55 protein-coding genes and 1 pseudogene (2 of these 56 only partly in view) are annotated in these 54717 nt (G+C 62.2%); 26 read left to right on the top strand and 30 right to left on the bottom strand.

What is annotated here, in order from left to right:
• The 3 genes in view from LU682_RS29310 to LU682_RS29300 are tightly spaced (at most 11 nt apart) and all read right to left on the bottom strand, a layout consistent with a single transcriptional unit that may run on beyond the window.
• Nucleotides 1–113, bottom strand: the start of a protein-coding gene (locus LU682_RS29310) for a GNAT family N-acetyltransferase (RefSeq protein ID WP_010955833.1). 559 nt of this gene lie to the left of the window's left edge; the window shows 113 of its 672 coding nt (coding positions 1–113); it begins with the start codon at nucleotides 111–113; its stop codon lies beyond the left edge, outside the window.
• 7 nt (nucleotides 114–120) lie between these two features.
• Complete coding sequence (locus tag LU682_RS29305) at nucleotides 121–567, bottom strand: GNAT family N-acetyltransferase (RefSeq protein WP_003253286.1); 447 nt, start codon at nucleotides 565–567, stop codon at nucleotides 121–123.
• An 11-nt stretch (nucleotides 568–578) separates the two neighbouring features.
• On the bottom strand, nucleotides 579–1208 hold the full coding sequence (locus LU682_RS29300; RefSeq protein ID WP_010955832.1) for an FMN-binding negative transcriptional regulator: 630 nt from the start codon (nucleotides 1206–1208) through the stop codon (nucleotides 579–581).
• An 89-nt stretch (nucleotides 1209–1297) separates the two neighbouring features.
• Between LU682_RS29300 and pdxR the strand changes: the two genes are divergently transcribed.
• Entirely contained in the window at nucleotides 1298–2827 is a 1530-nt protein-coding gene (gene pdxR, locus LU682_RS29295) for a MocR-like pyridoxine biosynthesis transcription factor PdxR (protein WP_060489256.1), read from the top strand.
• A gap of 31 nt (nucleotides 2828–2858) precedes the next feature.
• Here the strand turns inward: pdxR and LU682_RS29290 are convergent, their stop codons facing one another.
• From LU682_RS29290 to aspA, 4 genes are all read right to left on the bottom strand, one after another.
• Complete coding sequence (locus LU682_RS29290; RefSeq protein ID WP_010955830.1) at nucleotides 2859–3962, bottom strand: polyamine ABC transporter substrate-binding protein; 1104 nt, start codon at nucleotides 3960–3962, stop codon at nucleotides 2859–2861.
• Nucleotides 3962–5005: a histone deacetylase family protein gene (locus LU682_RS29285; protein ID WP_010955829.1), complete on the bottom strand. Its 1044-nt coding sequence runs from the start codon at nucleotides 5003–5005 to the stop codon at nucleotides 3962–3964. Before LU682_RS29285 ends, LU682_RS29290 begins: the two co-directional genes overlap by 1 nt.
• A 229-nt stretch (nucleotides 5006–5234) precedes the next feature.
• Nucleotides 5235–6227 (bottom strand): AraC family transcriptional regulator, encoded by a 993-nt coding sequence (locus LU682_RS29280; RefSeq protein ID WP_020191297.1) that lies wholly within the window; start codon nucleotides 6225–6227, stop codon nucleotides 5235–5237.
• A 229-nt stretch (nucleotides 6228–6456) separates the two neighbouring features.
• Nucleotides 6457–7881 carry an aspartate ammonia-lyase gene (gene aspA / locus LU682_RS29275; RefSeq protein ID WP_029380744.1) on the bottom strand — a complete coding sequence of 475 codons (1425 nt, stop codon included), beginning with the start codon at nucleotides 7879–7881 and terminating at the stop codon, nucleotides 6457–6459.
• Nucleotides 7882–8063: 182 nt separating this feature from the next.
• Here aspA and LU682_RS29270 point away from each other — a divergent pair, with 182 nt between their 5' ends.
• The 5 genes from LU682_RS29270 to LU682_RS29250 all read left to right on the top strand — a co-directional run bounded on the left by LU682_RS29270 (nucleotide 8064) and on the right by LU682_RS29250 (nucleotide 11769).
• The gene (locus LU682_RS29270; protein WP_010955826.1) at nucleotides 8064–8981 is read left to right on the top strand and encodes a LysR substrate-binding domain-containing protein; all 918 of its coding nucleotides are present in this window, start codon (nucleotides 8064–8066) and stop codon (nucleotides 8979–8981) included.
• A 267-nt stretch (nucleotides 8982–9248) separates the two neighbouring features.
• On the top strand, nucleotides 9249–9740 hold the full coding sequence (purE, locus tag LU682_RS29265) for a 5-(carboxyamino)imidazole ribonucleotide mutase (RefSeq protein WP_003253304.1): 492 nt from the start codon (nucleotides 9249–9251) through the stop codon (nucleotides 9738–9740).
• 10 nt (nucleotides 9741–9750) lie between these two features.
• Nucleotides 9751–10833 carry a 5-(carboxyamino)imidazole ribonucleotide synthase gene (locus LU682_RS29260; protein WP_010955825.1) on the top strand — a complete coding sequence of 361 codons (1083 nt, stop codon included), beginning with the start codon at nucleotides 9751–9753 and terminating at the stop codon, nucleotides 10831–10833.
• A 108-nt stretch (nucleotides 10834–10941) separates the two neighbouring features.
• Nucleotides 10942–11187, top strand: coding sequence for a GlsB/YeaQ/YmgE family stress response membrane protein (locus LU682_RS29255; protein ID WP_010955824.1), 246 nt, complete (start codon nucleotides 10942–10944; stop codon nucleotides 11185–11187).
• A gap of 48 nt (nucleotides 11188–11235) precedes the next feature.
• The gene (locus LU682_RS29250; protein WP_012054120.1) at nucleotides 11236–11769 is read left to right on the top strand and encodes a DUF3299 domain-containing protein; all 534 of its coding nucleotides are present in this window, start codon (nucleotides 11236–11238) and stop codon (nucleotides 11767–11769) included.
• Between the two features lie 61 nt (nucleotides 11770–11830).
• Here LU682_RS29250 and LU682_RS29245 read toward each other — a convergent pair whose 3' ends face one another.
• Together LU682_RS29245 and LU682_RS29240 are read right to left on the bottom strand one after the other, a co-directional pair.
• A complete protein-coding gene (locus tag LU682_RS29245) occupies nucleotides 11831–12727 on the bottom strand; it encodes a D-hexose-6-phosphate mutarotase (RefSeq protein ID WP_010955822.1) in 897 nt (298 codons plus the stop codon).
• A 71-nt stretch (nucleotides 12728–12798) separates the two neighbouring features.
• The gene (locus LU682_RS29240) at nucleotides 12799–13197 is read right to left on the bottom strand and encodes an acyl-CoA thioesterase (RefSeq protein ID WP_003253317.1); all 399 of its coding nucleotides are present in this window, start codon (nucleotides 13195–13197) and stop codon (nucleotides 12799–12801) included.
• A gap of 361 nt (nucleotides 13198–13558) precedes the next feature.
• On the opposite strand from LU682_RS29240, the gene LU682_RS29235 reads away from it, so the two are divergent.
• The 8 genes from LU682_RS29235 (at nucleotide 13559) to LU682_RS29200 (ending at nucleotide 24073) form a co-directional block, all read left to right on the top strand.
• On the top strand, nucleotides 13559–14848 hold the full coding sequence (locus tag LU682_RS29235; RefSeq protein ID WP_010955821.1) for an MFS transporter: 1290 nt from the start codon (nucleotides 13559–13561) through the stop codon (nucleotides 14846–14848).
• A 237-nt stretch (nucleotides 14849–15085) separates the two neighbouring features.
• Nucleotides 15086–16084, top strand: a complete 999-nt coding sequence (locus tag LU682_RS29230; RefSeq protein ID WP_010955820.1) for a phosphate ABC transporter substrate-binding protein PstS — start codon at nucleotides 15086–15088, stop codon at nucleotides 16082–16084.
• A 138-nt stretch (nucleotides 16085–16222) separates the two neighbouring features.
• Nucleotides 16223–18511: an ABC transporter permease subunit gene (locus tag LU682_RS29225; RefSeq protein ID WP_049588393.1), complete on the top strand. Its 2289-nt coding sequence runs from the start codon at nucleotides 16223–16225 to the stop codon at nucleotides 18509–18511.
• A 71-nt stretch (nucleotides 18512–18582) separates the two neighbouring features.
• The gene (gene pstA, locus LU682_RS29220; protein ID WP_172830966.1) at nucleotides 18583–20199 is read left to right on the top strand and encodes a phosphate ABC transporter permease PstA; all 1617 of its coding nucleotides are present in this window, start codon (nucleotides 18583–18585) and stop codon (nucleotides 20197–20199) included.
• A 72-nt stretch (nucleotides 20200–20271) separates the two neighbouring features.
• Nucleotides 20272–21105, top strand: coding sequence for a phosphate ABC transporter ATP-binding protein PstB (pstB, locus tag LU682_RS29215; RefSeq protein ID WP_003253327.1), 834 nt, complete (start codon nucleotides 20272–20274; stop codon nucleotides 21103–21105).
• Nucleotides 21106–21206: 101 nt separating this feature from the next.
• A complete protein-coding gene (phoU, locus tag LU682_RS29210; protein WP_003253329.1) occupies nucleotides 21207–21977 on the top strand; it encodes a phosphate signaling complex protein PhoU in 771 nt (256 codons plus the stop codon).
• A 162-nt stretch (nucleotides 21978–22139) separates the two neighbouring features.
• Nucleotides 22140–23030 carry a response regulator gene (locus LU682_RS29205; protein WP_010955816.1) on the top strand — a complete coding sequence of 297 codons (891 nt, stop codon included), beginning with the start codon at nucleotides 22140–22142 and terminating at the stop codon, nucleotides 23028–23030.
• Between the two features lie 146 nt (nucleotides 23031–23176).
• A complete protein-coding gene (locus LU682_RS29200; protein WP_010955815.1) occupies nucleotides 23177–24073 on the top strand; it encodes a peptidoglycan DD-metalloendopeptidase family protein in 897 nt (298 codons plus the stop codon).
• Nucleotides 24074–24085: 12 nt separating this feature from the next.
• On the opposite strand, the gene LU682_RS29195 is transcribed toward LU682_RS29200, so the two are convergent.
• From LU682_RS29195 to phoB, 3 genes are all read right to left on the bottom strand, one after another.
• Complete coding sequence (locus tag LU682_RS29195) at nucleotides 24086–25426, bottom strand: hemolysin family protein (RefSeq protein ID WP_010955814.1); 1341 nt, start codon at nucleotides 25424–25426, stop codon at nucleotides 24086–24088.
• Between the two features lie 173 nt (nucleotides 25427–25599).
• Nucleotides 25600–26907: a phosphate regulon sensor histidine kinase PhoR gene (gene phoR, locus LU682_RS29190; protein WP_010955813.1), complete on the bottom strand. Its 1308-nt coding sequence runs from the start codon at nucleotides 26905–26907 to the stop codon at nucleotides 25600–25602.
• 48 nt (nucleotides 26908–26955) lie between these two features.
• The gene (gene phoB / locus LU682_RS29185; RefSeq protein ID WP_003253341.1) at nucleotides 26956–27645 is read right to left on the bottom strand and encodes a phosphate regulon transcriptional regulator PhoB; all 690 of its coding nucleotides are present in this window, start codon (nucleotides 27643–27645) and stop codon (nucleotides 26956–26958) included.
• A 174-nt stretch (nucleotides 27646–27819) separates the two neighbouring features.
• On the opposite strand from phoB, the gene LU682_RS29180 reads away from it, so the two are divergent.
• Nucleotides 27820–28191 (top strand): COG4315 family predicted lipoprotein, encoded by a 372-nt coding sequence (locus LU682_RS29180; protein ID WP_020190123.1) that lies wholly within the window; start codon nucleotides 27820–27822, stop codon nucleotides 28189–28191.
• A 33-nt stretch (nucleotides 28192–28224) separates the two neighbouring features.
• Here LU682_RS29180 and ubiA read toward each other — a convergent pair whose 3' ends face one another.
• Nucleotides 28225–29115 (bottom strand): 4-hydroxybenzoate octaprenyltransferase, encoded by an 891-nt coding sequence (ubiA, locus tag LU682_RS29175; RefSeq protein WP_004575206.1) that lies wholly within the window; start codon nucleotides 29113–29115, stop codon nucleotides 28225–28227.
• Complete coding sequence (locus LU682_RS29170; RefSeq protein WP_010955810.1) at nucleotides 29115–29672, bottom strand: chorismate--pyruvate lyase family protein; 558 nt, start codon at nucleotides 29670–29672, stop codon at nucleotides 29115–29117. The genes ubiA and LU682_RS29170 overlap by 1 nt, the downstream gene beginning before the upstream one ends.
• 224 nt (nucleotides 29673–29896) lie before the next feature.
• On the opposite strand from LU682_RS29170, the gene LU682_RS29165 reads away from it, so the two are divergent.
• From LU682_RS29165 to LU682_RS29150, 4 genes are all read left to right on the top strand, one after another.
• Entirely contained in the window at nucleotides 29897–30064 is a 168-nt protein-coding gene (locus LU682_RS29165) for a rubredoxin (protein WP_003253349.1), read from the top strand.
• Between the two features lie 16 nt (nucleotides 30065–30080).
• Nucleotides 30081–31229 (top strand): NAD(P)/FAD-dependent oxidoreductase, encoded by a 1149-nt coding sequence (locus tag LU682_RS29160; RefSeq protein ID WP_010955808.1) that lies wholly within the window; start codon nucleotides 30081–30083, stop codon nucleotides 31227–31229.
• 187 nt (nucleotides 31230–31416) lie between these two features.
• Nucleotides 31417–31716 (top strand): HU family DNA-binding protein, encoded by a 300-nt coding sequence (locus tag LU682_RS29155; RefSeq protein ID WP_003253355.1) that lies wholly within the window; start codon nucleotides 31417–31419, stop codon nucleotides 31714–31716.
• A gap of 148 nt (nucleotides 31717–31864) precedes the next feature.
• Complete coding sequence (locus LU682_RS29150; protein ID WP_010955807.1) at nucleotides 31865–32239, top strand: SCP2 sterol-binding domain-containing protein; 375 nt, start codon at nucleotides 31865–31867, stop codon at nucleotides 32237–32239.
• A gap of 180 nt (nucleotides 32240–32419) precedes the next feature.
• Here LU682_RS29150 and LU682_RS29145 read toward each other — a convergent pair whose 3' ends face one another.
• The 6 genes from LU682_RS29145 to exbB form a co-directional block, all read right to left on the bottom strand.
• Nucleotides 32420–33823 carry an aminoacyl-tRNA deacylase and HDOD domain-containing protein gene (locus LU682_RS29145; RefSeq protein WP_010955806.1) on the bottom strand — a complete coding sequence of 468 codons (1404 nt, stop codon included), beginning with the start codon at nucleotides 33821–33823 and terminating at the stop codon, nucleotides 32420–32422.
• A gap of 78 nt (nucleotides 33824–33901) precedes the next feature.
• Nucleotides 33902–35980 carry an ATP-dependent DNA helicase RecG gene (gene recG, locus LU682_RS29140; protein WP_010955805.1) on the bottom strand — a complete coding sequence of 693 codons (2079 nt, stop codon included), beginning with the start codon at nucleotides 35978–35980 and terminating at the stop codon, nucleotides 33902–33904.
• Between the two features lie 3 nt (nucleotides 35981–35983).
• Nucleotides 35984–36910: a hydrogen peroxide-inducible genes activator gene (locus LU682_RS29135; RefSeq protein ID WP_003253362.1), complete on the bottom strand. Its 927-nt coding sequence runs from the start codon at nucleotides 36908–36910 to the stop codon at nucleotides 35984–35986.
• Between the two features lie 94 nt (nucleotides 36911–37004).
• The gene (locus tag LU682_RS29130) at nucleotides 37005–37736 is read right to left on the bottom strand and encodes an energy transducer TonB (RefSeq protein ID WP_010955804.1); all 732 of its coding nucleotides are present in this window, start codon (nucleotides 37734–37736) and stop codon (nucleotides 37005–37007) included.
• Complete coding sequence (exbD, locus tag LU682_RS29125; protein ID WP_003253367.1) at nucleotides 37733–38161, bottom strand: TonB system transport protein ExbD; 429 nt, start codon at nucleotides 38159–38161, stop codon at nucleotides 37733–37735. Before exbD ends, LU682_RS29130 begins: the two co-directional genes overlap by 4 nt.
• Nucleotides 38162–38164: 3 nt before the next feature.
• On the bottom strand, nucleotides 38165–39127 hold the full coding sequence (exbB, locus tag LU682_RS29120) for a tonB-system energizer ExbB (RefSeq protein ID WP_010955803.1): 963 nt from the start codon (nucleotides 39125–39127) through the stop codon (nucleotides 38165–38167).
• 190 nt (nucleotides 39128–39317) lie between these two features.
• Here exbB and LU682_RS29115 point away from each other — a divergent pair, with 190 nt between their 5' ends.
• Nucleotides 39318–40175: an SDR family oxidoreductase gene (locus LU682_RS29115; protein WP_010955802.1), complete on the top strand. Its 858-nt coding sequence runs from the start codon at nucleotides 39318–39320 to the stop codon at nucleotides 40173–40175.
• A 169-nt stretch (nucleotides 40176–40344) separates the two neighbouring features.
• Here the strand turns inward: LU682_RS29115 and LU682_RS29110 are convergent, their stop codons facing one another.
• The 5 genes from LU682_RS29110 to LU682_RS29090 all read right to left on the bottom strand — a co-directional run bounded on the left by LU682_RS29110 (nucleotide 40345) and on the right by LU682_RS29090 (nucleotide 45081).
• Nucleotides 40345–41076, bottom strand: coding sequence for a lipoprotein (locus LU682_RS29110; RefSeq protein ID WP_010955801.1), 732 nt, complete (start codon nucleotides 41074–41076; stop codon nucleotides 40345–40347).
• Between the two features lie 56 nt (nucleotides 41077–41132).
• Nucleotides 41133–41513 carry a RidA family protein gene (locus tag LU682_RS29105; protein WP_009684531.1) on the bottom strand — a complete coding sequence of 127 codons (381 nt, stop codon included), beginning with the start codon at nucleotides 41511–41513 and terminating at the stop codon, nucleotides 41133–41135.
• A 23-nt stretch (nucleotides 41514–41536) separates the two neighbouring features.
• Nucleotides 41537–43645, bottom strand: coding sequence for a bifunctional GTP diphosphokinase/guanosine-3',5'-bis pyrophosphate 3'-pyrophosphohydrolase (gene spoT / locus LU682_RS29100; protein WP_010955800.1), 2109 nt, complete (start codon nucleotides 43643–43645; stop codon nucleotides 41537–41539).
• A gap of 59 nt (nucleotides 43646–43704) precedes the next feature.
• Nucleotides 43705–43968 (bottom strand): DNA-directed RNA polymerase subunit omega, encoded by a 264-nt coding sequence (gene rpoZ, locus LU682_RS29095; RefSeq protein ID WP_003253383.1) that lies wholly within the window; start codon nucleotides 43966–43968, stop codon nucleotides 43705–43707.
• A gap of 240 nt (nucleotides 43969–44208) precedes the next feature.
• Nucleotides 44209–45081: a LysR family transcriptional regulator gene (locus LU682_RS29090; protein ID WP_003253385.1), complete on the bottom strand. Its 873-nt coding sequence runs from the start codon at nucleotides 45079–45081 to the stop codon at nucleotides 44209–44211.
• A gap of 205 nt (nucleotides 45082–45286) precedes the next feature.
• Between LU682_RS29090 and LU682_RS29085 the strand changes: the two genes are divergently transcribed.
• The 3 genes from LU682_RS29085 to LU682_RS29075 all read left to right on the top strand — a co-directional run bounded on the left by LU682_RS29085 (nucleotide 45287) and on the right by LU682_RS29075 (nucleotide 49102).
• A complete protein-coding gene (locus LU682_RS29085; protein ID WP_010955798.1) occupies nucleotides 45287–46669 on the top strand; it encodes a glutamine synthetase family protein in 1383 nt (460 codons plus the stop codon).
• A gap of 4 nt (nucleotides 46670–46673) precedes the next feature.
• A complete protein-coding gene (locus tag LU682_RS29080; RefSeq protein WP_010955797.1) occupies nucleotides 46674–47441 on the top strand; it encodes a gamma-glutamyl-gamma-aminobutyrate hydrolase family protein in 768 nt (255 codons plus the stop codon).
• Nucleotides 47442–47560: 119 nt separating this feature from the next.
• A complete protein-coding gene (locus tag LU682_RS29075; RefSeq protein WP_049588397.1) occupies nucleotides 47561–49102 on the top strand; it encodes an APC family permease in 1542 nt (513 codons plus the stop codon).
• A 33-nt stretch (nucleotides 49103–49135) separates the two neighbouring features.
• Here the strand turns inward: LU682_RS29075 and gmk are convergent, their stop codons facing one another.
• Entirely contained in the window at nucleotides 49136–49756 is a 621-nt protein-coding gene (gmk, locus tag LU682_RS29070) for a guanylate kinase (RefSeq protein WP_010955795.1), read from the bottom strand.
• A 13-nt stretch (nucleotides 49757–49769) separates the two neighbouring features.
• A complete protein-coding gene (locus LU682_RS29065; RefSeq protein ID WP_010955794.1) occupies nucleotides 49770–50633 on the bottom strand; it encodes a YicC/YloC family endoribonuclease in 864 nt (287 codons plus the stop codon).
• Nucleotides 50634–50860: 227 nt separating this feature from the next.
• Between LU682_RS29065 and rph the strand changes: the two genes are divergently transcribed.
• Nucleotides 50861–51583, top strand: a complete 723-nt coding sequence (gene rph, locus LU682_RS29060) for a ribonuclease PH (RefSeq protein ID WP_003253397.1) — start codon at nucleotides 50861–50863, stop codon at nucleotides 51581–51583.
• 23 nt (nucleotides 51584–51606) lie between these two features.
• Entirely contained in the window at nucleotides 51607–51975 is a 369-nt protein-coding gene (locus tag LU682_RS29055) for a DUF4870 domain-containing protein (RefSeq protein ID WP_003253399.1), read from the top strand.
• Between the two features lie 33 nt (nucleotides 51976–52008).
• Here the strand turns inward: LU682_RS29055 and crc are convergent, their stop codons facing one another.
• On the bottom strand, nucleotides 52009–52788 hold the full coding sequence (gene crc, locus LU682_RS29050; RefSeq protein WP_003253401.1) for a catabolite repression control protein Crc: 780 nt from the start codon (nucleotides 52786–52788) through the stop codon (nucleotides 52009–52011).
• Nucleotides 52789–52868: 80 nt separating this feature from the next.
• On the opposite strand from crc, the gene pyrE reads away from it, so the two are divergent.
• The gene (gene pyrE / locus LU682_RS29045) at nucleotides 52869–53510 is read left to right on the top strand and encodes an orotate phosphoribosyltransferase (RefSeq protein ID WP_003253405.1); all 642 of its coding nucleotides are present in this window, start codon (nucleotides 52869–52871) and stop codon (nucleotides 53508–53510) included.
• Between the two features lie 159 nt (nucleotides 53511–53669).
• On the opposite strand, the gene argB is transcribed toward pyrE, so the two are convergent.
• Both argB and LU682_RS29035 read right to left on the bottom strand, forming a co-directional pair.
• Nucleotides 53670–54575, bottom strand: coding sequence for an acetylglutamate kinase (gene argB / locus LU682_RS29040; RefSeq protein ID WP_004575216.1), 906 nt, complete (start codon nucleotides 54573–54575; stop codon nucleotides 53670–53672).
• Between the two features lie 30 nt (nucleotides 54576–54605).
• A pseudogene (locus tag LU682_RS29035) lies at nucleotides 54606–54717 on the bottom strand (phosphomannomutase/phosphoglucomutase); its annotated part runs 1256 nt beyond the window's last position; the annotation flags it as partial.

Here is a 54717-nt window from a genome sequence, read left to right as displayed (position 1 = left end):
CAGAGGTCTTCGCCATGGCGCCCCGGATCGAGCTTCTCCAGGCGGATGAAGCGGCCTTCAATGGGTTCGGCCTGGGGGGTTGCGGCGGGTTTCCAGTTCAATGCGTCTGTCATGTGCGGCCTACAAGCCTTTACGGAATTGGATGAAGCCCGAGCGCTCGGCAACCTGCTGGTACAGGCTGATGGCGGTGGCGTTGGTTTCGTGGGTCAGCCAGTGCACCTTGATGCAGTTGTCGGCCTTGGCAGTGGTGTAGACGTGCTCGATCAACTGTCGACCAATGCCCAGGCCACGTTGCGTGCTGTCCACATACAGGTCCTGCAGGTAGCAGGAATTCTCGATACTCCAGTTGGAACGATGGTAGATGAAGTTGACCATCCCCACCGCCTTGCCGTCGACCCAGGCCAGTGCCGAATGGGTTGGCTCGCTGGGGTCGAGCAGGCGTTGCCAGGTGCTCAGGCTGACGGCATCGGCCAACTCGGTCTCGTAGAAGTGCAGGTAGGCCTGCCAAAGGGCGTGCCAGGCTGCGTGATCTTGGGCCGTGACAGGGCGCAGGGTAAGGTTGGGCATGGGCTATTCCTTCAGAGTTGGCGCATGTGCGCCGCGAGTTGATTGTCCAGTTGATCGGGGCTGGCGCTCAGGCCTTCGCGCACACCAGCGATGTCTTGCCCGGAGCGGTTCTGGCTGAGCTTGCGCGCACCTTGCAGGCGCGCGATGGGCAGACGGATACCGACGATGGCGCGGAGCATGCCCTCGATGTAGTCGGCAGGGGCGTCGGTGACTTTCCATGGTTCGCTGCGACCCTGTTCGTGGCGGTCGGTCAGGCGGCTTACGATAGCCAGTAGCGGCTCGGCCTCATGGATAACTTCGGCCGGGCCATAAGCGTGCACCGCCAGGTAGTTCCAGGTCGGCACCACCTTGGGGTTTTCGGCCTTGCTTGGGTAATAGCCGGGGCTGACATAGGCATCGGCGCCGGGGAATACCAGCAGTGCTTCGCCGCCGTGCTGCAGGTCTTGCCATTGGCGGTTGGCCCGGGCCAGGTGGGCATACACAGTGCCGAAATCGCCCTCGGCGGTATCGACCAGCACCGGCAGGTGCGTGGCCAGAAGGCCCTGTTCGCCCTGGCTGACCAGAACGGCCAGGCGGGTGTCTAGCATGTGCTGGTGCAAGCGGGTGAGGTCGTGTTCCTGATGCGGCTTACTGTTGTACATGGCGGGATCCTTGTCGAATGGTTCCATCCTAGGCAGGCTATTGGTTCTGGGTAAGATCCATTAATGCCTGTTTTCATAGGTCCAATATCATGCGCGAGTCGCCCCTCATACTGCCTTTCGACCCTGCCGGGATCGCCCTGGATCGCAGCCGCGGGCTTAGCCAGCAGCTATATCAGGCGTTGCGAGCGCGGGTGCTGGATGGGCGCCTGAGCAGTGGTACTCGTCTGCCGGCTACGCGCGACCTGGCTGCCATGTTGGCGCTTTCACGCAACAGCGTGGTGCGCGCGTACGATCAACTGTATGCCGAGGGCTTCATCGAAAGCCGGGTCGGTGATGGCACCTACGTTAGCCGGTTGCCAAAACTGTCCACACAAGTATCCACAGGGTTATACCTGGGCTTATCAACAGGTTTATCCACATTTCGTCAAGAAAATACTGAGGATTTATCCAGCGGGAGGCATATCAGCGCGCCTCTGCAGCGCCTGAAAAACAACCATTTGCCACCCCCCAGAAGCGGTTTGCCGCGTGCTTTTCGCGTTGGTATTCCAGCATTCGACCTGTTCCCGTTTGACGTCTGGGCCAAGCTACAGGCGGGTTTCTGGCGCAACCCATCGCCTGCACAACTGGGCTATGGTGACCCCGCTGGCGAGCCGGCTTTGCGCGATCTGATAGCGGCCTATCTACGCCGCTCGCGGGGGCTGAGCTGTACGGCTGAACAAATTGTGATCACAAGCGGTGCGCAGCAGGCCATCAGCCTTTGTGCACAGTTGCTGCTGCAGCCGGGCGACGGTGTGGCTGTGGAAAACCCAGGCTATCGGGCGGCCGCTCATGCCTTCACGCTCGCGGGTGGCCGGGTGTGTGGCGTGCCTGTGGATGAAGACGGGCTGGACTGCGGCCGGCTGGAACAGTTGACCGATTGCCGACTGACCTATGTCACGCCTGCACACCAATACCCGACCGGGGTGACCATGAGCCTTGCACGTCGCCTGGCATTGCTGGCCTGGGCTGAACGCAGTGACGGCTGGATCATCGAGGACGACTACGACGGCGAGTATCGCTACAGCGGTGCGCCGCTGGCCCCGCTGGCAGCGCTCGACCGGCACGGGCGGGTGCTGTATGTCGGCACCTTCGGCAAGATCGCCTTCCCGGCGTTGCGTCTAGGCTACCTGGTGCTTCCGTCGAAACTGGTGCAGGCCTTCAGCCAGGGCAGAGCTATAGCGGTGCGGCATTCGGAGGTCAGCAGCCAGTGCGTGATGGCCGAGTTCATGGCCCGTGGCCATTTTCAGCGGCACATCCGCCGTATGCGCAAGGCGGCATTGAAGCGGCGCGATGTGCTCAAGGCCGGTTGGCCTGTGGATATTCCGGGGTTGGGTGCAATGCCGGAAGTGGCGGCTGGGCTGCATGTGAAGGTCAATGTGGATAACTTTGCTCGGGAGCAGGAGTTGGTGGCCAAGGCTGAGGCGGTGGAAGTGGAAGTGACGCCACTGAGCAATTTCTGGTTGGCGGACTGCGAGGTGCCTGTGGATAAGCGGGCGGGGCTGGTGCTGGGCTTCGCGGCGGTGCCGGAGGGCGAGATAGCCGAAGCCTTGATGAAATTACGCAAAGTCTGGAGAAAATGAAGGGGGCTGCAAAGCAGCCCCCGGTTCAACATCACGTACCGGACTTTATCCGCGTCCAGGCGCGGGTCCTGGCCCGTTCGGCATTTCGCGTCAAAGGCTTGAGGGTATACAGCTTGGCCATCGCCTCTGCCGTCGGATACAGGTTGGGGTTGTTGCGAATCGTCGGATTCACCTTGTCGGTCGCATCCTTGTTCGGGTTCGGATACCCCACGAAGTCGCTGATCGGCGCAATCACCTCTGGCCGCAGCAGGTAATTGATGAACGTATGCGCATCCTCCGGGTTCGCAGCGCCCTTTGGAATCGCCAGCATGTCGAACCAGATCGGCGCGCCTTCCTTGGGCAGGCGCATGTCCACCACCACGCCGTTGTTCGCCTCACGGGCGCGGTTGGCTGCCTGCGAGAAGCTGCCGCTGTAGCCCACTGCCACACAGATGTCGCCATTGGCGATGTCTGCCATGTACTTCGAGGAGTGGAAGTAGGTGATATGCGGACGAATCTTCAGCATCAGTTCCTCGGCCTTCTTGTAGTCCGCCGGTTTGTCGCTGTTCGGCGGCAAGCCCAGGTACTGCAGCGCCAGCGGTAGAATCTCCGACGGCGAGTCGAGCAGGGCCACGCCGCACTGCTTGAGCTTGGCGATGTTCTCTTCCTTGAAGATCAGGTCCCAGCTGTCCACCGGCGCGTTGTCGCCGAGTGCAGCCTTGACCTTGGCCGGGTTGAAGCCGATCAGCACGGTGCCGTACATATACGGCACGGCAAACTTGTTGCCCGGGTCGTTAGCTTCGATCAGCTTCATCAGTGCCGGGTCCAGGTGTTGCCAGTTCGGCAGCTTGCTGCGATCCAGCGGCTGGAACACCCCGGCTTCGATCTGCTTGGCGAGGAACACGTTGGACGGTACTACCACGTCATAGCCGGAGTTGCCGGTCAGCAGCTTGGCTTCCAGCGCCTCGTTGGTGTCGAAGATGTCGTACACCAGCTTCACGCCGCTGTCCTTCTGGAAGGCAGTCAAGGTCTGTGGGGTGATGTAATCGAACCAGTTATATACACGCAGGGTGCGCTGCTCGGCTTGTGCATGCAGGGCGCCTGCGAACAGGGTGGCAGCGATGAACGGGGCGAGCAGACGTTTGAGTCGGACCATTATCGGGCTCCTGACTGGGCGCGCTGGAAGCCTTCCAGCACATTGACCGCGTTGATGCCGATTTCTTCCACAGCGTAGCCGCCTTCCATCACGAACAGGGTCGGCTTGCCGAGTTGGCCGATGCGCTTGCCCATTTCCAGGTAATCCGGGCTGTCCAGCTTGAACTGCGAGATGGGGTCGTCCTTGAAGGTGTCCACACCCAGGGAGATGACCAGCACGTCGGCGTCATAGCTGGCGATGCGCTTGCAGGCATCCTCCAGGGCTGCGCTCCAGGCGGCCCAGTCGCTACCGGCGGGCAAGGGGTAGTTGATGTTGTAGCCCTGGCCTGCGCCTTCGCCGGTTTCATCGGCATAGCCGAGGAAGAACGGGAATTCGTCCTGCGGGTCGCCGTGGATCGAGGCGAAGAACACGTCGTCGCGGCTGTAGAAGATGTCCTGCGTACCGTTGCCGTGGTGGTAGTCGACGTCAAGGATGGCGACCTTGCGTCGGCCTTGGTCGAGGAAGGCCTGGGCGGCGATGGCGGCATTATTCAGATAGCAGTAGCCGCCCATCACTTCGCCGGCAGCGTGGTGCCCTGGCGGACGGCACAGGGCGAACGCGGCATGGGCGCCTTGCTGAATTGCAGCCTGGGCGGTCAGGGCAACTTGCGCAGCACTGTAGGCCGCCTGCCAGGTACCCGCGGTGATGGGGGCGCCGGCATCGAAACTGTAGTAACCCAGTTCGCCATGCAGGCCGGTCGGCTTGACCTGGCGCAGTGTGCGGGCCGGCCAGGTGAAGGGCAGCAGGTCACCCTCTTGGCCCAGCGCAGCCCAGCGGGCCCAGGCGCCTTCGAAGAAATCCAGGTAATCGGCGCTGTGGACGCGCAACAACGGCGCACGGCCGAAGTCGGTCGGGCCCTGGATGTCGCCGAGCTTGCGTTTTTTCACCTGGTCGAGCACATGGTCGGCGCGCGAAGGCATTTCGAAACAGGGCATCAGCTTGCCATCGATCAGCTCGCAGCGGCCGTGGTGCAGGCGGTGGTCATCGGAATAGATCGTCAGCATTGTTGTTCTCCGGTGGGACTGGCGTGGGTCCATTGTCATGGGCTGATCAGCAGGGGAGAACGACGCAAACGGCCAAAAGGGGATTGATATGGCCAAGGTCTTTGGCCGGATGGGTGGTGACCTATCCGGCCTTTTCGCGGGTGAACCCGCTCCTACAATGGCCACCAGGGCGTCAGGGGTTGTGACGCCCCTGTAGGAGCGGGTTTACCCGCGAAGAGGCCAGAACAGGTCAACCACGAAAATGGCTGGGCGCCACGCCACTCCAGCGCTGGAAGGCATGCCGAAAACTGGCCGTCTCACTGAACCCCAAAGTCTCTGCAATCCGGTAGATCGGCATCTGTTCATCGGCCAGCAACTGCTTGGCCCGCTCGAACCTCAGCTCGTCCAACAGCTGTTGATAACTGCTGCCCAGCGCCTGCAAATGCCGGCGCAGGGTGCGCGAAGAGCAGTTCATCTGCCGCGCAAGCCCTTCCAGCCCGGGTGCTGCGTCCAGTTGCTGCGCCAGCAGCTGGCGAATCCGTCCCAGCCATGCCTGGCGACCGGTGAATTCAAGGTTCAGGCGCCGGCAGCGCTCGCTCATGGCTTTGTGAGTAATCGGGTCGGCCAGCGGCAGCGGCATATCCAGCCATCGCCGTTCGAAGGCAAAGGCATTGTCCTCGGCGGCGAAACCGATCGGGCATTGAAAGGCTCCGGCATAGAGCGCGTGGTAACCAGGGCGAGGGTGTTCGAAGCGTGCGCCAAGCAGCGGCAACGGCCGGCCAAGCAGGTCATCACAGATGACTTTCAGCGACACCAGGCAGAACTCGGCGTTGAAAGCGCTCAGCGCCGGGCTGTCCTGGTAATCGCTGGCGCTGAACCAGACACGTTGGCCGTCGTCGAGCAAGCGCAGCTTGAAGACTGTTCCCAGCAGTGCCGGATACTGCAGCGCCAGGCGTAGGGCGTCACCCAAAGTGGCACTGGAGAGCAGCGCGTAACCGAGCATGCCGTAGCACGACACGCGCATGCGCTGGCCCAGTTCCAGGCCAATGTCCTCGCGCCGGGCCACAGCATTGGCGCAAACCTGCAGCTCCTGCTGGGTGGTGATGCGCGCATCGGCATGCCCCAGGTCTGCCGGGCCAATGCCGCTGCCGGCCAGCAACGCCGACGCCTCGCAACCGTCTGCCTGGAAGACGTTGAGGATCAGCGAAACTGCGTTGAGGGTGGTCAGGTGGCTGTGCAGCATGCTGGGTAATCCCGTTTGGCTGGGACGCATTACGGAGCAAGTTATGTGCCGATATCCGGGGCTGCAGGCAAACCACATACCCTGCCGGCGCGGCCGGGTGTTGCGAAGGCTGCATAGCGGCCTCCAAAACCTTCAGGCAAAAAAAAGGCCCGAAGCAAGCGCTCGGGCCTTGGAAAGGTTGAGAGGTGTCTAGTCCCTCGACCTGGTGAGACTGTTTACAGCGGCCTGATTACGCCTTCAGCGGAACCAGACGTGGAGCGATCATGTTTTCCGGACGCAGGATGTCGTCGAGCATCGCGTCGTCCAGCAGCTTCTCTTCGCGCACCAGTTCCAGTACGCCGCGGCCGCTTTCCAGGGCAACGCGGGCAATACGGGTGGCGTTTTCGTAGCCGATGTACGGGTTCAGTGCGGTAACCAGGCCGATCGAGTGCTCGACCAGTTCACGGCAGCGCTGTTCGTTGGCGGTGATGCCGACGATGCAGTGCTCGCGCAGCATGTCCATGGCGCGTTGCAGCAGGCGGATCGAGTCGAAGATCTTGTAGGCGATCAGCGGCTCCATCACGTTCAGCTGCAGCTGACCACCTTCGGCGGCGACGGTCAGGGCCAGGTCGTTGCCCATGATGGCGAAGGCCACCTGGTTCACAGCTTCTGGAATAACCGGGTTGACCTTGCCTGGCATGATCGAGCTGCCTGGCTGACGCGCTGGCAGGTTGATCTCGTTGATGCCGGTGCGTGGGCCGCTGGACAGCAGGCGCAGGTCGTTGCAGATCTTCGACAGCTTGACCGCGGTGCGCTTGAGCATGCCGGAGAACAGCACGAAGGCGCCCATGTCGGAGGTGGCTTCGATCAGGTCGGCAGCCGGTACCAGCGGGTGGCCGCTGATGGTGGCCAGGCGCTGTACGGCCAAGGCCTGGTAGCCAGGGTCGGCGTTGATGCCAGTACCGATGGCGGTACCGCCCAGGTTGATTTCGGTCAGCAGTTCCGGAGCCAGCGAGCGCAGGCGCTGCAGGTCTTCAGTCATGGTGGTGGCGAAGGCGCGGAATTCCTGGCCCAGGGTCATCGGTACGGCGTCCTGCAGCTGGGTACGGCCCATCTTCAGTACGTGGTCGAATTCTTTACCCTTGGCAGCGAAGGCCTGGATCAGGCTATCAAGGCTGGCCAGCAGCGCGTCGTGGCCCAGCAGCAGGCCCAGGCGGATTGCGGTCGGGTAGGCGTCGTTGGTCGACTGCGCCATGTTCACGTCGTTGTTAGGGTGCAGGTACTGGTACTCACCCTTCTGGTGGCCCATGGCCTCCAGCGCAACGTTGGCAATGACTTCGTTGGCGTTCATGTTGGTAGAAGTACCAGCGCCGCCCTGGATCATGTCTACCACGAACTGGTCGTGGAAATCGCCTTTGATCAGGCGGGCGCAGGCTGCGGAAATGGCAGCGTGCTTGGCATCGCTCAGGTGACCCAGCTCACGGTTGGCGTCGGCAGCGGCCTGCTTGACCATGGCCAGGGCCACGACCAGCTTCGGGTAGTGCGACAGCGGAACACCGGAGAGGTGGAAGTTGTTGGCAGCGCGCAGGGTCTGGATGCCGTAGTAGGCATCTGCAGGAACTTCAAGGGTACCCAACAAGTCTTTTTCGACGCGGAACGATGCAGCAGAGGACATGATGTATATCATCTCGATTTTGACCCGGCACATGCCGGAATGGCGCCAATCCTAGGCCTGAAGGTGTTTTTGCGGCCAATGCTATTGCACGCTAACCTATGCACAAACGGCATAGTGTTTCATGTGACGCCAATTGATATTCGAGCGTGTTCCATTTTGGTGCGCGCCGGGAGATGTGCTTCGTGAACCTTGAAAGCAAATGGCTGGAAGACTTCAGTGCTCTGGCCGCTACCCGCAGTTTTTCCCAGGCCGCAGAGCGGCGTTTCGTGACCCAACCGGCCTTCAGCCGGCGAATTCGCAGCCTTGAGGCGGCGTTGGGCCTGCAACTGGTGAACCGCTCTCGCACACCCATCGAGCTGACCGAGGCGGGTCAGCTATTTCTCGTCACAGCACGTACTGTTGTCGACCAGTTGAGCGAAATTCTCCGCCATTTGCATCACTTGGAAGGCGGGCAGGGCGAGGTGGTGCAGGTGGCTGCGGCACACTCCTTGGCGTCGGGTTTCTTCCCCCGTTGGGTGGCCCAGTTGCGCAACGACGGGTTGAACATCGCCACCCGCCTGGTTGCGACTAACGTCGGAGATGCCGTACATGCACTGCGCGAAGGCGGCTGCGACCTGATGCTGGCGTTCTACGACCCGGACGCGGCCTTGCAGATGGATGCCGAGATCTTCCCGTCGCTGCACATGGGCACCACTGAAATGCTGCCGGTGTGCGCTGTGGATGCCGATGGCAAGCCATTGTTCGACCTGGAGGGCGAGGGCAGTGTGCCGTTGCTAGCCTACACCGCCGGCGCGTTCCTCGGCCGCTCGGTCAACTTGCTGCTGCGCCAGCGCAACCTGCGGTATACCACCGTTTATGAAACTGCCATGGCCGACAGCCTCAAGAGCATGGCCCTGGAAGGGATGGGCATCGCTTGGGTGCCGCGTCTGTCCATGCGTGGCGAGCTCGAACGCGGTGAACTGGCGATCTGCGGCGGTAGCCAATGGCATGTGCCGCTGGAAATCCGCCTGTACCGCTGCGCGCTGGTGCGTAAGGCTAACGTCCGCTTGCTATGGCGCAAGCTGGAGTCGTCTGGAGCACAAGGTGAAGCGTCACTTTGAATTGTCCTTCAGGTATTCAGTGATTTGATGCAGGCGTGCAGCGCTCGTCGACCCCGAGGCAGCAGGAAAAAGTTGTCCCACGAGACAGCTTGCCCTTTGATCCGGCATGTGCTTGTAGGGGTGGGCGGCCAGCCTTTAAATACGTTACAATCCCGCGCCTTCGGCCGACCTGGTCGATTCAGAATCCGTATGACAAGCCACGCCGGCCCACCTGCGTGGCTTGTTGCTTTTAGCGCGCCAGAAGGCGCTTGCAGGAGAGGCTCGACGATGAGTGCACTGGTTGGCGTGATCATGGGCTCCAAGTCCGATTGGTCCACCCTTAGCCACACCGCCGATATGCTGGAAAAACTCGGCATTCCCTACGAAGTGAAGGTGGTTTCCGCCCACCGCACCCCGGATCTGCTGTTCCAGTATGCCGAGGAGGCTGAGGGCCGTGGCATCGAGGTGATCATCGCCGGTGCCGGTGGCGCAGCCCACCTGCCAGGCATGTGCGCCGCCAAGACCCACCTGCCGGTGCTGGGCGTGCCGGTGCAGTCGTCGATGCTGTCGGGCGTCGATTCGCTGCTGTCGATCGTGCAGATGCCAGCCGGTGTGCCGGTTGCCACCCTGGCCATCGGCCGTGCCGGTGCGGTCAACGCTGCCCTGCTGTCGGCCAGCATTCTGGGCGCCAAGTACCCGCAGTACCACGCGGCGTTGAAGCAGTTCCGCACGGAACAGACCGACACCGTGCTGGACAACCCAGACCCGCGCCAGGCTTGAGGCTCAACCCATGAAGATCGGTGTAATCGGTGGCGGCCAGCTGGGCCGCATGCTGGCCTTGGCGGGTACCCCGCTGGGCATGAACTTCGCCTTCCTCGACCCGGCACCGGACGCCTGCGCTGCGCCCCTGGGCGAGCACCTGCGTGCCGACTACGGCGATCAGGACCACCTGCGTCAGCTGGCCGACGAAGTCGACCTGGTCACCTTCGAGTTCGAAAGCGTCCCGGCCGAGACCGTGGCCTTCCTCTCGCAGTTCGTGCCCGTGTACCCCAGCGCCGAATCGCTGCGCATCGCTCGTGACCGCCTGTTCGAAAAGAGCATGTTCCGCGACCTGGGCATCCCCACCCCGGCCTTCGCCGACATCCTCTCGCAGGCCGATCTGGACGCCGCAGTGGCCAGCATCGGCCTGCCGGCCGTGCTGAAAACCCGCACCCTGGGTTACGACGGCAAGGGCCAGAAGGTGCTGCGCACGCCAGAAGACGTGGTGGGTACCTTCGCCGAGCTGGGCAGCGTGCCATGCCTGCTGGAGGGCTTCGTGCCGTTCACCGGCGAGGTGTCGCTGGTGGCCGTGCGTGGCCGCGATGGTGAAACCCGCTTCTACCCGCTGGTGCACAATACCCACGAGAGCGGCATTCTGCGCTTGTCGGTAGCCAGCCAGGCACACCCGCTGCAGGCTCTGGCCGAAGATTACGTCGGCCGCGTGTTGCAGAAGCTGGATTACGTTGGCGTGATGGCCTTCGAGTTCTTCGAAGTTGATGGTGGCTTGAAGGCCAACGAAATCGCCCCGCGCGTGCACAACTCCGGGCACTGGACCATCGAAGGCGCCGAGTGCAGCCAGTTCGAGAACCATCTGCGTGCCGTGGCCGGCCTGCCACTTGGCTCGACCGCCAAGGTGGGCGAGAGCGCGATGCTCAACTTCATCGGTGAAGTGCCGGCCGTGGACAAGGTTGTCGCCATCGGGGACTGCCACCTGCACCACTACGGCAAGGCCTTCAAGGTTGGCCGCAAGGTAGGACACGCCACCCTGCGCTGCCCTGACATGGCCACCCTCGAGCGCAAGATTGCCGAAGTAGAGGCGCTGATCAGCAACTGATCGGGCTTCGAATCGAACTTCTGCAAGCGGCATGCCCTCTGAATATGGCAACAAGCCGAAGCCCGTCTAGGCTTTGGCTTGTTCCAACTTCACTGCAGAGGGATTGCCATGGGTATCATTGGAACCATCTTCATCGGCCTCATCGTCGGCCTGCTGGCCCGCTTCATCAAACCGGGCGATGACAGCATGGGCTGGATCATGACCATCCTGCTGGGTATTGCCGGCTCCTTGTTGGCTACCTATGGCGGCCAGGCGCTGGGTATATACCAGGCTGGGCAGGCGGCGGGCTTCTTTGGTGCGCTGGTCGGTGCCGTGGTCCTGCTGGTGATCTACGGATTCATCAAGAAACGCTGATTACTGGTTAGAATGCTCGGCAATTCATTCGAGTTGCCGAGCATTTTCATGCGTGCCTTTTTCCTCGTCCCCTTGCTGTTGGCCAGTACCCTGGCCCATGCCGAACTGCCCGAAACCGACTGGCTGGAGCTGATGCCCAGGTCGGACCAGAAGGCGCTCGAACAAATGCCTGAAATCGACCACAACTCGCCGGAAGCCATGGGCACCTTTACCGCCAAGGGTGGCCTCAAGCAGAGCAAGGGCCTGCCTGCGGTGATGTACTCGACCAAGACCGTTGCGGCCATGAATGGCAAGGACATCCGCCTGGGTGGCTACCCTGTGCCGCTGGAGAGTGACGCCAAGGGCAACAGCACGTTGTTCTTCCTGGTGCCGTACCCGGGTGCGTGCATCCATGTGCCGCCACCGCCGCCCAACCAGTTGGTACTGGTGCGCTACCCGAAAGGCCTGAAGATCGATGATATCTACACCCCGCTGTGGGTCAGCGGCAAGCTGAAGGTGGAGAAGGTCAGCAATGACCTGGCCGATGCGGCCTATGCGCTGGATGCAGACAAGGTGAGGGTGGTGGAAGACGCAGACCTTTGATAATTGCCCCGGCCTCTTCGCGGGCAAGCCCGCGAAGAGGCCGGTAAAAAAAGAGCAGGGCTCAGATATTTTCACAACCGATCTGGACGCCCAGCGAATGACTCGCCCCAGGCTTCAACTCCACCAGGTCATCCCACACATTCGCTGTCTCGATGCACAGCATTCGCTGCCATCCATCGTCAGCCATGTCCGCCAGCTCCTTGGCCCGCTCGGTCCACGGGTTCCAGATCACCGCCGAGCGCGAGCCGCTGCTGGTCAAGGTAATCCGCCGATTCCAATGCGGGTCGACGATGCTGAGGGTCTGCGGGGTGTTCAGGTAGATCCGGTCCGTCTCCCCGGCAAACGTCAGTGCCCCCTGCTGCTGGCGCTGTTCCCAGCCCGCCAGGGTTTCGATATAACCCAGCCCGTCGACGCCCTCGACCCGCGCCTGGCGCACATCGCTGACCGCGAAGTAGCTATGCAGGGCCTGGCTGATGGTCACGGGGGTATTGCCCATGTTGCGGCTGGTCAGGCTCAGTTTCAGCTCTGCGCCCATCTCCACCACCAGTTTCAGCTCGACATCATGGGGCCAACCGGGCAGGTCGCCCTGCGCTTCAGGCAGTTCGAACTCGATCCGCAGGGTTTCGCCCACTTCCTCGATACCCAGCAATTGCCAGTCACGCGTGCGCGCAAGCCCGTGGGCAGGCGCTGGTGTTCCCTGGTACATGGCCTGGACGGCCTGAGGGTTGCGCTGCAGGTTGCCAAACCATGGCCAGCACACCGGTACCCCGGCGCGTACCGACTTGCCCTGGCGGAAGATGGCCTGGTCGCTCAGCCACAGCAGCGGCGGTTCGCCTACCTGCTGGTAGCTGAGGACCTGTGCGCCCTGCTGGGCGATCAGGAGTTCGGCACGGTCACTGCTGATACGCCAGCAGTTGAGTTCGCCATGTTGCTCGGTTACGACCTGAAAGGTAGCCATTGCGTTCTTCTCATTGATTGCCAGTGGGCCTTGGACCCGGGCAGATGCAATGAGTTTACCGCCAGCGTGGCTCAGCGACGAGGCACCGAGCGGGTACGACCACTGCCGTCGATGGCGACGAAGACGAATACCGCTTCGGTGACCTTGCGCCATTCGCTGGACAGCGGGTCGTCGCTCCACACCTCGACCATCATCTGGATCGAGCTGCGGCCGATTTCCAGGGTCTGGGTATAGAAAGACAGCTGTGCGCCGACCGCGACGGGTACCAGGAAGGCCATGCGGTCGATGGCGACGGTGGCTACGCGGCCGCCGGCGACACGGCTGGCCATGGCCGTGCCTGCCAGGTCCATCTGCGCAACCAGCCAACCGCCGAAAATATCGCCAAACCCGTTGGTTTCTCGCGGCAATGCGGTGATTTGCAAGGCCAGGTCGCCTTGCGGGATTGGATCTTCTTGTTCGAGCTCAATCATGCGATGGGGCCTCTGACCCGTGACGCTTTTCGTTGGTGTGGCGCAAAGGCCGGGTAAACGATTCAGCTTGAAACATACTACGCCGATTTCGTTTCACTGGGCGGCCGTAGGGAAACTCTGCGAAACCGCCTGACAATAGTGACCGGCGTTTTCGCACAACATCCCACGTTAGGAGCAACATAATCCTACGATTCGCCAGTATATAGGGCATAACGGCCAGCGACGACCGCGCATTCACGAATATCTGTGTGGATTTTGTATCGCTTTCGGCGTAGCTCGGCAATTTGCTATCTTCGCCTGTCTCCAATCCAGAAGCCGCGCGCCAAGCGGCCTGCATGCCCTACAAAGAGAACAACGAGCGATGACTTCCGTGCCCAGCAGTATCGAGCAGCCCTCGCGGCCGCTGACCCGCAGCGACTACAAGACCCTCTCACTGTCCGCCCTGGGTGGTGCGCTGGAGTTCTACGATTTCATCATCTTCGTGTTCTTCGCCACGGTGGTGGGCAAGTTGTTCTTCCCGGCCGACATGCCCGAGTGGCTGCGGCTGATGCAAACGTTCGGCATCTTCGCCGCCGGCTACCTGGCGCGGCCGCTGGGCGGCATCATCATGGCCCACTTCGGCGACTTGCTCGGGCGCAAGAAGATGTTCACCCTGAGCATCTTCATGATGGCCCTGCCGACCCTGATCATGGGCCTGCTGCCGACGTATGCGCAGATCGGCATGTGGGCACCGATCCTGCTGTTGCTGATGCGCGTGATCCAAGGCGCGGCAATCGGCGGCGAAGTACCGGGCGCATGGGTGTTCGTCTCTGAACACGTGCCGGCTCGCAACACCGGCTATGCCTGCGGCACCCTGACCGCCGGCCTGACCGCCGGCATTCTGCTGGGCTCGCTGGTAGCGACCTTGATCAACAGCGTGTACAGCGCGGAAGAAGTGGCTGACTACGCCTGGCGAATCCCGTTCCTGCTTGGCGGTGTGTTCGGCCTGTTCTCGGTGTACCTGCGCCGCTGGCTGCACGAAACCCCGGTGTTCGCCGAAATGCAGCAACGCAAGGCACTGGCCGAGGAGTTGCCACTGCGCGCCGTGCTGCGTGACCACCGTGGTCCGATCATCCTGTCGATGCTGCTGACCTGGATGCTTTCGGCCGGCATTGTAGTGGTCATCCTGATGACCCCGGCGCTGTTGCAGAGCATCTACCACATCAGCCCGACCGACTCGCTCAAGGCCAACAGCCTGGCCATCGTGTTGCTCAGCTTCGGCTGTATTGGTGCCGGCAGCCTGGCCGACCGCTATGGTGCGGGCCGGGTGTTCGTGATCGGCAGCCTGCTTTTGCTGGTCAGCTCCTGGGTCTTCTACCACAGCCTGCCGACCCGTCCCGAGTTGCTGTTCCCGCTGTATGCCGTGACCGGCCTGTGCGTGGGCGTGATTGGCGCAGTGCCTTATGTCATGGTCAAGGCGTTCCCGGCGGTGGTGCGTTTCAGCGGGTTGTCGTTCTCGTACAACGTGGCCTACGCGATCTTTGGCGGGCTGACGCCGATGGTGGTGACCGCACTGCTGAAGGTGAGCCCGATGGCGCCTGCCTACTACGTGGCAGGCCTGTGCGCCGTCGGTCTAGCCGTGGGCCTGTACCTGCTCGCCAACAAGCGCTGATCTGCGCTTCGGCTACTGGCCTCTTCGCGGCTAAAGCCGCTCCTACAGGTTAGGTGTCGGCCTTGAGGCCTGTGCAAACCCCCTGTAGGAACGGCTTTAGCCGCGAAGAGGCCAGACCTGCTTCCAGTGATGGCCTTTCATCCAATTGTCACAATGAAGTCATATCGTATTCATGCGGCCTGCCGATACTTGGGCCCGTTCCATCCAACACCCCAATATTCCTGCTAGGAGCAAGGCATGAAACTGAAGCGTTTGATGGCGGCCCTTACCTTTGCCGCCGCTGGCGTTGCAACCGCCAACGCGGTAGCCGCTGTCGATCCTGCGATCCCGACCTACACCAAGACCACTGGTGTTTCGGGCAACCTCTCCAGCGTTGGTTCCGACACCCTCGCGAACCTCATGACTCTGTGGGCCGAGGCCTACAAGAAGGAATATCCGAACGTAAACATCCAGATCCAGGCTGCCGGCTCCTCTACCGCGCCACCTGCGCTGACCGAAGGCACCGCCAACCTCGGCCCGATGAGCCGCAAGATGAAGGACGTCGAGCTGCAAGCCTTCGAGCAGAAGTACGGCTACAAGCCGACCGCCATCCCGGTCGCCGTCGACGCCCTGGCCGTGTTCGTGCACAAGGACAACCCAATCAAGGGCCTGACCATGGCTCAGGTCGACGCCATCTTCTCCTCCACTCGCCTGTGCGGTGGCAAGGCCGACATCAAGACCTGGGGTGACGTCGGTGTGACCGGCGACCTGGCCAACAAGCCAATCCAGCTGTTCGGCCGCAACTCGGTATCGGGCACCTATGGCTACTTCAAGGAAGAAGCCCTGTGCAAAGGCGACTTCAAGCCTAACGTCAACGAACAGCCTGGCTCGGCTTCGGTCGTGCAGTCGATCAGCTCCTCGCTGAACGGCATCGGCTACTCGGGTATTGGTTACAAGACCGCCAGCGTCAAGACCGTACCCCTGGCCAAGAAAGAAGGCGGCGAGTTTGTTGAAGACAACGAAGCCAACGCCCTGAATGGCACCTACCCGCTGTCGCGCTTCCTGTACGTCTACGTCAACAAGGCGCCGAACAAGCCTCTGGCCCCGCTGGAAGCCGAGTTCGTCAAGCTGGTGCTGTCGCAAGCGGGCCAGCAGGTGGTGGTGAAGGATGGCTACATTCCGCTGCCGGCCAAAGTCGTCGACAAGACCCTGGCTGACCTGGGCCTGTCGCACACCGGTAACGTTGCAAAGAAGTAAGTAATTAAGAAGAGGCCGGTGCCACTGCCCGGCCTCTTCCACGAATTTCCAGTCCGAAGCCAGGTTCCCTGTGCGGCGGGCTTTCGCGCGTCACCACTTTGTAATGTTTTTGTCACACGGGACCGCTAGGGTGTGCGCATGAATGATCTGGCCAATTCCAACATGACCCAAAACTCCCAGCCCGTGCGCATTGATTTCAATACGCCCGAGTTGCAACGCAAGCGCCGCATGCGCGCCCTCAAGGACCGCCTGACCCGCTGGTATGTGCTGGTAGGCGGGCTTGCCGTATTGGCGGCAATCACGTTGATCTTCTTCTACCTGGCTTATGTGGTGCTGCCACTGTTCCAGGGCGCCGAGCTGACCAGCAAGAAAGCCCTGGAGCCGACCTGGCTGCAGCAGGATGCCGGGAAGCCACTGATGATCGCGCTTGAAGAGCAGAATCAGGTGGGGATGCGTGTTTCGGACAAGGGCCAGGCATTGTTCTTCGATACCAAGACCGGTAACGAACTCAAGCGTGTCGAACTACCCGTGCCGGCAGACACCCAGGTCACGTCCATCAGTACTGACCAGCCGGGCAGCGCGCTGGTGGTGCTGGGCCTGTCCAATGGCCAGGCGCTGGTTTTCCAGCACACCTACAAGATCACCTACCCGGACAACAAGAAAACCATCAGCCCTGGCATCGACTACCCGTACGGCGAGCAATCGTTCGTGCTCGACGAGCAGGGGCGTGCGCTGGACCACGTCAGCGTCAACGTCAATGGCGACACCCTGCTGCTTGCCGGCTCTACCGGTGCTCATCTGCAGGTGGTCGAGCTGACCCGCACGGAAAACATGATGACCGAAGAGGTCACCACCGAGCAGAACCGCATCGAACTGCCGCAAATGACCGAGACGGTGAAGAATATCTTCATCGACCCACGCCAGCACTGGCTGTACGTGATCAACGGCCGTGCCACGGCCGACGTGTTCAGCCTGCGCGACAAGAGCCTCAACGGCCGTTACAAGTTGTCTGATAGCGCCGACACCGAAATTACTGCCACGGCCCAGCTGGTTGGCGGCATTTCGCTGATCATCGGTGACTCCAAGGGGGGGCTGGCCCAGTGGTTCATGGCCCGTGACCCGGATGGCGAATCGCGCTTCAAGCAGATCCGTACCTTCCAGATGGGCAAGGCGCCGATCGTGCAGATCGACGCCGAAGAGCGCCGCAAGGGCTTCATCGCCCTGGACGCCGAAGGCAAACTGGGCGTGTTCCACAGCACTGCACACCGAACCCTGCTGGTAGAGCCGGCTGCCGAAGGCCCTGGTACGCTGGCCCTGTCGCCACGCGCCAACCGCATCATCATCGAAGAAGGCGGCAAGTTGTTGCCGTTGAGCCTGCGCAACCCGCACCCGGAAGTTTCGTTCAGCGCGCTGTGGGGCAAGGTGTGGTACGAGAACTACGACGAGCCGAAATACGTCTGGCAATCGACCGCGTCGAACACTGACTTCGAGCCCAAACTGAGCCTGTCGCCGCTGACCTTCGGAACCCTGAAGGCCGCGTTCTACGCCATGATCCTGGCCGCCCCGCTGGCCATTGCCGCAGCCATCTACACCGCCTACTTCATGGCCCCGCGCATGCGCCGCAAGGTCAAGCCGGTGATCGAGCTGATGGAAGCGATGCCGACGGTGATCCTCGGCTTCTTCGCCGGCCTGTTCCTGGCCCCGTACCTGGAAGGCCACCTGCCCGGTGTGTTCAGCCTGTTCCTGCTGATGCCGATCGGTATCCTGCTGGCCGGCTTCTTCTGGAGCCGGTTGCCGGAGTCGATCCGCCTGCGTGTACCGGATGGTTGGGAAGCGGCGATCCTGATTCCGGTCATCCTGTTCACTGGCTGGTTCGCCCTGACCATGAGCCCGCACCTGGAAAGCTGGTTCTTCGGCGGCGACATGCGCCTGTGGATCACCAACGATTTAGGCATCACCTACGACCAGCGCAACGCCCTGGTAGTCGGTATCGCCATGGGCTTCGCGGTCATCCCGAACATCTACTCGATTGCCGAAGATGCCGTGTTCAGTGTGCCGCGCAGTCTGACCCTGGGCTCGCTGGCACTGGGGGCGACGCCTTGGCAGACCCTGACCCGCGTGGTCATCCTCACCGCCAGCCCGGGCATCTTCTCGGCGTTGATGATCGGCATGGGCCGTGCGGTAGGCGAGACCATGATCGTGCTGATGGCTACCGGCAACACGCCGGTGATGGAGATGAACCTGTTCGAGGGCATGCGCACCTTGGCCGCCAACGTGGCTGTGGAAATGCCGGAATCGGAAGTCGGTGGCAGCCACTATCGCGTGCTGTTCCTGGCCGCCCTGGTGCTGCTGATGTTCACCTTCATCATGAACACCTTGGCCGAGCTGATTCGCCAGCGTCTGCGCAAGAAATACTCGTCGCTTTGATAGAAAGGTAGCGATCCGTGAAAAAGGATTCCCTCAAAGGCTGGTTCAAGAGCGGCGCCCCAGGCGTCTGGATGAGCGGCGGTGCGGTGGCCATGGCCGTGATCATGACCGTCGGCCTGCTGGCGGTGATCGCCGTGCGCGGCCTGGGCCACTTCTGGCCAGCCGATCTTGTCCAGGCCACCTACAAGGTGCCAGGCCAGGCCGATCACGTCGTCATTGGCGAAGTGGTGCAGAAGGAGGAAGTACCCCGTGCTCGTCTGAAGGGGGCTGGCCTGCCAGTGCCTGACCAGGGCCCGGAGTTCATGACCCGCGAGCTGATCAAGGTAGGTAACCGCGACCTCAACGGCAGCGACTTTACCTGGGTGGTCGGCGACTGGCTGGTCGACGAACAGCGCCCGGCTGACCTGATGGCCCTTGAGCGCCGCGAGTGGGGCAACTTCTATGGCTACCTGGTCAGCGTCAAGGAACAAGGCCGCGTGGTTGCCGAAGGCCCGGCTGCCTGGAACGAACTGCAGGCCCGCCTCAAGCGTGCCAACCAGCTCAACAGCGAGCTGCAGCAGCTGGAGAAGAAGGACATCGGTGCCATCAACCATGGCCTTGAGCGCCTGCGCCTGCAAGCGCGCAAGCTGGAGCTGGACGGCAAGCTGGACGCCGCCGCCCAGGCCGACATGGACGCCGACCGTGCCGAACTGAACAGCCGCTACAAGGCTATCGAAGACCGCCTGACCGGCCTGCACCAGGCTTTTTCCCGCGACAGCCTGGTGGCCCGGGATGGCAACGGCCGTGAAGTGGAAATCAACCTGAGCAAGGTAGTGCATGCCGTTCAGCCAAACGGCATGTCGGCGTTCACCAAGTTGGGCACCTACTTCGGCAAGGTCTGGGAGTTCCTCAGCGACGACCCGCGTGAAGCCAACACCGAGGGCGGTATCTTCCCGGCCATCTTCGGTACCGTGATGATGACCCTGATCATGGCCGTGATCGTTACCCCGTTCGGCGTGCTGGCTGCCGTGTACCTGCGTGAATACGCCAGGCAGGGCCCGGTCACCCGGCTTATCCGCATTGCGGTTAACAACCTGGCCGGTGTTCCTGCGATCGTCTACGGTGTGTTCGGTCTGGGCTTCTTCGTCTACGTGCTGGGCGGCTCGATCGACCGCCTGTTCTTCCCCGAAGCGCTGCCGGCGCCGACCCTGGGTACCCCGGGCCTGCTGTGGGCATCGCTGACCCTGGCATTGCTGGCGGTACCGGTGGTGATCGTGGCCACCGAAGAAGGCCTGGCGCGAATTCCGCGCACCGTGCGTGAAGGCTCGCTGGCGTTGGGCGCAACCAAGGCCGAGACCCTGTGGAAAATCGTCCTGCCCATGGCCAGCCCGGCCATGATGACCGGCATGATCCTCGCTGTGGCCCGTGCCGCCGGCGAAGTGGCGCCGCTGATGCTGGTAGGTGTGGTGAAGCTGGCGCCGTCGCTGCCGGTGGATGGAAACTACCCGTACCTGCACCTGGACCAGAAGATCATGCACCTGGGCTTCCACATCTATGACGTCGGCTTCCAGAGCCCGAACGTCGAAGCCGCGCGGCCGCTGGTTTATGCCACTGCGCTGCTGCTGGTGCTGGTGATCGCGACCCTCAACCTCTCTGCCGTGTGGATTCGCAACCACCTGCGCGAGAAGTACAAGGCGCTGGACGGCTGACCCTGATTGCAAGCGTGCCGCCCGTAAGCCGGGCGGCCCTTTGAAACGACTTGATAGCGTATGGAGTTGACCATGCAGCAAGATTCCCACACCCATGGCATCGACATGTCTGCCCTGGGCCGCAACAAGCAGAGCCTGCGGATGGCTGAAGAAACCGTGGCCATCGAAGTGCCGGGCCTGAGCCTGTTCTATGGCGACAAGCAAGCGCTGTTCGACGTGCAGATGAACATCCCGAAGCAGCGCGTGACCGCCTTCATCGGCCCATCCGGCTGCGGCAAGTCGACCCTGCTGCGCACCTTCAACCGGATGAACGACTTGGTTGACGGTTGCCGTGTGGAAGGTGCCATCAACCTGTACGGCAACAATATCTACCGCAAGGGCGAAGACGTTGCCGAACTGCGCCGGCGTGTGGGCATGGTGTTCCAGAAGCCGAACCCGTTCCCCAAGACCATCTACGAGAACGTGGTCTACGGCCTGCGCATCCAGGGCATCAACAAGAAGCGCGTGCTCGATGAAGCCGTCGAGTGGGCGTTGAAGGGCGCGGCCTTGTGGGACGAGGTCAAGGACCGCCTGCACGAGTCGGCGCTGGGCCTGTCCGGTGGCCAGCAGCAGCGTCTGGTCATCGCCCGCACCATTGCCGTGGAGCCGGAGGTGCTGCTGCTTGACGAACCGTGCTCGGCGCTGGACCCGATCTCGACCTTGAAGGTCGAAGAACTGATCTATGAATTGAAATCCAAGTACACCATCGTCATCGTGACCCACAACATGCAGCAAGCGGCGCGTGTTTCGGATTACACCGCGTTCATGTACATGGGCAAACTGGTCGAATTCGGGGATACCGATACCCTGTTCACCAACCCGGCGAAGAAGCAGACCGAAGACTACATCACCGGTCGCTACGGCTAAGCGCCGCTCGCGAAACAGGCACCTTGGTGTCTGGCACCGGGGTTGCCGGTGTTCGCGGGTGAACCCGCTCCTACAGGGCCGCGCTACCAAAGGACAAAACGATGATCAACAAAGAAAGCCTTACCCATCACATTTCCCAGCAGTTCAACGCCGAGCTCGAAGAGGTGCGCAGCCACCTGCTGGCCATGGGCGGGCTGGTGGAAAAGCAGGTCAACGACGCGGTTACCGCGCTGATCGAAGCCGACTCTGGTCTGGCCCAGCAGGTGCGCGAGGTTGACGAGCAGATCAACCAGATGGAGCGCAACATCGACGAGGAGTGCTTGCGCATCCTCGCCCGCCGCCAGCCAGCGGCCTCGGACCTGCGCCTGATCATCAGTATTTCCAAGTCGGTGATCGACCTGGAACGCATCGGTGACGAGTCGACCAAGATCGCCCGCCGCGCCATCCAGCTGTGCGAAGAGGGCGAGTCGCCGCGTGGTTATGTCGAGGTTCGCCACATTGGCGACCAGGTGCGCAACATGGTCCGGGATGCGCTGGATGCCTTTGCCCGCTTCGACGCCGACCTGGCGCTGTCGGTGGCCCAGTACGACAAGACCATCGACCGCGAATACAAGACCGCGCTGCGTGAGCTGGTGACCTACATGATGGAAGACCCGCGCTCTATCTCGCGGGTGCTGAGCGTGATCTGGGTGCTGCGCTCGCTGGAGCGTATTGGCGACCATGCGCGCAACATCTCCGAACTGGTGATCTACCTGGTGCGCGGCACCGACGTGCGCCACATGGGCCTCAAGCGCATGACGGCAGAAGTGCAGGGCACTGCTGTCGCCAACGGCGAAAAGGCTAATGTTCCGGGTGAATCTGACGATAAGTAAGGTTGCTCCCGAGCATCGACGCCCGGCCTTGGCCGGGCGTTTTCGTTTGCGGTCGAGAGCCGGCAGGCACCCGCGAACGATGTGAAGAAGTCCCGGCGTGACCAGGTTGTAGCAAGTGGCCATCATTGGCAGTAGGCTAGTCGGGATTCAAAAGGAGTATCGATGAGTAAAGTGAATGTGCTGGTCGTGGATGACGCCCCGTTTATCCGTGATCTGGTCCGCAAGTGTCTGCGTAATGCCTTCCCGGGTATGGCCATCGACGACGCTATCAACGGTCGCAAGGCCATGGCCATGCTCGGCAAGGAAGCGTTCGACCTGGTCCTGTGCGACTGGGAAATGCCGGAAATGTCTGGCTTGGAATTGCTGACCTGGTGCCGTCAGCAGCCTGCACTGAAGAACCTGCAGTTCATCATGGTGACCAGCCGTGGCGACAAGGAGAACGTCATTCAGGCGATCCAGGCGGGTGTTTCCGATTTTGTAGGCAAGCCGTTCACCAACGAGCAACTGCTGACCAAGGTAAAGAAAGCCCTGACCAAGATCGGTAAGCTCGACAGCCTGATGGCCATCGGCCCGGCGCGAGCCAACCCGGCCTTTGCCAACGACTCGTTGAACGCGCTGACTGCGGGCAAGCCCGAAGCGGTCAAGGTGGCGGCGCCGACACCGGCACCGGCCAAGCCTTTGGTCGCGGCGCCCGCACCTGCCGCCCCCGCGCCGAGCGGCCGTGGCCAGGGCCAGCTGCGCCTGGCCAGTGGCATGCAGCCATGTGTGATCAAGGCGTTGAGCCTGAAAGAGGCACTGCTGGTGGTACGCCGCAGCGAAGCGCTGCCACAGGTGCTGGAAGGTGCGGTGCTGGACCTGGAGCAGGGCGAAAGTGCCGAAGTTGCTCGCCTGAACGGCTACCTGCATGCGGTGGCGGCGCTGGAGCCAAAACCTGACAGCGACTGGTTGCAGTTGACGTTCAAGTTTGTCGACCAGGATGCCCAGAAGCTCGACTACCTGTCTCGGTTGATTGCCCGCGGCACAGCGCAGAAGCACTTCACCCCCGGTGCCTGACCCCGGCCCCGCGCCATGCTTTGGGCAGGAGCAGCACAAGGCTGCTTCTGCCCAAGCCCGAGTTGCCCCATCCGACCAACTGCAATACCTACCGTAAAACCCGCTGCTAGGCTTCGACAGATCATAACTGTCAAAAAGCCACTATCATGCCCGCGCGCCTGCTGCTGTTCTGTGCATTGCTCATGGCCTCAGCGTCGAGCCAGGGCGTGACGCTCTACAAGATCACCGACGATTCCGGTGTCATCTCCTATTCCGATCGCCCTGGCCCCGGCGCCAAGCCCTTGGTGTTGCTCGAGCCCATGGTCGAAACGCTCGAAGGCCAGGTACTGCTGAACGCGAAAACCTTCGACGGTGGCGTGAGCTTTTCGGCACGAAACGAGCTGCATGTGCCGGTAGAGGTAGAGTTGCGGCTGGACAACCTGGTCAACGCACAAGGCGGCGATGCCCCGCGTATCGTGCGCCGGCTGCTGCCGCCGCGCACCACGCAGATGCTCAGTGTGCTCAGGGGGCGGCCCGGGCTGCTGCTGAACTACCGTTCGACCCTGCTGCAGGCCATGGGTGACCCGGGCAAACGGCCCCAGGGCTTCCGCTATGCGTTCCCGTGGATTGGCGGGCCGTTCCGCGTCACTCAGGGCCCCAATGGCCGCGTCAGCCATTTTGGACCCAAAGGGCGCTACGCCATGGATATCGCCATGCCCGAAGGCACGCCCATCATCGCAGCGCGGGAAGGGGTGGTGGTGAAGACGCAGAACAGCCAGAGCGGGCGCGGCCCCAACCCCTCGGGTAACTTTGTCAGGATTTTGCACCCGGATGGCACCATGGGCGTATACCTTCACCTGATGCGTGGTTCGGTGGTGGTGGCGGAGGGGCAACGGGTACGGCAGGGCCAGATGCTGGCCAAGTCGGGCAATACCGGCAACAGCACTGGGCCGCACCTGCATTTTGTGGTGCAGCGCAATGTGGGGTTGGCGCTGGAGTCGATACCTTACCGCTTCGACAGGCCGATCAGCGGGTTGCCGGATTTCACTGCCGGCAACCCCTGACCGATTGGGCCATCAATCCAGCTTCAGCACCTTGGCCAGTACGATCTTGGGGCCTTTCATCTTCTTGATGATGATGCGCAGCCCTTCGACCTCCAGCACTTCCTCTTCTTCAGGCACGCGCTTGAGCGTCTCGTAGATCAACCCGGCCAGGGTTTCGGCCTCGATGTGGTCAAGGTCGATACCCAGCAGGCGCTCGACCTTGAACAGTGGGGTGTCGCCACGCACCAGCAGCTTGCCCGGCTGGTAGGCAAGAATGCCACGCTCGGTCTTGCGGTGCTCGTCCTGGATGTCGCCTACCAGCACTTCCAGCACGTCTTCCATGGTCAGGTAGCCGATCACCTTGCCATCGGCTTCCTCGACCAGCACGAAGTGCGCGCCGCCCTTACGGAACTGCTCCAGCAACTGTGCCAGCGGCATGTGCCGCGACACGCGTTCGAGTGGCCGGGCAAGGTCCTCCAGGTCGATGGTCTCTGGCAAGTGCTCCAGCTCAGCCAGCTCCAGCAGCAGGTCCTTGATGTGCAGCAGGCCGGTGAATTCTTCGCGCTCGGCGTCGTACACCGGGTAGCGGCTGAACTTGTGGCGGCGCACCAGGGCCAGGATCTGCTTCAGAGGCGCATGGGCGTCGATGCTGATCATGTCCTCACGCGAGTTGGCCCAGTCGACCACTTCCAGCTCGCCCATTTCCACGGCCGAGGCCAGCACGCGCATGCCTTGGTCGCTTGGGTCCTGGCCACGGCTGGAGTGCAGGATCAGCTTGAGTTCTTCGCGGCTGTAGTGGTGCTCATGGTGCGGGCCAGGCTCGCCCTGGCCGGCAATGCGCAGGATGGTGTTGGCGCTGGCATTGAGCAGGTAGATGGCCGGGTACATCGCCCAGTAGAACAGGTAAAGCGGCACGGCGGTCCACAGCGACAGCAGCTCTGGCTTGCGGATAGCCCAGGACTTGGGGGCCAGTTCGCCGACCACGATGTGCAGGTACGAGATGACGAAGAAGGCGACGAAGAACGAGATCGCCTTGACCAGCTCGGCGCTGTCCACGCCGAGATAGGCCAGCAATGGTTCCAGCAAGTGGGCGAAGGCGGGCTCACCCACCCAGCCCAGGCCCAGCGAGGCGAGGGTGATGCCCAATTGGCAGGCCGACAGGTAGGCGTCGAGCTGGTTGTGAACCTTGCGCAGGATGTTGCCACGCCAGCCGTGCTTTTCGGCGATGGCCTCTACGCGTGTAGCGCGCAGCTTGACCATGGCGAACTCCGCAGCAACGAAGAAGCCGTTGAGCAGCACCAGCAGGAAGGCAAAGATGATCATGCCGAAGTCGGCGAATAACGAGGTGAGGCTAATACCAGAGGAAGGGTCCATGATGGAGTTTTTACGGGGTCCGTCTTTGAGATAGAGAGAAAAAAAGTGCCAGCTTTTGCTGGCACAGGGGATCCAATGTAGCGGCTGGGGCCGTAAAAGCAAAGGGCAGCGGACTCATTGCGGGCCCAGTGGCAGCCGGCATGCCCGCGAAGGGCTGCGCCGCAGCCTCAATCTCAAGCCTTTTCGTTGGCCAATTGTGCTGGCGCAAAGTGACAGGTAAAGGTGCTGCCATGCCCCGGTACACTGCTGATTTCCAGCTTGCCCCGGTGGCGCATCAGCACATGCTTGACGATTGCGAGCCCCAGCCCGGTACCGCCGGTATTCGATGCACGGCTGGAGTCTACGCGGTAGAAGCGCTCGGTCAGGCGTGGCAAATGCTTGGCATCGATGCCCACCCCCGAGTCCTGCACCGACAGGTGTGCGCCCTGGGCATCGGCCCACCAGCGGATGCGGATGCTGCCTTCGTCCTGGGTGTACTTGACTGCATTGAACACCAGATTGGAAAAGGCACTGCGCAATTCCGACTCGCTGCCCTTCAGCTTGACGCCAGGCGCCGCTTCCAGGTTGATGCGCTGGTTGCGCGGCCCGGACAAGGCCTGGGCGTCGTTCTTGATGGCGGCGAGCAGGGCATCGACTGCCACCGGCTGGTTGTCCGATGGGTAATCGGTGGCTTCCAGTTTGGCCAGCAGCAACAAATCGTTGAGCAGGGTTTGCATGCGCGAGCCTTGCTGGCTCATCTGCTGCAGGGCGCGGCTCCACCGCGGGTTCACGTCCTCGACGTTGTCCAGCAGGGTTTCCAGGTAGCCGGTGATTACCGTCAGCGGCGTGCGCAGCTCGTGGGACACGTTGGCGACGAAGTCCTTGCGCATCTGTTCCAGCTGGTGAATGCGGGTGACATCGCGCACCAGCATCAGGTGTTCATTGTTGCCGTAGCGGGTGATGTGCAACTGCACTCGCATGCGGTCATTGATCGGCGAAGGGATTTCCAGCGGTTCGAGGTAGTTTTCTGCCTCGAAGTACTCTTTGAAGAGCGGGTGGCGCACCAGATTGGTCACTTGCTGGCCGCCGTCCTGTGGGGTCTTGAAGCCCAGCAGAGTCTCGGCGGCGCGGTTCCACCATTCCAGGTTGCCGTCGCTGTCGAGCATGATCACCGCGTCACGCAGCGCAGCGGTGGACTCCTGCACCCGGTCGATCACTGCCTGCAGGCGGCCCCGTACGCGCTGGTCGCGGCGTTGCAGGTGGTAGATGCTATCGAATACCTCGCCCCACAGGCCGTAGCCATCGGGCGGTGCTTCGTCGGGTTGGTGATTGCGCAGCCAGTCGTGCAAGCGCAGCAGTTGCTTGAGGGTCCAGCCCAGATAGAGCGCCAGGCCAATGGCCAGGCTCCAGCCGTAGTAGCCGCTGACCAGCCCGCCGATCAGGCAGACGGTAATCAGCAACAGCAGATGGCGAATCAGGGTTGCGTGCCAGTTCTGGTTCAATTGACGGTCCTTGTACAACGACGTGCAGCTTGGCGCTCGGGAGCTCGATCAGCTCTTGGTCGAGAAACGGTAGCCAGTGCCCCGGACGGTTTGTACCAGATTCTCGTAAGCTTCACCCAGTGCCTTGCGCAGGCGACGGATGTGCACGTCGACGGTACGTTCCTCGACATAGACGTTGCCGCCCCACACCTGATCCAGCAGTTGGCCGCGGGTATAGGCGCGCTCCTGGTGGGTCATGAAAAACTGCAGCAGGCGGTATTCGGTAGGGCCCATCTCGGCCGGCTTGCCGTCGATGGTCACACGGTGGCTGATCGGGTCGAGCAGCAGGCCGCCGACCTCGATCGGCGCCTCGCTGTCGCTCGGGCCAGTGCGGCGCAGCACGGCTTTCAGTCGCGCTACCAGTTCACGCGGCGAGAACGGCTTGGTGATGTAGTCGTCGGCGCCCACTTCCAGGCCCTGGATCTTGTTGTCCTCTTCACCCTTGGCGGTGAGCATGATGATCGGGATATCGCCGGTCAGTTCGTCGCGCTTCAGGCGGCGGGCCAGCTCGATGCCGGAGGTGCCCGGCAGCATCCAGTCGAGCAGGATCAGGTCCGGTTTGCGGTCGACGATGATCGCGTGGGCCTGTTGGGAGTTTTCCGCTTCCAGGCAGTCATAGCCGGCCATTTCCAGGGCAACGGCGATCATCTCGCGAATGGGCGCTTCGTCGTCGACGATCAGAATGTTCCTGCCTACCATGCTCAAAACCTCTCCTGGATTCGGTGTCTTGGCCCGCATTAGATAACGGAATTATTGCAGCTGTGTGACAGGGTGTTGGCCGTTCTGGCGACATTCCGTGACTGAACTAGGCTACAGAGGGCCGCTTTGATGGCAATCCGAACTCATTTCCCCCCCGAAACAATGGTGAATCCAATGACACGACATACGCTGAGCTGGATGGCCCTTTTCACTGCGTTGGCGCTGCCGGGGGTGGCGTTGGCCCACCATGCCATGGAGAAGGATGGCATGTGGGTCGATCATGCCGGCATGACCCTGTACACCTTTGACAAGGATGCGGGTGGCAAGTCGATGTGCAATGGCGAGTGCGCCAAGAACTGGCCACCGTTGATGGTCAAGAAAGAAGACGAAGCACCGAAGGATAAATGGACCCATGTAACGCGTGACGACGGTTCGATGCAGTGGGCTTACGACGGCAAGCCGCTGTATACCTTCATCAAGGACAAGAAGGCCGGTGACATGACCGGTGACGGCATGAAAGACGTCTGGCACGTTGCCAAGCCATGAGATAGCCGGGGCCGCTCTGCGGCCCCAAACTACTCAGCGCAACGCGTAATCCAGCACAACTCCGATAAACACCAGCATCCCCGCCCAGTGGTTGTGCAGAAATGCCTTGAAGCACGATTCCCGGTCCAGCTTGCGCGTTGACCAGTATTCCCAGGCAAAGCACGCCGCCGCACCCAGCAACCCAAGGTGGAACCAGCCACCCAGGTCGAAGCGGCTACCGGCCAGCAACAGGCAGCCCAGCGACAGCAGCTGCAGGGTCAGGATGATGCTGCGATCAGCGTCGCCGAACAGGATCGCGGTGGATTTCACGCCAATCTTCAGGTCGTCATCGCGGTCGACCATGGCGTAGTAGGTGTCGTAGCCTACCGTCCACAGCAGGTTGGCGATATACAGCAGCCAGGCGCCGGCCGGCAGTTCACCGCCAGCGGCTGTGAAAGCCATGGGAATGCCCCACGAATACGCCGCCCCCAGCACCACCTGCGGGTAGTAGGTGTAGCGCTTCATGAACGGGTAGCAGAACGCCAAGGCCACCGCCCCGAACGACAGCCAGACAGTGCGGCTGTTGGTGCACAGCACCAGCAGGAAACTCACCCCGACCAGAATCGCGAACAGTGTCAGCGCCTCGCGTGGCCGCACCCGGCCGCTGGCCAAGGGGCGGTCTGCTGTGCGCTTGACGTGGCCGTCAACCTTGCGGTCGGCAAAGTCGTTGATGCAGCAGCCGGCCGCGCGCATCAGCACCACACCAAGGCCGAAGATGAGCACATTGGCCAGGGTGGGTGACCCATTGCCGGCAATCCACACTGCCGACAGGGTCGGCCACAACAGCAGGTAGATGCCTATCGGCCGGTCCATGCGGCTGAGCTGGACGAAGTCCCAGGCCCGTGGGTGCAGGCGGTTGAGCGACTTGAGCAGTTGCAGGTACATCAGCGGTTTTCCTCCTTGGCCGCTTGCCACAATGCCGGCAGGAACACTTCTGCCACCAGCAGGTCCAGGCCGTTGCGCTCGAAGCGCGAGCGGCGGCCCCAAAGCGCCGCATGTGCAGCTTCGGACGGCAGCCAGGCCTGTGGATAAGTGCACACTTCGAGTGGATGACGGATGAACGCCTGGTCGCAGAACAGCAGCTCGCCCAGCGAGCGGCTGCCCAAGGTTTCCAGGTCCAGGCCACCACGTTCCAGGGCGCTGCGGCTGGCCACGCTGCGGGCGAATACCCAAGGTTGGCCATGGCCGCGCAGATACACTTCGCGCACCCAGCCTTCGGCGCCGGCAGCGATGCCCAGCGCCTGGCATTCGTCATCGCGCAGCGGCTGCCAGCCCTCGAACAACGGGGTGACGGAAAAGTGATCAATGGACAGACGGGTCAGGCGGCGGGTCAGCGAGCCCTCGTCGAACAGCCAGTCAAGGGTGGGCTGGTCGATGTCGGTCGCCAGCTGTGAATACGGCAGCCACGCGACAGCGGCTGCTTGCGGGGATTCGTACGACACGTCGGTATGCTTTGTTACAGCCAGAGAGGCGGCGAGCTTAGCATGATTGCCCCAACTGCTTGCATACTGGCGGCAGGGCCGCTACAAAGCCCCCACGCATTGCGCGCTGGCCCTGTGCGCGGGCAAGCCCGCCAGGCCTGCGCGGTCACTGTAGGAGCGGCTTGCCCGCGAAGAGGCCATCAGCAGCAACACAAGCCCCAGCCTGAACCGAGGAAATAGACCTGATGAAAAAGTGGCAATGTATTGTCTGTGGCCTGATCTACGACGAAGCCGAAGGCTGGCCCGACGACGGCATCGCCCCCGGCACCCGTTGGGAGGATGTGCCTGAAGACTGGCTGTGCCCCGACTGCGGTGTCGGCAAAAGCGACTTTGAAATGATCTCCATCGGTTAATCGAGGAAAGCACGACATGACGTCCCCTGTGGTAATCATCGGTACCGGCCTTGCGGGCTACAACCTGGCCCGTGAATTTCGCAAGCTCGATGCGCAGACGCCGCTGTTGCTGATCACCGCCGACGATGGTCGTTCGTACTCCAAGCCGATGCTTTCCATGGGCTTTGCCAAGCAGAAGGACGCCGACGGCCTGTGCATGGCCGAGGCGGGCGCCATGGCCGAGCAATTGAACGCCGAGATCCGTACCCATACCCGTATCAGCGGCATCGACCCGGGCCACAAGCGGCTGTGGATCGGCGAAGAGGCCGTGGAATACCGCGACCTGGTGCTGGCCTGGGGGGCGCAGACCGTGCAGGTGCCGATCGAGGGTGACGGCGGCCATCTGGTATTCCCGATCAACGACCTGGAAGACTACGCACGCTTCCGTGCTGCCGCCGCTGGCAAGCAGCGTGTACTGATCCTCGGTGCCGGCCTGATCGGCTGCGAATTCGCAAACGACATGAGCCTGGGCGGCTTCAAGGTCGACGTTGTGGCGCCGTGTGAACAGATCATGCCGACCCTGCTGCACCCGGCCGCTGCGGCGGCTGTGCAGGGTGGGCTGGAGGGCCTGGGTGTACGCTTCCACCTGGGGCCGGTGCTGACCCGTCTTCAGCAGGTGACTCAAGGCCTGGAGGCGCACTTGTCGGACGGCAGCGTGATCGCCTGCGACCTGGTGGTTTCGGCCATCGGCCTGCGCCCACGTACCGACCTGGCTGCCGCGGCCGGCCTGCAGACCAACCGTGGCGTAAGCGTAGACCGCGAGCTACGTACTTCACACGCCAACATCTTTGCCCTTGGCGACTGTGCCGAAGTCGATGGCATCAACCTGCTGTACGTGATGCCGCTGATGAGCTGTGCCCGGGCGCTGGCGCAAACCCTGGCCGGGAAGCCGACGGCAGTTTCCTACGGGCCTATGCCTATCACCGTGAAAACCCCGGCCTGTCCGGTGGTGGTTTCGCCAGCGCCACAGGGCTGCGAAGGCATCTGGCAGGTAGAGGGGCAGGGCAGTGACCTCAAGGTGCTCTGCCTTGATGCCGACGGCAAGCTGCTGGGCTACGCCCTGACCGGAGCGGCGGTGATGGAGAAGCTGGCGCTGAATCGTCAGTTGCCACCGGTTATGGCGTAAATAGCGCGCGTTCTGTCGGATTTATCCTGTTGTTGCCTGCACAATGGCCGCCCAGATACTGGCGCGGCCCCTGAGCTCGTGCCATTCTCACTCCCGTCTGCCGCAGATTAGAGCCTGCGGTGCCTTGAGCGCTGCTCCCAGAGGCAGCACGGCATAACAACAAGAATTCCGTCAAAGAGGCTTCACTATGCGCAAACCAGAACTCGCCGCCGTCATCGCCGATAAGGCTGATCTGACCAAGGAAAAGGCCAATCAGGTTTTGAACGCGATTCTCGACAGCATCACCGGTGCCCTGGACAAGGACACCGTGACCCTGGTCGGTTTCGGCACCTTCGAAAAACGTCATCGCGGTGCGCGTACCGGCAAGAACCCGCAAACTGGGGAACCGGTCAAGATCAAGGCCAGCAATACCGTGGCCTTCAAGCCTGGCAAGAACCTGCGTGACAGCGTTAACGCCCCCGCCAAGCCAGCCAAGAAAGGCAAGTGATCGCTCTCTGACAACCCCAGTGTCGGCCAAGCGGGCGCCCCAAGGCGCCCGTTGTGCTTTCTGCAGGCAAAATGTTTCGAACTTGCATAAATAGTTCTGGAAAAGGATAAACTGCGCGCCTTAGTCACTTTTCATTCGAGGCGCGTTGATGAAGTTCCGCTTTCTTCTCTGGGCCATGGGGCTGTTGATGGCCAGGGCCAGCCGTAATAACCCCGCATTCCAGCAGCAGCTCAAGGGCAAGGACCTGGTGTTCCAGATGCAGACCCTGGACGGCAAGGTCGCCCGGCACTTCATCGTCAACAACGAGCGCATCAGCAGCAAGGGCGGCGCGCACCCACAGCCGGCATTCGCCATTGCCTTCAAGGACGCCGCCTATGGCTTCGCCACCATGCAGGCGGGTAACAAGCAGCTGGCGTTCATGCAAGGGATTCAGGACAAGCACATCCAGATCAAGGGCAACCCGGCGCTGGTGATGTGGTTCCAGGGGTTGATGAAATACCTGAAACCAAAGAAGAAAGGCTGAAGCCCGACGGGGATGATGACGCTTTACCTGTGGGAGCGGGCGTGCCCGCGAAACAAGCGACGCGGTGCATGGCACCGGCTTCGCCGGTGTTCGCGGGCAAGCCCGCTCCCACAGTCCAAAATCGCGCCAGCTGTTAGAAATTGAGCAAGACAGTTGCTCCCGCAGGCTATGTGTTAATGCTTAATGCGGTGCATGGAACTGCGAAGCCAGCTCACGCAACAGGTTCTCGGCCTCGAGCACCTTGTTCACCACATCCTCGGCCTTGTCCCGGGTAATGCTCAGGCGTTCCAGCAGTTCGTCAGGTATCTCTTCCTGCGGCCCTGAGCCTATACCTCGCGAGCGCAGCAGGCGGGTGGCCAGGCACACCAAGTTGGGGAACGCGAAATATTCGCCGTCGTAGGCCGGATCGTGCTGGAAGCGCAAGGCAGTCGACAGCTCTTCTGGCATGTCCCACAGCTTCATCAGCCAGGCACCGATCTGTTCGCGGCTGATGCCCAGCAAGTGTTGCTCCACATAGGTGTGGTTCAAATGCGGGTTGACCTCAAGGTGGCGGCAAATCAGCGAGAAGTGCGGCGGGAACACGTGCGCCAGCAGCAGGTAGCCGAAGTTGTGCAGTAGCCCGGCCAGGTAGGTCAGCCCGGCCTCGGGGCGTTCTGCACGAGGCATGGCGCGGGTGAGGCCTTCGATGATCGCGGCGGTGTAGATCGATTGTTGCCAGTAGGGCGTGGCCTGCTGCGGTTGGTCTTTGGGTAGGCTCAAGGTCTTGCCCAGCGCCAGGCCCAGGGCCAGGTTGATCACCAGGTCGAAACCCAGCACACGCACGATGGCGTCTTCCACCGAGCGGATCTTGCCTGGCGAACCGTAGTAGGGCGATGCAGCCCAGCTCACCACCTGTGCCGCCAGCGCCGGGTCGGTTTCGACCACGCCGGTGATGTCGTCGATGCTGGCGTTGGGATCTACCCGCAGCTTGATGATCTTCTGCGCGGTGTCGGCGAGCGGTGGAATTTCGATGGTTTCTTCCAGGCGTTTCTGAATGCGTCGGGCAGTGAAGGCCTGGACCGCATCGGTGATTTCCCGGGTGTCGTCATCGGGGCGGTCGAGATTGGGGCTGATGGCTTCAACTTGCTGGCCGAAGCTGCTGGCGCTGGCCTTGGCCAGCATGCGCTTGAAGTGTGCGCGTTCGATTTCCAGCAACAGGCCGGCTTCGCCTGACTGGATAAAGACAGTTTCAGCGTCGAGCAGGCTCTTTTCGTACTGACATGGCGAGCTGGTCAGCGCCGGGATGCCCGGCAGGGCCTTGAGGTGGTGCTTGTCGAGCATCTGCTTCAGGCGCGGCACCGACACGGCGGTCAGCTTGCGCCCGGTCAGCTCGGCCAGCCGGTTGAGGTCCAGCAGGTGGCTCTGCGGGAACAGCACCATGAGGGCGCCGACCTCGTCGTCGAGAAGGACAGCCTGCACCCGCGAAGCCGCAGGCAGGTGCGAGTGTTCGACCACCTGGCGGTAGGGCACGCCGAGTTTGTCGAGCAGCAGCCTGATGACGGAGGGGGCGTGTGGGGTTGCGGTGTCCAGGGCAACTTCAGTCATGGTCCGTATCCACTGTATCTTTTAAACGCGAAGTATAACCAGCCTGCGAGCAAATCTGGATCCATTCTGGGACTAGCGTCACACTTGGCCATATTGTTGGCCGTGGCGCAGCCAGCGGTCCAGCAGCGGGCTGACGTGTTCCGGCCAGCGTGATACCAGAGCCTGGGCCGCGTCGCGCACGGCCGGCAGCAGGTCGGCGTCGCGCATCAGGTCGGCGACCTTGAACTGCAGCAGACCGGTCTGGCGGGTGCCGAGCATCTCGCCCGGGCCACGCAGTTCAAGGTCTTTTTCGGCGATGATGAAGCCGTCGTTGGTCTCTCGCATGATCCCCAAGCGCTCGCGGCCGATCTGCGACAGCGGCGGGTGGTACAGCAGCACGCAATGGCTCACGGCGCTGCCCCGGCCAACCCTGCCACGCAGCTGGTGCAACTGCGCAAGGCCCAGGCGCTCGGGGTTCTCGATGATCATCAGGCTGGCGTTGGGCACGTCCACGCCCACCTCGATGACCGTGGTGGCGACCAGAAGCTGCAGGTTGCCAGCCTTGAACTCGGCCATGATCTCGGCTTTTTCTGCCGGTTTCATGCGCCCATGGATCAACCCCACCTTCAGTTCACCCAGCGCACTGCCAAGCTCCTCATAGGTGCTTTCGGCGGCCTGGCAGGTGAGTTCTTCGGACTCTTCGATCAGCGTGCATACCCAATAGGCCTGGCGCCCCTCGGCGCAGGCGGCGCGTACCCGCTCGACCACTTCGAAGCGGCGGCTGTCGGCCACCAGCACGGTGTTCACCGGCGTACGCCCTGGCGGCAATTCGTCGAGCACCGAGGTGTCCAGGTCGGCGTAGGCGCTCATGGCCAGGGTGCGCGGAATAGGCGTGGCGGTCATGATCAGTTGGTGCGGGCACAGCTCGCCGGCCACGCCCTTCCTGCGCAGGGCCAGGCGTTGCTGCACGCCGAACCTGTGCTGTTCGTCGATGATCGCAAGGGCCAGGTGCTTGAACCTTACCTCTTCCTGGAACAGTGCGTGGGTGCCGACCACCATGGGTGCGCCGTTGGCGATCTGCTCCAGGGAGGCGGCCCGGGCCTTGCCCTTGAGTTTACCGGCTAGCCAGGCGACTTCGATGCCCAGCGGTTCCAGCCAGCGCTTGAAGGTAATGTAGTGCTGCTCGGCGAGAATCTCGGTGGGTGCCATCAATGCCACCTGGTAGCCCGCCTCCAGCGCCTGCAACGCGGCCAGTGCAGCGACAACGGTCTTGCCGGCACCCACGTCGCCCTGCACCAGACGCATCATCGGTTCGTGCTGGCTAAGGTCGTAGGCAATTTCGTTGGCTACCCGCTGCTGCGCGCCGGTCGGCTGGAAGCCCAGGTTAGCCAGGTATTGCGCCTGCAGGCGCGTGGCCCTGGGCAGTACCGGCGCACGCAGGCTGCGCAGGCTTTCGCGCAGGCGTTGCTGCGACAGCTGATGGGTCAGCAACTCTTCGAAGGCCAGGCGGTGTTGAGCCCAGTGCTGGCCTTCGGCGAGCTCGTCGAGGTCAGCGTCGGCCGGCGGGTTGTGCAGGTAGCGGATGGCTTCGTCCAGGGGTGCCAGCTGGTAGTCCCGGGCAAGTTCGTCAGGCAGCCAGTCGGGCAGGCTACGCGGGCCAAGCAGCGCAAGGCTCTGCTGGCACAACAGGCGCAGGCGTTGCTGGGTAAGGCCTTCGGTGGACGGGTAAATTGGCGTCAGGGTCTGCTCCACCGGTGGTGGTGGCTCGTTGCCGTTCAGCGCACGGTACTCCGGGTGGTAGATTTCCAGGCCCGAAGCGCCGGGGCGGGCTTCTCCGTAGCAGCGCAGGTGGGTGCCCCGCTTCAGGCCCTCTTTCTGCGCGTTGCTGAAGTGGTAGAAGCGCAATGTCAGCACACCGCTGCCGTCGCCCAGGCGCACCACCAGGCTGCGGCGCTTGCCCATGGTCACATCGGCACCACTGACCACTCCCTCGATAACCGCATCCTGGCCGGGACGCAGCTGGCCGATTGGCACCACGCGCGTGCGGTCCTGGTAGCGCAGGGGCAGGTGGAACAACACGTCCTGCAGGTTTTCCAGGCCGACCTTGGCGAGTTTCTCCGCCATCGCCTCGCCCACACCTTTCAGTACTGTGACCGGGACCTTCGACAGCTCACTCATGACTCAGGCCGGTTGTTCCGCAGGGTTTTTGGCGACCGAGCACAGGCGGATCGAATCGGCGAGGATCTCGATGGCCTTTGGCCGCGGGAAGCTGGCGCGCCAGGCGATGGCTACCGTGCGGAACGGTGCCGGTGCCGTCAACGGGCGCACTTCGATGACGCCGGGGGCATAGTGGTGGCTGTGCACTGCCGACAGCGGCAAGATCGATACGCCAAGGCCGGAAGCCACCATGTGACGGATGGTTTCCAGTGAGCTGGACTCGACCGTGGTGTGCCTTGAGCCTTCACCCCCCTTGTTCAGGGTAGGGCAGGCTTCCAGTACCTGGTCACGGAAGCAGTGGCCCTCACCAAGCAGCAACAGGCTCTTGTCATTGAGCATGGCGGTGTCGATGGTCTTTTTCGCCGTCCATGGGTGGTCGGCAGGCATCAGGGCGCAGAACGGTTCATCGTATAGCGGTAGCGTCAGCACGTCGGCTTCGTTGAACGGCAGGGCGATGATCACCGCGTCCAGTTCGCCGTTGCGCAGCTTTTCACGCAGTACGTGGGTGAAGTTTTCTTCGATGTACAGCGGCATTTGCGGCGCCACGCGGTGCAGCTGCGGGATCAGGTGCGGGAACAGGTAGGGGCCGACGGTGTAGATGGCGCCGACCTTGAGCGGAGCGGTCAGCTGATTCTTGCCGGCCTGGGCCAGCTCGCGAATGCCCTGGGCCTGCTCCAGTACTTTCTGCGCTTGGGCGACGATGTTTTCGCCGACCGGGGTCAGGCGTACTGCGCTTTTGCTGCGCTCGAAGATCAGAACGCCAAGCTCGTCCTCGAGCTTCTTCACACCGACCGACAGGGTGGGTTGGCTCACGTGACAGCGCTCGGCGGCATGGCCGAAGTGCTGTTCCTGGGCGAGTGTGACGATGTAGCGTAATTCTGTAAGGGTCATAACGTGCGTCCATGAAGTTGCGGGCCCAGCATAGCGGCTGCAATCGATAGACGCACGTTATCAGACTTGCCGAATTGTGACAGAAGCAAAAGTCTTAGCGGCGGTCCAGTGAGTAGACGAACGGTGCCACGACTTCAATCGTGCCATTGTTCAGCAACTCGGGTGGCGGCTTGGGTACCGTGCCGGCCCGACGGATCATTTCCAGGGTCGCCCGGTCCAGTGCGGCACTGCCTGAGCCACCGGCCATGGAGTACGACACGACCTTGCCTTCGGCGTCGACCACGAAGCGTAGGCGGTTCATGCCTTGCAGGCCGCGACGGCGCGCGTCTTCCGGGTAACGCTTGTACTTGGCAAGGTGGCGCAGCAGGTCGCTCTGCCAGGTTGGCAAGGCGTTGCTGTTGGACGCAATGCTCGGTGCCGGTGCCGCGGACTTCTGCGGTGGCGAGTTGCTGGGCGGTGCGTCCACCGTTTGCTCGGTGGGCGGTGCTTCCTTCGGCGGCTCAGGCTTTTTCTCGGGCTTGGGCGGCTGGGGCTTGGCCTTCGGCTTGGGCGGCTTGGGGATGGCGATCTTGGGCTTGGGCGCTTCTGCCAGCTTCGGCAACGGTGGTTCCTCGACCGGGGCCGGTGGCTGCGGAGCTGCCTTTGGGGGTGGTGGTGGCGCAGGCTCCGGCAACGGTGCCAGTTCGACCATCATCGCTGCCGGGGGCAGCTCGATGGCCTGTGGCACCGACCAGTTGAGCGTCAGCAGCACGGCGACCACGTGCACACCCAGCACGATCGCCAGGCTGCCACCGTAGCGCGCCATGTTAGAGCGCGTTTTCATCATTTCTTGGCTGCCGTCTCGAGACCTACCAGACCGACTTTCAGGTAGCCGGCCGCGCGCATGTTGTTCATCACTTCCATCAGGTCGCCGTAATCCACGCCTTTGTCAGCCTGGAAAAAGATGGTGGTTTCCTTGTCACCCTTGGTCTTGGCGTCGAGCATCGGGCCAAGCTGGTCGGGTGCAGCAACCTGATCGTCGCCGACATACAGCTTCTGGTCGGCCTTGACGCTGACGAACACCGGTTTCTCCGGCCTTGGCGCCGGTTTGGCGGTTGAGGCCGGCAGGTCGACCTTGATGTCGACCGTAGCCAAGGGAGCGGCGACCATGAAGATGATCAGCAGCACCAGCATCACGTCGATGAACGGCGTAACGTTGATTTCGTGGTTTTCGGCGAGGTCGTCGCCACCTTCGTTGAGATGCAGGCCCATGGCTTACCCCACTTTCACCATGTGCGGGGCGGCGCGCTCGCTACCCTGGTGGTCCAGATCACGGCTGACCAGCAGCAGTACCTGGGCGGAGGCATCGGACACCTGCGCCTTGTAACCGGCAATGGAGCGGGCGAAGACGTTGTAGATGACCACGGCCGGGATTGCCGCGACCAGGCCCAGAGCAGTGGCCAGCAGCGCTTCGGCGATACCTGGTGCAACGACGGCCAGGTTGGTGGTCTGGGTCTTGGCGATGCCGATGAAGCTGTTCATGATGCCCCATACGGTACCGAACAGGCCGACGAACGGCGCGGTGGAGCCGATGGTTGCGAGGACGCCGGTGCCGCTGCTCATGGTGCGGCCGCTGGCATGCACCAGGCGCTCCAGACGGAAGCTGACGCGCTCCTTGATACCTTCTTTTTCGCGAGCGTTAGCCGAAAGACGCATCTCTTCGAGGGCGTCGTGGACCAGGGTGTGGGCCAGGGTGCCTTCCTTGTTGGTGACCTCGCTGGCTTCTTTCAGGGTGGTGGACTTCTTCAGCTGGGCGATTTCACCACGCAGGCGACGCTTGGCGCCCATCAGCTCGAAGCCTTTGGCAATCCAGATGGTCCAGGTGATGATGGAGGCGATGGCCAGGCCGATCATGACGATCTTCACCACGATGTCGGCGTTCTTGTACATGCCCCATGGGGACAGGTCATGGGCCATGCCCAGCGAGGTGTCTTCGACCAGAGCTTGAACGCTCGGGTCTGCTGCGGCCGGGTTGCTGGCAGTGGCATCAGGCGCCGGAGCATCCGCCGGGGCAGCAGCAGGTGTGGCCGGGGCAGTGGCAGCAGCAGGTGTGGCGGCGTTGGTGGTTGGCTCATCGGCCATGGCCACCGGGGCCAGCACCAGGCTGAGTGTCAGCGCGGCGATGGCGCGCCAGGCGCGCGACGGGGTTGGCGAAGCGGAAGGTTGAGTACGTGTCATGCTGGCCGGACCTGATGAAGAAAAAAGTGAGCGTTCTCCAAGGCCTCGATGTAGGCCGAGAACAATTTGGCGGTCATTATTGCAAGTAATTCTTGTTAACAAAAGTAATATTGTAGCTTTTTTCGCCTATGGTCTAGCCGCCCATCGTGTAGCGTGGCCAAGCTGATCAATTGGTCTAGGGAGTTTAGAGATGTCAGACCTTTCCGTGATGGTGGTGGGTTGTGGTGATGTGGGTGGGCGTCTGGCCAAGCAGATGCTGGCTAAAGGCTGGCAGGTGAGCGGCCTGCGCCGTTCTGTTGGTCAGCTGCCCGCAGGGGTTCAGCCGGTTGCCGCAGATTTGGCCGAACCGTCGATACCGCAGGCCTGGCCACAGGGCCCGCTGGACTACCTTGTGTACTGCGTGGCGGCCAGCCAGCACGATGAGGCGGGTTACCAAGCAGCCTATGTCGATGGTTTGCGCCATGTGTTGGCCTGGTTGGCCGAGCGTGGCCAGCGCCCGCGTCGCCTGCTGTTCGTCTCAAGCAGCAGTGTGTATGCGCAGAAAGGCGGCGAGTGGATAGAGGAGGGCGCTGCCACCGAGCCTGAGGGCTATTCCGGGCGTGTGATGCTGGAGGCTGAACGGTTGGCACTGGCCAGCGGCATCCCGGCGAGCGTGGTCCGCCTGACCGGTATCTATGGCCCAGGGCGCGAGTGGTTGCTGAGCCAGGTGCGTCAGGGTTACCGCGTTGCCGAGGAGCCGCCGCTGTATGGCAACCGCATTCATGCCGAAGATGCCGCCAGCCTGCTGGCGTTTCTGCTGCAGGCCGATGCTGATGGCAAGGCTCTGGACGACTGCTACATTGGCGTTGATGACGACCCGGCGCCGCTGGCCGATGTGGTGGCCTGGCTGCGGGCCTACATGGGGGTTACCGAATGGTCCGATGAGCAGCGGGTGCGACGCACTGGTAGCAAGCGTTGCAGCAATGCCCGGGCGCGGGCGCTGGGTTGGGCGCCGGTATATCCGAGCTACAAGGAAGGCTACGCCGCCATCCTGGCAGGAAAAGCCTAGCTGGCAACTGGCGCGATGCCTTGTGGGAGCTATTGTCTTGCTTAATTTCTAAAAGCTGGCGCGATCCCTGTGGGAGCGGGCTTGCCCGCGAACACGGGCGAAGCCCGTGCCATCCACCGCGGTGTCTTCTTCGCGGGTAAACCCGATCCTACAGGGACCGCGCATCATCTCAGCTGCGCTCCAGCGTCCACTGACGCTTGCCCGCTGCCAGCTCTGGCATTTCATCCGGCTGTGCACGGTTCACTGCCTGGAAAATCTCCAGCTTGTCACCATCGCGCTTGATGATGAACGGTGCACCACGCTGGTTGCGCTCCAGCCACAGGCTGTCATTGTTGCCACCCATGGTCGCGCAATCACCCGCCAGGCACAGGGCGAAGCGGTCCGGCCCCGGTAGGCCGGTGACGTTGCCGGTGTCGCTGAAGCGCACGCTGGCGCCCTTGCCTTGGCCTTCGACGATCTTCCAGTTACCACCCAGGTAGGCCTGGTAAAGCGCTTTCTCGAAGCTGCTGCCCAGTGGTGCATTGGCTGCAGCCTGCGCCTTGGCGCGCACGAAGGTTTGCTTGGTGCCGTTCTGGTCGACGGCCAGCAGCTCGTCGCCATCGAGCGAAAGCTGCTCGGTCTGGCCGCCTTGGAAACGGGCCTGCCATTGCTTTTCATTGGCGCTCAGCTGGCCGTCGGCGGCCTCGAAACCATTGCTATAGCTAGCTTGCTGATTGGCCACGTCGAGCTTCCACTCGAACACTGGGCCGTGCTCATTCAGCGCCTGGCGCAGGCTGCCGGCTTTGACCGCCGCAGTGATGGCTTCCTGGTTGATCCAGATGCCGTTGAAATCTTCGGGTTTGTGGCTGGTGCAGCCGCCCAGTAGCAGGGCTGCCAGCGCGAAGGGCAGTGCTTGACGCATGACGGGGTAACCTTGCAGAGGAAGGAGGGTGACGGGCAGGGCCCGTCACCAGGGCATCATTCGATGACCAGGATGGCGTCCATTTCGACCTGGGCGCCTTTCGGCAGTGCGGCAACGCCGATGGCGGCGCGGGCCGGGTAGGGCTGTTCGAAGTAGCGGCCCATCACCTCGTTTACCTTGGCGAAGTGGCTCAGGTCGGTGAGGAAGATGTTCAGTTTCACGATGTCCTTGAACGAACCGCCAGCAGCTTCAGCCACGGCCTTGAGGTTCTCGAACACCTGCACGGTCTGGGCTTCGAAGCCTTCGACCAGCTCCATGGTCTTCGGGTCCAGAGGGATTTGGCCCGACATGTACACGGTGTTGCCGGCCTTGATCGCCTGCGAGTAGGTGCCGATGGCGGCAGGGGCCTTGTCGCTGTTGATGACGGTTTTGCTCATGATGACTCCTTGCGGTTGGCGGACTACGTACGCATGCGGGTGATGCGGACCACACCGGTCAGGGTACGCAGCTTCTTGATCACACGCGCCAGGTGCACGCGGTCGTGCACGCTGACCACCAGTTGGACCACGCTGATACGGCCGTCGCGTTCGTCCATGCTGATCTTCTCAATGTTGCCGTCGGCGGCGTTGACGCTGCTGGCCAGCAGGGCGATCAGCCCGCGCTGGTGTTCCAGTTCGACACGCAGTTCGACATTGAACTCGCCAGTGATGTCCTTGGCCCAGGAGAGTTGCACGCACTTTTCGGGGTTGTGGCGGATTTCACTGATGTTGCGGCAGTTCTCCAGGTGCACGACCATGCCCTTGCCGGCCGACAGGTGGCCGACAATCGGGTCACCCGGGATCGGCGTGCAGCACTTGGCGTAGCTGAGCACCAGGCCTTCGGTGCCGCGGATCGCCAGTGGGCCTTCTGGCGCCGGCAGCTGTTCGCCTTCGGCCGACAGCAGGCGGCGCGCGACCACGTAGGCCATGCGGTTGCCCAGGCCGATGTCTTCGAGCAGGTCTTCTATGAGCTCCAGGCGGTACTCGGCGAGAATAGACTGGATGCGTTCCTGGGGGATTTTCTCCAGGCTGCTGTCGAAGCCAGTGAGTACCTTGTTCAGCAGGCGCTCGCCCAGGCTGATGGACTCCGAGCGGCGCTGTTGCTTGAGCGCGTGGCGGATATTCGTGCGTGCCTTGCCCGAGACCACAAAGTTGAGCCATGCCGGGTTTGGCCGAGCGCCCGGGGCGCTGACGATTTCCACTGTCGAGCCGCTTTGTAGCGGTTCGGACAGCGGCGCCAGGCGGCGGTTGATGCGGCAAGCGATGCAACTGTTGCCGACGTCGGTGTGGACCGCGTAGGCGAAGTCGACGGCCGTGGAGCCTTTGGGCAACTCCATGATCCGGCCTTTGGGCGTGAACACGTAGACCTCGTCCGGGAACAGGTCGATCTTCACGCTCTCGATGAATTCCAGGGAGTTGCCGGCACGTTGCTGCAGTTCAAGGATACCCTTGACCCACTGGCGGGCGCGCGCGTGGCTGCCCTTGGGCTGCTCGTCGTCGTTTGACTTGTACAGCCAGTGCGCGGCGATGCCGTTGTTGGCCATCTCTTCCATTTCGCGGGTGCGAATCTGGATTTCGATGGGCACGCCGTGCATGCCGAACAGGGTGGTGTGCAACGACTGGTAGCCGTTGGCCTTGGGGATCGCGATGTAATCCTTGAAGCGTCCGGGCAGCGGCTTGTACAGGTTGTGTACGGCGCCGAGCACGCGGTAACAGGTGTCAACCTTGTCGACGATGATGCGGAAGGCATACACGTCCATGATCTCGTTGAAGGCACGGCGCTTGCCGCGCATCTTCTTGTAGATGCCATAGAGGTGTTTCTGCCGACCGCTGACTTCGCCCTCGATGCCGTCGGCGGCCAGGCAGTTGGCCAGCGAGTGCTCGATCTTGGCGACGATCTCTTTGCGGTTGCCGCGCGCGCTCTTCACTGCACGATGAATCAGCGACGAGCGCATCGGGTGCATGGCCTTGAAGCCAAGGTCTTCGAACTCTACGCGCACGGTGTGCATCCCCAGGCGGTTTGCGATGGGGGCGTAGATCTCGAGGGTTTCCTTGGCAATGCGCCGGCGCTTTTCGCCAGACAGCACTTCCAGGGTGCGCATGTTGTGCAGGCGGTCGGCCAGCTTGACCAGGATCACGCGGATATCGCGGGCCATGGCCATGGCCATCTTCTGGAAGTTTTCCGCCTGCGCCTCGGCCTTGGTCTCGAAATTCATCTGGGTCAGCTTGCTGACCCCATCGACCAATTCGGCCACGGTCTCGCCAAACTGCTGGCTGAGGGCTTCCTTGGCGATGCCGGTGTCTTCGATCACATCGTGCAGCATGGCCGCCATCAGGCTCTGATGGTCCATGTGCATGTCGGCGAGGATGCTGGCCACGGCCAGCGGGTGGGTCACGTAGGGCTCGCCACTGCGGCGGCGTTGCCCATCGTGGGCCTGTTCGGCGTAGAAATAGGCACGCCGAACCAGGTTGACCTGTTCGGGGCCAAGATAGGTCGAAAGCCGTTCGGCCAAGGCTTCTATACCCGGCATGGGTTCACCTCCTGCCGAGGAAGAGGGCCTTGCGCCGTACGACGTCGACCTGGCATCAATCAGACAGCCTCGTTGTTCTCGTCCTCGAACGCGGCGAACACCGGATCCTCGGTGACGATCTCTTCAGCGGCGATGAACTCGTTGGTGACGATGCCTTCGGCAATTTCACGCAGGGCAACAACGGTTGGCTTGTCGTTTTCCCACGCAACGCGTGGCTCTTTGCCGCCGGTCGCCAGCTGGCGAGCGCGCTTGGTCGAGAGCATGACCAGCTCAAAGCGGTTATCCACGTGTTCCAGGCAGTCTTCAACAGTTACGCGGGCCATGGTCTTCCTCAGTAGCAATTGCGGTGGGCGTGCAGCCCATTAATGGGCAGGCGGACTCGATAGTATAAAAATTCACCAGCCAATAGGGAAGCGCTGTTTTGCCGGGCGGTACCTGCAAACCCTGCGATGCCTTCTTCGCGGGTGAACCCGCTCCCACAGGGGCCGCGTAGCTTGTAGCGGCGGGTTTACCCGCGAAAGGGCCGGAACAGACACCCTCAGTGCATGAGCCTGACGATAACCTCAGAGCATCGCGTCACGCAACCGCGGGGTCAGCTCTTCGAACAAGGTCTGCACCGAGCGCAACGCCCGGCAATCCGGCCGGGTCAGCAACCACAACTGAGTGTCGCAGCCGGGCAGGGGGCCGCTGAGTGCATCCACCCCGGGCAGCGCATGCACCATGTAGTCCGGCAGTGCTGCCACGCCCAGGCCGGCCATTACCAACTGGGCGATGGTCGACATGCTGCTGCACTGGTAGCGCGGGCTCAGGCCCGGGTGTTGTTGGTTGCGCCAGACCACCGTAGGGTGGTCCTGCATCGAGTCGTCTGGTGCGATCCACGGCACGCTGGCGGGGGACTCGCTGAGGCGCTCGCGCCACTGTGGCTGGCCGCAGACTACATAGGAGGTCGAACCCAGGTTGCGGCCAACCAGGTGCTCCGGAGGTGTGTTGGTCAGGCGCAGGGCGATGTCGGCGTCGCGCCGGCTGAGGTTGGCGAAGGTGTTGGAGGTGCCCATCTCCAGCGACAAGGCCGGGTAGTTGGACATGAACTCGGCCAGTGCCGGCAGCAACAGGCTGTGCATCACCGCCTCCGTGCAGGTAAGGCGCACCGTGCCGCTGACCACCTGCTCGCCACTGGTCATGGCAATGCGCGCTGCTTCCAGCGCCTGCTCGGCACGTTCGGCCTGCTCGGCCAAGGCCTGGGCGGTGTCAGTCGGCAGATAGCCCTTTCGGCTCTTGACGAACAAGGCGGTGCCCAGCGCCGACTCCAATCGGCGGATCGAGCGGAACACGGTCGAAACGTCGACTTTGAGCAGTTCGGCGGCTTTGGCCAGCGAGCGGCCACGTTCCAGTGCCAGGACCAGAGAGAGGTCTGCGTGGGTTATCTGATATTGCATTGATGCACGCTCTGCTTGCCAAATTGCCAATGTCTGTTGCGTCTGGGCCATTTTATAGTGAAACGGCCCCCCGGAATCAATGCGCCCGGTCGGGTAACCAGTCCCCACGATGGGAAAGTGAAAACAACAACAGCTGCAACCATCGTCGCCCGTGAGGCGCCAGCCGTATCCCCACATCGCCGCAGCACATCAAAGGATGTACACCATGACGTCGGTAACCCCGTGCGCCAGTTCTTCCAGCGAGATGAATGACTTCCTCCAGGCCCATCCGGACACGCAGTACGTAGACCTGCTGATCTCCGACATGAATGGCGTGGTACGTGGCAAGCGCATCGAGCGGGCCAGCCTGCACAAGGTGTACGAGAAGGGCATCAACCTGCCCGCATCGCTGTTCGCCCTTGATATCAACGGTTCCACTGTCGAAAGCACCGGCCTTGGCCTGGACATCGGCGACGCCGACCGCATCTGTTTCCCGATCCCCGGCACGCTGTCGGACGAGCCGTGGCAAAAGCGCCCCACCGCCCAGCTGCTGATGACCATGCACGAGCTGGATGGCCAGCCGTTCTTCGCCGACCCGCGTGAAGTGCTGCGCCAGGTGGTGAGCAAGTTCGACGACCTGGGCCTGACTATCTGCGCCGCGTTCGAGCTGGAGTTCTACCTGATCGACCAGGACAACCTCAACGGCCGCCCGCAGCCGCCGCGCTCGCCGATCTCCGGCAAGCGCCCGCAGTCGACCCAGGTGTACCTGATCGACGACCTCGACGAGTACGCCGACTGCTTGCAGGACATGCTCGAAGCAGCCAAGGAACAGGGCCTGCCTGCCGACGCCATCGTCAAGGAAAGCGCCCCGGCGCAGTTCGAGGTCAACTTGCACCACGTGGCGGATCCGCTGAAGGCCTGCGACTATGCGATCCTGCTCAAGCGCCTGATCAAGAACGTCGCCTACGACCATGAAATGGACACCACCTTCATGGCCAAGCCCTACCCGGGCCAGGCAGGCAACGGTCTGCATGTGCACATTTCATTGCTGGACAAGAAAACCGGCAAGAACATCTTCGCCAGTGACGATCCGCTGCAAAGCGATACGCTGCGCCACGCCATTGGTGGCGTGCTGGAAACCATGCCGGCGTCGATGGCCTTCCTGTGCCCCAACATCAACTCCTACCGCCGCTTCGGTGCGCAGTTCTACGTTCCCAATGCGCCGAGCTGGGGCCTGGACAACCGCACCGTGGCCGTACGCGTGCCCACCGACAGCAGCGAAAACGTGCGCCTTGAGCACCGTGTAGCCGGCGCCGATGCCAACCCGTACCTGATGCTCGCGGCGATCCTTGCCGGCGTTCACCATGGCCTGACCAACAAGGTCGAGCCCGAGGCGCCGATCGAAGGCAACTCCTACGAGCAGCTGGAGCAAAGCCTGCCGAACAACCTGCGCGATGCCCTGCGCGCGCTGGATGACAGCGAAGTCCTCAACCAATACATCAGCCCGGACTACATCGATATCTTCGTGGCCTGCAAGGAAAGCGAACTGGCCGAGTTCGAAGTGTCGATTTCCGATCTTGAGTACAACTGGTACCTGCACACGGTGTAAGCCCATGAGCGCAAATGCGGTCCCTTTGATCGGTGTCAGCGCCTGCCGTCAGCAGGTAGGGAAGAACTCCTCGCACACGGTCGGCGACAAGTATGTCGAGGCGGCCGGCTTTGCCGGCTTGCCACTGATCTTGCCGGCCCGTGATGGCGGCAGCGACACGCAAGCGCTGCTGGCTCGCCTGCACGGCATTGTTTTTACCGGCTCGCCTTCAAATATCGAGCCGCATCATTACAATGGCGCCCCCAGTGTGGCGGGTACCCGGCATGATCTGGCGCGTGATCGCCTGACCCTGCCGCTGTTGCAGGCAGCCATTGCCGTCGGTGTGCCCGTATTCTGCATCTGCCGAGGCTACCAGGAGCTGAACGTGGCCCTTGGCGGCAGCCTGCACCAGCGTGTGCAGGAACTGCCTGGCTACCTTGACCACCGCGAACCTGAGGACGCCCCCCTGGAGGTGCAATACGGCCCTCGCCACTCGGTCAGCATCGAGCCTGGCGGGTTGTTCGAGCGCCTGGGGTTGGTGGCGCAGTTCGAGGTCAATTCGCTGCACAGCCAGGGCATCGACCGTCTGGCCCCAGGCCTGCGCGTCGAGGCACGGGCCCCGGATGGCCTGATCGAGGCGGTGTCCATGCCTGCGGCACCGGGCTTTGTGCTTGGGGTGCAGTGGCACCCGGAGTGGCGCTTCAACGAAAACCCGGTCTCGCTGCGTCTGTTTCAGGCGTTTCGCGAGGCCTGCAATGCCTACGCAGCACGGGAGGGCTTACGGCAGGAATGATTCTGACGTCAGCCGAAGGTCTCGGATGACTCGTTCCCGATAGCAAGCTTTCAATGAGTGAAAGCGAGCCTTGTACCCAAGGCTTGTTAAAACAATTCCAAAATTTACGGCAAATACTCATGAGCAATTACACAGAAGCCGGCCGCCCACCCGATGTGGCGGCCGACGCGGGCAACACTCAGCGCAGCAAAGGCCTGGCCAAGGGCCGCTTGGGGCTGCTGGCCAGCGTGGTGCTGGGCATTTCCACCATCGCCCCGGTCTATACCCTGACCGGCGCCCTTGGCCCTACCGTGCGTGAGGTGGGCGCCCACCTGCCGGCCGTGTTCATCGTGGGCTTCTTGCCGATGCTGCTGGTGGCCCTGGGCTATCGCGAGCTGAACTCGGCGGAGCCTGACAGCGGTACTTCGTTTACCTGGTCGGCGCGTGCATTCGGCCCGATGATCGGCTGGATCGGCGGCTGGGGACTGGTGGTTGCCACCACGATCGTGCTGTCGAACCTGGCAGGTGTGGCGGTGGATTTCTTCTACCTGTTCCTTGGCCAGATCACCGGCAAGCATGAGCTGGCAGCGTTGGCCGACAACCTGTTGATCAACATCGTTACCTGTTGCGTGTTCATTGGCCTGGCAGTGTGGATCTGCTGTCGGGGTATCGCCACCACAATGACCGTGCAGTACGGCTTGGTGGCCCTGCAGCTGTTGGTGTTGATCGGCTTTGCTTTCGCCGCTTTCGGCGGCACTACCGCGCCGCCACCGCTGGCGTTCGATTTCGCCTGGTTCAACCCGTTCGGTGTCGAGTCGTTCTCGGCCTTTGCCGCTGGCCTGTCATTGTCGATCTTCATCTTCTGGGGCTGGGACACTTGTCTGACCGTCAGTGAAGAGTCGGTGGGCAGCGAAGAGGTGCCGGGCAAGGCCGCTACCTGGACCGTGATGTTGATCCTGGGCCTGTACCTGTTCACCGCCATCGCCACCCTGCAGTTTGCCGGTATCAGTGAAACGGGTCTGGGCCTGAACAACCCGCGCATCCAGGAGAACGTCTTTGCCCACCTGGCCGGCCCGGTCATGGGGCCGCTGGCGATCCTGATGTCCATCGCCGTGCTGGCCAGTACGGCGGCGTCGCTGCAGTCCACCTTCGTGGCGCCGGCGCGCACCCTGTTGGCCATGGGTTATTACGGTGCGGTACCGCAGAAGTTCGCCAGTGTCTGCCCGCGCTCGCAAACGCCGCGCTATGCCACCATCTGCGCCGGCCTGGCCGCAGGCCTGTTCTACGTGACCATGCGTACGCTGAGCGAGAACGTGCTGGCAGATACCATCACGGCATTGGGCATGATGATCTGCTTCTACTATTCGCTGACCGCGTTTGCCTGCGTCTGGTATTTCCGCGGCAGCCTGTTCGACAGCCTGCGCCACTTCATCATGCGCGGCCTGTGCCCGCTGCTGGGGGGTGTTATCTTGTCGGTGATCTTCGTGCGCACCGCCATCGACAGTGCTTCGCCGGACTTTGGCAGCGGCTCGCATGTGGGCGGGCTGGGGCTGGTGTTCGTGATTGCCGCGATCATCTCGGTGCTTGGCATCGGCCTGATGATGCTGTCGCGCATGCGTGCGCCGGCGTACTTCCTCGGGGCTACCCTGCGTCAGCAGGCTACCTTGCCGCTGCAGGACTAAACCATTGGGGCTGCAATGCAGCCCCATCGATCTTCAGCCGATCATTTGCTTGAGCAATGCCGCATGACGCTGCTGCTGCTTCTTCAGCAGCAGCCGATTCGAGCGGAACACTGCTTTCAAGTCTGCCAGCGCCGTGTCGAAATCATCATTGATGATGACGTAGTCATACTCGTCGTAGTGCACCATCTCGCTGACCGCTTCCTTCATGCGCCCGGCAATGATCTCTTCGCTGTCCTGCCCGCGTCCGTCCAGGCGGTGGCGAAGCGCCTCCTGGCTTGGAGGCAGGATGAACACCGACAGCGCCTGTGGCATCAGCTTGCGCACTTGCTGTGCACCTTGCCAGTCGATTTCCAGAATCAGGTCGTAGCCCTGGTCCAGGGTCTGCTGCAGCGCGCTGCGTGAAGTGCCGTAGAAGTTGCCGAACACTTCGGCATGCTCCAGAAAGTCACCTTGCGCGATCAGCGCCTTGAATTCCTCGTGGACCACGAAGTGATAGTTCACCCCGTGCTGCTCGCCCGGGCGCATGGCGCGGGTGGTGTGCGAGACCGAGACGCGGATCTGCTGGTCGTCTTTGGTCAGGGCGGTGACCAGGCTGGTCTTGCCGGCACCCGAAGGGGCCGAAACGATGTAGAGGGTGCCGCTGCTGTGGTTCATGGTCGGGGTGGCCTTACTCGATGTTCTGTACTTGTTCACGCATCTGTTCGATCAATACCTTCAGGTTGACCGCCGCTTGCGTGCTGCGTGGGTCGAAGGCCTTGGAGCCGAGGGTGTTGGCCTCGCGGTTGAGTTCCTGCATCAGGAAGTCCAGGCGCCGGCCAGCGGCGCCGCCACCCTTGAGCACGCGGCGCACTTCGGTGACGTGGGTGCTGAGGCGGTCGAGTTCCTCTGCCACGTCGCTTTTCTGGGCCAGCAGTACCATCTCCTGCTCCAGGCGCTGTGGGTCCAGCTCGGCTTGCATGTCGCCGAAGCGGTCGAGAATCTTCTGCCGCTGCGCCGCCAGCATCTGCGGCACCAGGGCGCGCAGGGTAGTGACTTCGCTGGCCATGTTGTCCAGGCGTTCGTTGATCAGCCGGGCCAGTTCCTGGCCTTCGCGCTGGCGCCCGGCCTTGAGTTCGGCCAGCGCTTCGTCGAACAGCGCCATGGCTTCGGCGTTCAGTGCCTGGGGGTCGCTGGTGTCGGCCACCAGCACGCCTGGCCATGACAGCACTTCCAGCGGGTTCAGGGGGGCCGGCTGCTTGATCAGGCCAGCCACTTCCTCGGCGGCGGCAACCAGTTGCGCGGCGCGCTCATGGTCCACTTTCAGCGGTTTGCCATTGCTGTCTTCGTTGAGGCGCAAGGTGCATTCCACCTTGCCGCGTGACAGGCCCTGGCGCAGGCCTTCACGTACACCGCCTTCGAGGTCGCGCAGGGCTTCGGGCAGGCGCAGGTGCGGCTCCAGATAACGGTGGTTGACCGAACGCAGCTCCCAGACCAGGGTGCCTTGGCTGCCGGCGCGCTCGACACGAGCAAAAGCGGTCATGCTGTGCACCATGGGGAGTACCTCGCGTAATGAATGAACGGTGGGAGCCTCTCGGCTGCAAGGCGCAGGATTGTAGCGCAGTGTCGCCGTGGCGCCCAATCCGCCTATGTTACTGACGGGTGGCTACTGCGGTAGGAAAAGGCGACGGGCTGTGCCGGGCGCGACAATAGGCATGTCTTCCCCGGGCTGCGGGCTCTATAATGCTCGGCAGATTCAAAGTCCCAGTACAGGTATCCCAGATGAAACGTCCAAGTGGTCGCGTTGCCGATCAGCTCCGCTCGATCCGCATCACCCGCAACTACACCAAGCACGCCGAAGGGTCGGTACTGGTCGAGTTCGGTGACACCAAAGTCATCTGCACGGTCAGCGTTGAAAACGGTGTACCGCGCTTCCTCAAAGGCCAGGGCCAAGGCTGGCTGACCGCCGAGTATGGCATGCTGCCGCGCTCCACCGGCGAACGTAACCAGCGCGAAGCCAGCCGTGGCAAGCAGGGTGGCCGCACCCTGGAAATCCAGCGCCTGATCGGCCGTTCGCTGCGCGCCGCGCTGGACATGAGCAAGCTCGGTGACATCACCCTGTACGTCGATTGCGACGTGATCCAGGCCGATGGCGGTACCCGTACCGCGTCCATCACCGGCGCCATGGTTGCCTTGTGCGACGCTTTGGCAGTGATCAAGAAGCGCGGCGGCCTCAAGGGCGGCAACCCGCTCAAGCACATGATCGCTGCCGTGTCGGTAGGCATGTATCAGGGCGAAGCGGTGCTCGACCTGGACTACCTGGAAGACTCCGCAGCCGAAACCGACCTGAATGTGGTCATGACCAGCGCTGGTGGTTTCATCGAAGTGCAGGGTACTGCCGAAGGCGCACCGTTCCAGCCGGAAGATTTCAACGCCATGCTCGCTTTGGCGCAGAAGGGCATGAACGAGATTTTCGAGCTGCAGCAGGCAGCACTGGCTGACTGAAACCGGCCAAGGAGGTGCGGGGCATGAGCGATTCGAACCTGTCGATCACCCCGCCCAATGCCGAAATCCGGCAATGGGCGATGTTCTGCCACCTCTCCGCGCTGTTGGGCCTGGTAGTGCCGCTTGGGCACCTGCTGGGCCCGCTGGTGCTATGGCACCTCAAGCGCGAGCAAGACCCTTTTATCGACGCCCAGGGCAAAGAGGCGCTGAACTTTCAGATCAGCGTGACCATTGCCGGGTTCATCTGCTTCCTGCTGATGTTCGTGTTTATCGGGCTGGTGCTGTTTGCCATGCTCACGGTGGCAGTGATGATATTGATCATCATCGCGGCGGTGCGGGCGAATGAGGGCAAGCCTTATCGCTACCCGATGATCTGGCGGCCGATCAAATAACCATTGGGGCTGCAATGCAGCCCCAATGGCCTTTTAGATGGTCAGCGTCCAGTCATAGTCGACGATCAGCGGTGCATGCTGGGAGAAGCGTGGCTGACGCGGCAGGCGAGCGTTGCGCACGAAGCGGCGCAGGCCCGGGGTGAGGATCTGGTAGTCGAACCGATACCCCAGGTTGAGCATCTCGGCCTGCTCGTTGTCCGGCCACCAGCTGTACTGGTCGCCTTCACGGCTGACTTCGCGCAAGGCATCGACATACCCCATCTCGCCAGTGATCGCATCCATCCAGGCGCGTTCTGGCGCCAGGAAGCCCGGCGACTGCTGGCTGTCACGCCAATTCTTGATGTCGAGCTTCTGCTGCGCCACGTAGAACGAGCCGCAATAGATGTATTCGCGACGCTTGCGACGCTGCTTGTCCAGGTACTTGGCGAAGTCGTCCATCAACTTGAATTTCTGATTCAAGTCTTCGTCGCCGTTCATGCCCGAAGGCAGCAGCAGGCTGGCAATACTGACTTTGTCGAAATCTGCTTGCAGGTAACGCCCGTAGCGGTCGGCTGTCTCGAAGCCCAGGCCGGTGATGACTGCCTTGGGCTGCATGCGCGAGTAAAGGGCCACACCACCTTGGGCAGGCACCTCCGCGTCGCAGGCATAAAGGAAATAGCCATCGAGCTGGAAAGCTGGGTCGTCGAGTTCAAAGGCCGAGGCGCGGGTATCCTGAAGGCAGATGACGTCGGCATTCTGGGCTTGCAGCCAGCTGAGCAAACCACGCTCGGCCGCAGCCTGAATGCCATTTACGTTCACACTGATGATCCGCATAAATGGCCCCATAAATCTCGTGCGTGTATGATACCCGAGCTCAACCCATTTAGCTAAATCCGTGGTGTCCGGGACTATTCATGCAGCCGTATCAGCGCGACTTTATCCGTTTTGCCATCGATCGCGGGGTACTGCGTTTCGGTGAATTCACCCTGAAATCGGGGCGTACCAGCCCGTATTTCTTCAATGCCGGCTTGTTCAACACCGGCTCCGCACTGGCTGAGCTGGGGCGTTGCTACGCCGCCGCCATCGTCGATAGCAAGATCCCGTTCGATGTGCTGTTCGGCCCGGCCTACAAGGGTATCCCTTTGGCGGCGACTACCGCCGTGGCCCTTGCCGACCAGCATCAGCTGGACGTGCCATGGTGCTTCAACCGCAAGGAAGCCAAGGACCATGGCGAAGGTGGCAGCCTGGTCGGCGCGCCGCTGGCCGGTGACGTGCTGATCATCGACGACGTGATTACTGCCGGTACCGCCATTCGTGAGGTCATGCAGATCATCAACGCCCAGCAGGCCAAGGCCGCTGGTGTACTGATCGCGCTGAACCGTGAAGAGCGCGGCAATGGCGAACTGTCGGCGATCCAGGAAGTGGAACGCGACTTCGGTATCCCGGTGGTCAGCATTGTTTCGCTGACCCAGGTGCTGGAGTTCCTGGCTGACGATCCACAGCTGAAACAGCATCTGCCGGCTGTCGAGGCCTACCGGGCGCAGTACGGGATCTGATCCTGGCCCAGGAATGAAAAAGGCGACCTTCTTCAGAGGGTCGCCTTTTTTTGTGCCGCCTGATCTGGCCCTTTCGCGGGTAAACCCGCTCCTACATGGGGATTTCCTTTGTGGGAGCGGGTTTACCCGCGAAGAGGCCAGTGCAGGCTAACCGATCAATCAGCGCGGCTTGCGATTGGTAATCAGGGTGCCCACGCCGCTGTCGGTGAAGATCTCCAGCAGCACTGCATTCGGCACGCGGCCATCGATGATGTGCGAGCTGTTCACGCCGCCCTGCACCGCATCCAGCGCGCATTTGATCTTCGGCAGCATGCCGCCATAAATGGTGCCGTCAGCGATCAGTTCGTTGACCTGCTCGGTGGTCAGGCCAGTCAGCACCTGGCCCTGCTTGTCCATCAGGCCGGCGATGTTGGTCAGAAGCATCAGCTTCTCGGCCTTCAGCGCTTCGGCCACCTTGCCCGCCACCAAGTCGGCGTTGATGTTGTACGACTCGCCATTGGCACCCACGCCGATTGGCGCGATGACCGGGATGAAGTCGCCCTTCACCAGCATGTTCAGCAGGTCGGTGTTCACGCTCACCACTTCGCCCACGTGGCCGATGTCGATGATTTCCGGAGTGGTCATCTCAGGCGTCTGGCGGCTGACAGTCAGCTTGCGGGCGCGAATCAGCTCCGCGTCCTTGCCGGTCAGGCCGATGGCGCTGCCGCCGTGGCGGTTGATCAGGTTGACGATGTCCTTGTTGACCTGGCCGCCCAGCACCATCTCCACAACGTCCATGGTCGCCGAATCGGTGACGCGCATGCCGTCGATGAAGTGGCTTTCGATCGACAGGCGCTTGAGCAGGTCACCGATCTGCGGGCCACCACCGTGGACTACCACCGGGTTGATGCCCACAGCCTTCATCAGCACGATGTCACGGGCGAAGCCCGTCTTGAGCTCCTCGCTCTCCATCGCGTTGCCGCCGTACTTGATCACCAGGGTCTTGCCGACAAAGCGGCGGATGTAAGGCAGTGCTTCGGACAAAACCTCGGCTACATGGGAAGCGGCATCGCGATCGAGGGTCATGCAGGGCTCCTGTAAGGAACAGATAGTCGGTCAGAACGGCAGTTGCAGCTCAGGCTCTACCCGCAGCAACTGGGTGCGGAAAACATCCTTGATACGTTGCAATTCGGCGTCGCTGTCGGCCTCGAAACGCAGTACCAGCACC

Source organism: Pseudomonas alloputida (assembly GCF_021283545.2).
Taxonomy (GTDB): domain Bacteria; phylum Pseudomonadota; class Gammaproteobacteria; order Pseudomonadales; family Pseudomonadaceae; genus Aquipseudomonas; species Aquipseudomonas alloputida.
The sequence above is the reverse complement of the archived record's forward strand: the minus strand, read 5'-3'. Positions and strand labels throughout refer to the sequence as shown.

What these genes read in the sequence shown, in the direction of transcription:
- LU682_RS29305 (WP_003253286.1), bottom strand. Translation starts at nt 567, where the DNA reads ATGCCCAACCTTACCCTGCGCCCTGTCACGGCCCAAGATCACGCAGCC.
- LU682_RS29300 (WP_010955832.1), bottom strand. Translation starts at nt 1,208, where the DNA reads ATGTACAACAGTAAGCCGCATCAGGAACACGACCTCACCCGCTTGCAC.
- pdxR (WP_060489256.1), top strand. Translation starts at nt 1,298, where the DNA reads ATGCGCGAGTCGCCCCTCATACTGCCTTTCGACCCTGCCGGGATCGCC.
- LU682_RS29290 (WP_010955830.1), bottom strand. Translation starts at nt 3,962, where the DNA reads ATGGTCCGACTCAAACGTCTGCTCGCCCCGTTCATCGCTGCCACCCTG.
- LU682_RS29285 (WP_010955829.1), bottom strand. Translation starts at nt 5,005, where the DNA reads ATGCTGACGATCTATTCCGATGACCACCGCCTGCACCACGGCCGCTGC.
- LU682_RS29280 (WP_020191297.1), bottom strand. Translation starts at nt 6,227, where the DNA reads ATGCTGCACAGCCACCTGACCACCCTCAACGCAGTTTCGCTGATCCTC.
- aspA (WP_029380744.1), bottom strand. Translation starts at nt 7,881, where the DNA reads ATGTCCTCTGCTGCATCGTTCCGCGTCGAAAAAGACTTGTTGGGTACC.
- purE (WP_003253304.1), top strand. Translation starts at nt 9,249, where the DNA reads ATGAGTGCACTGGTTGGCGTGATCATGGGCTCCAAGTCCGATTGGTCC.
- LU682_RS29260 (WP_010955825.1), top strand. Translation starts at nt 9,751, where the DNA reads ATGAAGATCGGTGTAATCGGTGGCGGCCAGCTGGGCCGCATGCTGGCC.
- LU682_RS29255 (WP_010955824.1), top strand. Translation starts at nt 10,942, where the DNA reads ATGGGTATCATTGGAACCATCTTCATCGGCCTCATCGTCGGCCTGCTG.
- LU682_RS29250 (WP_012054120.1), top strand. Translation starts at nt 11,236, where the DNA reads ATGCGTGCCTTTTTCCTCGTCCCCTTGCTGTTGGCCAGTACCCTGGCC.
- LU682_RS29245 (WP_010955822.1), bottom strand. Translation starts at nt 12,727, where the DNA reads ATGGCTACCTTTCAGGTCGTAACCGAGCAACATGGCGAACTCAACTGC.
- LU682_RS29240 (WP_003253317.1), bottom strand. Translation starts at nt 13,197, where the DNA reads ATGATTGAGCTCGAACAAGAAGATCCAATCCCGCAAGGCGACCTGGCC.
- LU682_RS29235 (WP_010955821.1), top strand. Translation starts at nt 13,559, where the DNA reads ATGACTTCCGTGCCCAGCAGTATCGAGCAGCCCTCGCGGCCGCTGACC.
- LU682_RS29230 (WP_010955820.1), top strand. Translation starts at nt 15,086, where the DNA reads ATGAAACTGAAGCGTTTGATGGCGGCCCTTACCTTTGCCGCCGCTGGC.
- LU682_RS29225 (WP_049588393.1), top strand. Translation starts at nt 16,223, where the DNA reads ATGAATGATCTGGCCAATTCCAACATGACCCAAAACTCCCAGCCCGTG.
- pstA (WP_172830966.1), top strand. Translation starts at nt 18,583, where the DNA reads ATGAGCGGCGGTGCGGTGGCCATGGCCGTGATCATGACCGTCGGCCTG.
- pstB (WP_003253327.1), top strand. Translation starts at nt 20,272, where the DNA reads ATGCAGCAAGATTCCCACACCCATGGCATCGACATGTCTGCCCTGGGC.
- phoU (WP_003253329.1), top strand. Translation starts at nt 21,207, where the DNA reads ATGATCAACAAAGAAAGCCTTACCCATCACATTTCCCAGCAGTTCAAC.
- LU682_RS29205 (WP_010955816.1), top strand. Translation starts at nt 22,140, where the DNA reads ATGAGTAAAGTGAATGTGCTGGTCGTGGATGACGCCCCGTTTATCCGT.
- LU682_RS29200 (WP_010955815.1), top strand. Translation starts at nt 23,177, where the DNA reads ATGCCCGCGCGCCTGCTGCTGTTCTGTGCATTGCTCATGGCCTCAGCG.
- LU682_RS29195 (WP_010955814.1), bottom strand. Translation starts at nt 25,426, where the DNA reads ATGGACCCTTCCTCTGGTATTAGCCTCACCTCGTTATTCGCCGACTTC.
- phoB (WP_003253341.1), bottom strand. Translation starts at nt 27,645, where the DNA reads ATGGTAGGCAGGAACATTCTGATCGTCGACGACGAAGCGCCCATTCGC.
- LU682_RS29180 (WP_020190123.1), top strand. Translation starts at nt 27,820, where the DNA reads ATGACACGACATACGCTGAGCTGGATGGCCCTTTTCACTGCGTTGGCG.
- ubiA (WP_004575206.1), bottom strand. Translation starts at nt 29,115, where the DNA reads ATGTACCTGCAACTGCTCAAGTCGCTCAACCGCCTGCACCCACGGGCC.
- LU682_RS29165 (WP_003253349.1), top strand. Translation starts at nt 29,897, where the DNA reads ATGAAAAAGTGGCAATGTATTGTCTGTGGCCTGATCTACGACGAAGCC.
- LU682_RS29160 (WP_010955808.1), top strand. Translation starts at nt 30,081, where the DNA reads ATGACGTCCCCTGTGGTAATCATCGGTACCGGCCTTGCGGGCTACAAC.
- LU682_RS29155 (WP_003253355.1), top strand. Translation starts at nt 31,417, where the DNA reads ATGCGCAAACCAGAACTCGCCGCCGTCATCGCCGATAAGGCTGATCTG.
- LU682_RS29150 (WP_010955807.1), top strand. Translation starts at nt 31,865, where the DNA reads ATGAAGTTCCGCTTTCTTCTCTGGGCCATGGGGCTGTTGATGGCCAGG.
- LU682_RS29145 (WP_010955806.1), bottom strand. Translation starts at nt 33,823, where the DNA reads ATGACTGAAGTTGCCCTGGACACCGCAACCCCACACGCCCCCTCCGTC.
- recG (WP_010955805.1), bottom strand. Translation starts at nt 35,980, where the DNA reads ATGAGTGAGCTGTCGAAGGTCCCGGTCACAGTACTGAAAGGTGTGGGC.
- LU682_RS29135 (WP_003253362.1), bottom strand. Translation starts at nt 36,910, where the DNA reads ATGACCCTTACAGAATTACGCTACATCGTCACACTCGCCCAGGAACAG.
- LU682_RS29130 (WP_010955804.1), bottom strand. Translation starts at nt 37,736, where the DNA reads ATGATGAAAACGCGCTCTAACATGGCGCGCTACGGTGGCAGCCTGGCG.
- exbD (WP_003253367.1), bottom strand. Translation starts at nt 38,161, where the DNA reads ATGGGCCTGCATCTCAACGAAGGTGGCGACGACCTCGCCGAAAACCAC.
- exbB (WP_010955803.1), bottom strand. Translation starts at nt 39,127, where the DNA reads ATGACACGTACTCAACCTTCCGCTTCGCCAACCCCGTCGCGCGCCTGG.
- LU682_RS29115 (WP_010955802.1), top strand. Translation starts at nt 39,318, where the DNA reads ATGTCAGACCTTTCCGTGATGGTGGTGGGTTGTGGTGATGTGGGTGGG.
- LU682_RS29110 (WP_010955801.1), bottom strand. Translation starts at nt 41,076, where the DNA reads ATGCGTCAAGCACTGCCCTTCGCGCTGGCAGCCCTGCTACTGGGCGGC.
- LU682_RS29105 (WP_009684531.1), bottom strand. Translation starts at nt 41,513, where the DNA reads ATGAGCAAAACCGTCATCAACAGCGACAAGGCCCCTGCCGCCATCGGC.
- spoT (WP_010955800.1), bottom strand. Translation starts at nt 43,645, where the DNA reads ATGCCGGGTATAGAAGCCTTGGCCGAACGGCTTTCGACCTATCTTGGC.
- rpoZ (WP_003253383.1), bottom strand. Translation starts at nt 43,968, where the DNA reads ATGGCCCGCGTAACTGTTGAAGACTGCCTGGAACACGTGGATAACCGC.
- LU682_RS29090 (WP_003253385.1), bottom strand. Translation starts at nt 45,081, where the DNA reads ATGCAATATCAGATAACCCACGCAGACCTCTCTCTGGTCCTGGCACTG.
- LU682_RS29085 (WP_010955798.1), top strand. Translation starts at nt 45,287, where the DNA reads ATGACGTCGGTAACCCCGTGCGCCAGTTCTTCCAGCGAGATGAATGAC.
- LU682_RS29080 (WP_010955797.1), top strand. Translation starts at nt 46,674, where the DNA reads ATGAGCGCAAATGCGGTCCCTTTGATCGGTGTCAGCGCCTGCCGTCAG.
- LU682_RS29075 (WP_049588397.1), top strand. Translation starts at nt 47,561, where the DNA reads ATGAGCAATTACACAGAAGCCGGCCGCCCACCCGATGTGGCGGCCGAC.
- gmk (WP_010955795.1), bottom strand. Translation starts at nt 49,756, where the DNA reads ATGAACCACAGCAGCGGCACCCTCTACATCGTTTCGGCCCCTTCGGGT.
- LU682_RS29065 (WP_010955794.1), bottom strand. Translation starts at nt 50,633, where the DNA reads ATGGTGCACAGCATGACCGCTTTTGCTCGTGTCGAGCGCGCCGGCAGC.
- rph (WP_003253397.1), top strand. Translation starts at nt 50,861, where the DNA reads ATGAAACGTCCAAGTGGTCGCGTTGCCGATCAGCTCCGCTCGATCCGC.
- LU682_RS29055 (WP_003253399.1), top strand. Translation starts at nt 51,607, where the DNA reads ATGAGCGATTCGAACCTGTCGATCACCCCGCCCAATGCCGAAATCCGG.
- crc (WP_003253401.1), bottom strand. Translation starts at nt 52,788, where the DNA reads ATGCGGATCATCAGTGTGAACGTAAATGGCATTCAGGCTGCGGCCGAG.
- pyrE (WP_003253405.1), top strand. Translation starts at nt 52,869, where the DNA reads ATGCAGCCGTATCAGCGCGACTTTATCCGTTTTGCCATCGATCGCGGG.
- argB (WP_004575216.1), bottom strand. Translation starts at nt 54,575, where the DNA reads ATGACCCTCGATCGCGATGCCGCTTCCCATGTAGCCGAGGTTTTGTCC.